This is a genomic window from Lysinibacillus fusiformis (assembly GCF_016925635.1).
Lineage (GTDB): Bacteria > Bacillota > Bacilli > Bacillales_A > Planococcaceae > Lysinibacillus > Lysinibacillus fusiformis_F.
In genome coordinates, this window is record NZ_CP070490.1 from 173,014 (window position 1) to 230,684 (window position 57,671).

Consider the following 57,671-nt stretch of genomic DNA (forward strand, 5'->3'; position numbering starts at 1 on the left):
ACGTTTTTAAAGCATCAATTCGTTCAATATACTGCTGCCCTGTCATTATTGGCATGCTGTCACCCCTATACATTTCCTATGTTTTTGTACTCATCTAGTATATGAAATGTCCAAATATTAGGTGACGATACGATCAATTAGAAAAACCCGATTAGACAGTCTAATCGGGTACATATAGCTGATGGTATTTATTTTAATTATCCAAAAAATCATATGGAGAGACATCATTCATACCAATCATTGGATGAATATAAGGGGCTGTTTCTACTGTTAGCTTTTGTTCAATGGAAACAGGCTCGTTCATTCCTTCATCTTCTACTGGCACTGCCTCTACTTTCTCAAGTTCTTCATCGATTTCCATTGGATTAAGTCTTGCACGTAACGAGGTGAAACGTTGTAGGTCATCTGTACGTTGTAAGCCATCTGCAAGCACATCAGGTTCACCACATAAAATCAAAAAGTTTTTAGCTCGTGTAATCCCTGTGTACAAAAGATTACGCCGCAGCATTTTGGAATACCCTCTAACAACAGGCATAATAACCGTTTGAAACTCAGAGCCTTGCGATTTATGGATAGAACAACAATAAGCTAGTGTCAATTGATTGAGATCACTTCGTTGATAGGTCACTTCAATGCCATCAAAGGATACGATCAGTAAATCTTGTTTTTCTACTGTCTCTTTTGCCTTAATAATACTAATGACCTCTCCCATATCTCCATTAAAGACATTGCTTTCAGGTTGATTGACTAACTGAAGGACTTTATCTTTTATTCGATAGGTGACATCTCCAAAGACTAGCTCTTTTCTTGTTCCTGTATCATTTGGATTAATAAGCTCTTGAATCATTTTATTTAAATTATCTATGCCAGCCGGTCCTTTATACATGGGCGCTAACACTTGAATATTGCGGATTTCCTGACCTTTTGTGACAGCACTTTTGACAACCTGTGTGACCACATTGGCAACTTGATCGGCTGAAGCTTTAATAAACGAACGATCAGACGTTTTAGCTGTTAACTCTTTTGGAATCGTTCCTTTTTTTATTTGATGGGCTAGTTCAATAATCGTTGAGCCTTCTGCTTGTCGGTAAACATCTGTTAGCTCAACGGTTGGCAGCTGTTTGGATGCTAATAAATCCTTTAACACCTGTCCTGGACCCACTGGTGGGAGCTGATCCTGATCTCCTACAAAGACAACCTGTACATCCTCATGTAAAGCTTTTAATAATTGATGGGCAAGCCATGTATCCACCATGGACATTTCATCCACGATAATCAGCTTCCCTGTCACTTCCCGCTCTGTTTCCTCCTCTTTTTCTTGCCCTGTAAAGCCAAGCAGTCGATGAATGGTCATCGCAGGAAGCTCTGTTGATTCGGCTAATCGTTTAGCAGCACGTCCAGTTGGCGCACAAAGGATGATCGGAAAAGGCTCTTCTTTTTGAGCATACTCTTTTGGATTTAAGGATAAGCCATGAAGCTTTGCATAAACTTCCACGACTCCACGTACAACAGTCGTTTTCCCCGTACCAGGGCCACCCGTTAAAATCATCACAGCTGAATTTAAAGCCTGTTCAATGGCATTTGCTTGTGTTTCTGCATAGGTAACATGGAGTAGCTCCTCTGTTTCCCCAATGGCTTTTCGAATTTCATCTTTACTAAAATGTTCAGCCTTGTTATTTCGCTCAATTAGCGATACGATTTTCGATGCAATTCCAACCTCTGAAAAATAAAGTGATGGTAAATATAACCTCGTCTCTTCACCACAAATTTTGCCTTCTTCACGCAGTTCGATACAGGCTTGAGAAATGTCCTCGAATGGTATCTCCTGTCGTTGGCTTTGTTCAAGCATTTCCTTGACGAGGGGTAAAACATGTTCGGCATCTAGATAGACATGTCCATCCGATAAAGCAGCTGTATTTAAAATATGGAAAATCGCTGCTTTGACACGATCAGGATGTTTGCCGGTTATACCTAATTTTGCACCTAGCTCGTCAGCTCGAAAGAAACCAACCCCTTCCACATCTTCAATCAAGCGGTATGGATTTTCTGTCAGTAATTCAATGGCTTCTGTTCGATAGGTTTGATAGATTTTCATGCCAAGCTGGGGACCAAATCCCCACTCATTCAGTTGAATCATGACCCGTTCTAAGCCTAAGTTTTGCTCAATAGTGCGATGAATGACTTCTTTTTTTTCAGCGGATAGACGTGGAACAGAATCGAGTGCACTAGGATCTTCTAAAATAACACGGAGTGCATTAGCACCTAGTTTTTCAACAATCGTTTCAGCCGTTTTTTTCCCAATCCCTACGAATAAGTCACTAGATAAATAATGAATAATCCCTTGCTCAGTTGCAGGAACCTCTTTCGTAAATGTCTCAATTTGAAATTGAGCACCGTATTTAGGATGCTGTTTTAAGATCCCTGTAAAACGATATTGTTCATCCATTTGTAATGGTGGAAAATAACCTACAACGATAATTTCTTTATCTTCATATTGCAAATTCGTCTCTTGAATTTTCACTCGTACAATCGAATACATATTTTGTGCATTATGAAAGATAGAGACGATCGGACGTCCGAGTATAAAAAATTTATTAAGTTCAAATAAATCTAGGTGATCTGTCATGTTCGGTCCGTCCTTTCTTATAGTTTTCAATCTTTTTATTTTACCATAGCCTCATGAAAATATAGCAGCCAAAAATATAATCGCTTCAATATTTTACATTATTTTGACAAATGACAATTCTCTGCCTTTATTCTCCGTTCCATGCTATGATAAATAAGAATTAGTTGCACGGAAGGATTGTGAAATTATTGGAATTTAGACCTTGCATCGATTTACACGATGGCAAAGTAAAACAAATTGTAGGGAGCACTTTGGGGTATACGAATCAAGCAGTTGTAGAAAATTTTATTTCTCATCATGACGCTAGCTACTATGCACAAATGTTTGCCCAAGATCGTTTAACAGGTGGACACGTTATCATGCTCGGTTCAGGTAATGAAGATGCTGCCTTATCCGCTTTAACAGCTTATCCTCAAGGCTTACAAATTGGTGGTGGCATCACAGCTGACAATGCTCAAAAGTATATTGATGCAGGTGCTTCACATGTCATTGTCACATCCTATATTTTTCATGATGGTCAGCTAGATTTAGCACGTTTAAAGCATTTAAATCAATTAATTGGTAAAGAACACCTTGTCATCGATCTCAGTTGTAAGATGCGTGACGGGAAGTGGTTTGTCATGACAGATAAATGGACTACATTTAGTCATTTCGAAGTCAATGCAGCATCCATTGCTTATATTGAAGGTTTTTGTGATGAACTGTTAATTCATGCTGTCGATGTTGAAGGAAAAAAGGGTGGCATGCAGGAAAGCTTGGTACGGGATTTAGCTGCTTGGACATCTATCCCTACTACCTATGCAGGCGGTGTCCGATCAATTGAAGACTTAGAAAGATTTAACCAATTAGCCAATGGAAAACTTCATGTAACCATTGGGAGTGCGCTCTCTATTTTTGGTGGCGATTTACCTTATACAGATGTAGTAGAATATTGTAAAAAAGGCGGGATCTTGTGAAGCTTATTTATAAAGATTATGTTTTTCCATTTCAAGAAACAAATTTAGAGAGAATCATAGATGGTAAATATTTTAAAGTGAATAAAAAAGATGATTCTCTTGCGATTCAAGTGCAACTTGACAACGAGCAAATGTTACTGGAATTTTCAAAATCATTAAAGGCAACATGTGGCTTTTTACGCGATCAAGAAACAGAACCTTATATCGGAACCTATATTGATTTACAAGTTTTCGTTGATGAGTTTAATAAGCGTTATAACTTAAATGCTGAAATTATTAGTTAAAACAAGGGGTAACTAGCTTCCCTTTGTTTTAACTCCACACCTCTTCTGCATTATTCCTTTCTCGTATTTCTGAAACCTTTTCATTGTCATGTGAGTTATATATTGTATAGCATGAACTATAGGGGGTTCACATGGCTAAACTTCATACTCAAAATTTCCTACCTTATTTTTTTATGCTTCCCGCCCTTCTCATAGGGATGATCACCATGATCTCTTACGGCGTAGGCTTCTCTATTTGGATACAAAACCTATTCATCTGGATTGTAGGCGTTCGTTTTTGCTATGTTGTTTTAACTAAAACTAGCCTTAAACTTTTAGATAAAAGCCCTCTTTCTATCACATCTGTATTAATTATATTACTCATTATGCCCTTTTGGTTTAATGGTATAGAGGGTGTCCATCGATGGATAATTGTTGGTCCATTTCATTTTTATATGGCTAGTATTATTTTACCTATGTTAATTATTTATTTATGGAAGCTTTCAAAAAGTAAAAATTTATTATTTTCTATAGGATTCATAATCCTCATAGAAGGTATATTAATCATGCAACCAGATGCAGGGCAACTCACTGCGTTTGCTTGTGCATCCACCATTATTTTATGGCGAGCTATAGAAAATTCGAAAGGGAAGTATATTACCCTAATTATATTAGCCATATTTGTCCTAGCATCATGGATGTTTCTTGATCATTTAGCTCCAGTCCCGTATGTAGAGCAAATTATTTTTTTAGTGGCTGATATGGGAAGTATTTTCCTTTTTGCAGGTGTGATAGCACTCCTAATGTTAGTATATCCATTCTTTATCCCATGGAAAAAAGATACATTGGCAATGGCTTTAGGTCTATATTTTCTAATGACAATCCTTGTTACTTTCCTTGGTAATTTTCCAATGCCTATTATGGGCTATGGAATTTCACCAATTATCGGCTATCTCATTGCAATCACCGCCCTACAAAAAATAAAAATCGAACAAAGAAAGAAAGGATTTACAAACGATGAAAACTGAACTAGAAGTAAACACTTTAAAATCATTCCAAACTGAATTAACACGCTTCTTTTTAGCCTACAAATTTGCTCTCCAAGAAGTGGAAACGAAAATAAATATCTTACAAGAAGAATTTAAGCTGATACATGAATATAATCCAATTGAGCATATTTCTACACGTGTCAAATCACCGAAAAGTATTTTAACAAAGATGATGAAAAAAGAGCTTCCTCCATCAATGGAGGCTGTTCGTGAAAATATTCGTGATATAGCAGGTGCTCGCATCACCTGTTCCTTCGTGGAGGATATTTACAAGGTAAGCGCCATGTTACAAGCACAGCATGACATAGAAGTTGTTGCGGTGAAAGATTATATAGCCAATCCAAAAGAAAATGGCTACCAAAGCTTACATCTCATCATTAAAATCCCTATCTTTATGTCAGACCATATGGAAAAGGTCTATACAGAGATCCAAATTCGTACAATTGCAATGGATTTCTGGGCAAGCTTAGAGCACAAAATTTATTATAAGTATAACAAAGAAGTACCCGAGCATATTCGACTTGAATTAAAGGAAGCCGCTCTACAAGCAGCTGAGTTAGATCGAAAAATGGAGCGACTGAATAAAGAAATCAATATTTTAAAGGAAAATGAAGCAGAGCCTTCATTGCTAGACAGTACCCCGATCGCCCATCTAGCTAAATACTTAACGGATCTTCCTGGCAGTAAGATAATCGATAATGCTCTATTCAAAAAATAAATTCATTCTTAAATATGTTCATCAAATGAAAAATCCACCTCACACTCTGCATGATCACAGAATATGAGGTGGATTTTACTGTTTATTCGCTATTGCGCCTTGGATTTCGTTGCTACAAAGAAGGAGAAAATAAGAGCACAAATGGCAAAAATAAAGGTAGCGACATATACGTAACTGACGCCATTCGCAATGGTGTCCTTTAAAAAGCTTACTTCTTCTATATTAAAGCCACCTTTTGCAAATTCACCATTTAATTGAATTTCACCTTTTCCTAATGAAGCCATTTTTTCACTCGTTGCTAGGTTGAAAATCATACCAAATAGTGCTGCCCCAATCGCTTGGCTAAATGTATTCGTAAAGGAGTTCAAACCAATTGATATACCAAGCTGCTTCGGATCTGCCACCTTTTGTATGGAAATCATCAACATCGGCATGATAAAGCCCATCCCTAGTCCAATTAATGATGAAGCGAAATAAACGCTGAAATCACTAGAACCTGAAGATAATCTTGCCAACAATAGCGCACCCGTAACAAGTAAAATCGTACCCATTTGGATAATGCGTTTATTTGTTAAACGTCCGATTAAATAACCTGCCATAATCGAGTTCACCGTCCAAAAAATAGACATCGGTGTTAATAATAAACCAGCTTGTGTTGCATTTTTACCTAAAACACTTTGGGCAAATATCGGAATATAAACCGTCACACCAATGACAATAGACATGCCGCTTAAAGTTAAAGCATTAATGACCATTAGTCGTCCATTTTTAAACAGAGTTAACGGAATAATTGGCTCCTCTGCTCGCAACTCCACCCAGATAAAAATACTTAAGAATACAAGAGCAACCCCATACATTAGCAGCGATTGACCTGATAACCAAGTCTGTGTTTTACTGTTTTCGATAATAACAAATAGCAGTGCCACCATGCCAATTGTAAAAAATGCTGCACCTAAATAGTCAATTTTGCGCTTCACTGCTTCTAGTTGTTCTTTATAATGTTTAGCAATTAAATAGATTGAGGCTAAACCAAATGGTACATTAATAAAGAAAATGAAATGCCAAGATACTTGGTCAACAATAAAGCCTCCAAATAATGGACCCACAACGCCAGACACGCCCCATACCATACTTAAATAACTTTGTCCTTTGGCACGCTCTTTTTCAGTCTTAAACAATTCACCGACCATTGTTAATGTGATGGGTAAAATTGAACCTGCGCCAATACCTTGAATTGCTCGGAAGACTATTAATTGCTCCATGGATTGCGCTAAACCACATAACATAGAACCTACTAAAAAAATAATAATACCTGTAATAATCATCCGTTTGCGCCCAAATAAATCAGCTAGCTTACCAAAAATAATTGCCGCAATGGCTGAAGCTAGTAAATAAGCGGAATAAATCCAGCTTATTAAGTCTACGCCTAATAAATCAGCCGTAATACTTGGAATAGCTGTACTAACAATTGTTCCTTCAATTGCAGCGAGTGCTGTTACAAGTAATAGTGCAATAAATACTTTATTCATCCTGTCACCTTTTCCTTTCCTGCATGACATACATTACCAAGTTTGAACTAAAAATAAAAGAGAAACGAGTTCATTCTATGAAAAAATAAACGATTGATTTGCAGTTTTACTAGACAATTTCAATAAAAAAAGCAGCAAGTAGATTAACTCGCTGCTTATTATCTATCAGTTAAATCGTTGGGCAATCATATCGTAAAGATAACGTGCTTGGTCGTATTCCGGTTGTAAGGTAAAGGCTTGTTTCAAATGATACATCGCATCTTCCGTTTGTTCAGTGGATACAGCATATAGTACACCTAAATTATAATGTGCATCTGCATTATTCCAATCCTGTTCAATCAAGAGATCCAGTTCCTTCTTCCCTTCATCAAACATTTCTAACGCACATAGTACGATCGCATAGGCTAAACGAATTTGTGTATCATCTGGAGCAAGTTCTACCGCACGTTGTAAATAAGGTAAGGCCAATTTTGAGTTATCCATACGCTCAAAGCATTTCCCCATCATATAATAGACATCTGCACCTTCAATATGATGCTTTAGCGCTTGTTCATACAGCTTCACAGCCTCAGCATAGCGTTCAGCATTGTAATATAAATTGGCTAGACCATAATAGGCTGTAGCTGCTGTTTCATCCACAGTAATGGCCTTTTGGAAGAAACGTTCTGCTCGTTCAGTATCCTCTAACACGGCTAATAAATTGCCGAAATTTACATAACCAATAGCATTTTCAGGCTCTGCTTCGATTGCTTTTGTAAATAGTTGAGCAGCATCCTCATAACGTTTTTCTTGAAATGCTTGGATGCCCTGTTCATTATAATTCATTCGTTTTTCACCTCTATGTAGCGAAAGACTGCTTTTAGGGAGCCAAGAGGCCGTAAAAGCAGTCTTAACGCAATTTATCCAACATATGTTAGTTTTTCATTACTTTTAAAGACTTCATCAATCGTTCCGCCACCCATACATTCTTCTCCATTGTATAGTACTACAGCCTGTCCTGGTGTAATTGCACGTACAGGTTCTGCGAATGTAATATGTGCACGGCCGTCTGGTAAAATTTCAACTTCCACTGGTGTATCGGTTTGACGATAACGGAATTTTGCTGTACAAGAAAATTTCCCAGGCAATTTTTTTGTCGAAGTATAGTTCATTTTCACAGCTGTTAGTGATGTAGAATACGAATATTCATTGTCAAAGCCTTGTCCGACAAGCAGAACATTACGTTCTAAATCTTTTCCTAGCACAAACCAAGGCTCGCCGTCTCCACCAATACCAAGACCATGTCGTTGCCCAAGTGTATAGTACATTAAGCCATCGTGTTGACCCATAACAACACCATCCATTGTTTCCATCTTGCCTGGTTGAGCTGGTAAATATTGACTCAAAAACTCTTTGAAATTACGTTCTCCAATAAAGCAAATGCCCGTTGAATCTTTTTTCTTGGCCGTAGCAAGTCCAGCTTCCTCTGCAATTTTACGTACTTCTTTTTTCTCAATATCGCCAATCGGGAACATCACATGCGCCAATTGCTCTTGTGATAATTGGTTTAAAAAGTATGTTTGATCTTTGTTATCATCAACACCACGTAACATTTTTACCTCGCCATCACCACTACGATCAATTCGTGCATAGTGACCCGTCGCTAAGTAATCAGCACCAAGGTTCATGGCATGCTCTAAAAATGCTTTAAATTTAATTTCTTTATTGCACATCACATCAGGGTTTGGTGTACGCCCTGCCTTATATTCTTCTAAAAAGTATGTGAAAACTTTATCCCAATATTGTTTCTCGAAATTGACAGCATAATATGGGATACCAATTTGATTACATACTTTAATCACATCGTCATAATCTTCTGTTGCTGTACAAACACCGTTTTCGTCCGTATCATCCCAGTTTTTCATAAAGATCCCGATTACTTCATATCCTTGTTGTTTTAACAAGTATGCTGCCACCGACGAATCTACCCCACCTGACATGCCGACAACAACTCGAATTTGTGAGGGGTCACGTGTTTCTTTCATTGTGGTCACCTTTTCTTTTATCTAATTACAGTGCATGCTTCAATATTTATAGAAACATAACATTGGTATTGCGCAAATTATTTTTTAGCTAGTTTTTTCACAATTTGAGCCGTTTTTTCCGCTGCATTTCGGATATCCTTTTCCGTTAAATCCTGCCCAAAGCTGAATCGGATGGAGTTTCGTAGCTCTTCTGCACTTTGTCCAAACATTGCTACTAACACATGCGATGGATCAATCGACCCAGCAGTACATGCCGAACCACTCGATGCATAAATTCCTGCCATATCAAGGTTCACTAAAAATGATTCTACTTCCATGCCCTCAAAGCTAATATTTAGAACATGTGGCAATGAATGCACCTCATCACCATTTACATGGAATGCTAGCTTTTCCTGCGAAAAAACATCAAGCATAATTTGCTTAAAGTGATTGTATAGTGAACGCTTTTCTTCACGCAACTCATTTGCAACTTGCACTGCAGTTGCAAAACCAATAATGGCAGGTATATTTTCAGTACCTGCACGACGTTTTTTCTCTTGTGCGCCCCCAAGAGCATAGCTCGCTAACGGTGTGCCCGACTTTTGATAAAGGAATCCAACACCTTTTGGACCATTGATTTTATGAGCAGATACACTCAATAAATCCACCTGCAATTGCTTTACATCAATGCGCTCTAAGCCATAAGCCTGAACCGCATCTGTATGGAAGATGGCACGATGCTCACGTAATAGCTCACCAATTTCAGCAATTGGTTGAATCGTACCAACTTCATTATTTCCGTACATGATTGTCACTAAAATGGTATCTTCACGCAGAGCTTTTTGGACATCCTCAACCGCTACTCGCCCCATTTGATCTACTGGTAAATAAGTCACCTCAAAGCCATCGCGTTCAAGTTTTTCACAAGTATGTAATACTGCATGATGCTCTACTTGCGTTGTAATGATGTGTTTTCCTTCGTTTGCATGGGCATAGACAGTTCCTAAAATCGCCATATTGTCCGCTTCTGTGCCACCACTTGTGAAAATAATTTCCCCAGCTTGGGCACCAATAGAATTGGCTAATAGCTCACGTGCATCATCTAGATATTTTCTTGCTTCTCGACCTGCTCTATGGATACTGGATGCGTTGCCAAATACCTGTTGCATAGCAGTCGTCATCGCTTCTATTACTTGGCCATTCATCGGAGATGTGGCCGCATGATCGAGATAGATATATGAATTCATGTTGAAAACTCCTTTTTTTCATCAATTACGCCTCGGCCTAATTGAGTCAGGATTTTTTCGAGCTTGCTCGAAAAGCTCCTTTTAAAACTTTGTAACATCCGCCAGAGGCTTTAGCTTGATTCAGTTAATGCTTGCAAAATCAATACAAGCATTCTTTGCTCCTCTATGAGAAGGGAGTCTTCCGTACTTGGTGCTTCATTTTCGGTACAAAAAACATTCGCTGAATCGAGACAAAAGCGCAAAACCCACATCACTCATCGTAAAAATAGCCATTGAGATGTGAATAGCTCACAACCGCCCTAAAGAATGAGGTGAATGTAGGAGTAGCGCTTTAGCTTGAACATTATTAAATATAGAACATGTAGCCTTCTACTACATTCTCTTCTGTATATTGTGCTAAATCTTCTATTGTTGTTGTATCTAACACATTTTTTACTGCATCGCGAATACGTAGCCATAACTCTCGTTGAGGTGCTTCTTCATTTTCAATACCCTCTACTGGTTGAATAGGTCCTTCTAGCACACTAATAACATGGGCTGCTGAAATTTCGCTAGGTGGATTGGCTAGCATATAACCACCATAAGCACCACGTACACTTTTTACTAAGCCTGAATTACGAAGCGGAGATACTAATTGCTCTAAATATGCTTCAGAAAGCTCCTTTTCCGCAGCAATTTTACGCAAAGGAATGGGTCCTTCCCCATAATGCTTTGCTAATTCAATCATAATCGTAAGCCCGTATCGGCCCTTTGTTGAAATTTTCATTTTATCACCCTCAATTAGTCTAGTCAAAATACTACCAACAGTATATCATAATCTCCTCTTGATGAACTCGGAAATACACCTAGAAGGATATGATATACTAATTAAAGCGATTCAAAATCGTTCAAAAGCTATATCAGCGCTTTATTTTAGCGTAAAAACATGCACGAAGCAAAAAATGACAACGACTGAAAGGGGGAATTATGTTGCATAATGAACCACTCGCTTTTCGAATGCGCCCTTTAACCCTTGATGAGATTGTTGGTCATCAGGATTTCATTGGTCCCAATACAGCCCTTTATAAAATGATTCAAAATGAACATGTACCCTCCATGTTGCTATATGGAGAACCTGGAATCGGTAAAACATCCATTGCCAATGCCATTGCAGGAAGTTCCAAGCTCCCTTTCTTTGCACTTAATGCCACACGAGCTGGTAAAAAAGATGTTGAAGATATTGTACAAGAAGCCAGAATTTCTGGAAAAGTACTACTTTTTTTGGATGAAATTCATCGTTTCAATAAATTACAGCAGGATACATTGTTACCACATGTAGAAAATGGCTCGATTGTATTAATTGGTGCCACAACAGAAAATCCTTATCATGATGTAAATCCAGCGATTCGTTCACGCTGTGGTGAAATTTATCAGCTAAAACGGTTAACTAAGGAAAATTTAATCGAACTAGTTGAAAAAGCACTGGCTGATGAAAGACGAGGACTAGGTAAATATCATTTTGCATTAACACCATCACAAATTGAACAAATTGCAGCCGCAGCGAATGGAGATGCGCGAAAGGCATTAACTTTGCTAGAATCCATTTATTATGCCAGTGACGAGGTGGATGGACAAACAATTGCTGCCAATCATGTCATTGAGCATCTCATTAGCCGAATTGGTGTGTATGGCGATAAAAAAGGTTCACATTTTTATAATCTACTCTCTGCCCTGCAAAAATCTGTGCGTGGCAGTGATACCAATGCCGCTCTGTATTATTTAGCACATTTATTGGAAACAGGCGATTTAGTGGCTGTCAGCAGACGCCTACTTGTTATGGCCTATGAGGATGTTGGTCTAGCAAATCCCGAAGTTGGCCCTCATATGTTAGCCGCCATACAAGCTGCGGAACGACTGGGACTACCAGAGGCACGTATCCCACTTGCAAGTGCTGTCATTGAAATGTGCCTTGCCTCAAAATCCAATTCTGCCATTGTGGCAATCGACGCTGCCATTACGGCTATACATGAAGGTAAAACAGGCGATATCCCCCATCATCTGCGAGATGCTCATTACGAGGGGGCAAAAGATTTAGGACATGTTGGCTATCAATACCCACATAACACACCGATTGGTACTTTTGGTGGTTGGGTAGACCAGCAATACTTACCAGATGAACTTGTAGGGACAGAATTCTATAAACCTGTAATTGCTGGTGAGGAAAAACGTATGGCAGGCATTTACGAAAAACTCAAATCATTCCATCAAGATAAGAAATAATCATATAAAAGCAAAGTCACTATCTCAAGTAATTGACATGACTTTGCTTTTTTTATAAACAACAGGATAGACTGCTCTAGCAATCATCCTGTAAAGCTCGGGTTATTTGTTGTGTATCGTTCTTGGTAAAACAAATTTAAAGGTTCTGCTACATGTCGAAGTGATGGCAAAATGGATTCTTTCACATCTCCTTCATTTACCTTACTATGCAAAAAAACAATCAAATTATAAGACTGATACAATAAGCTCGCAAACTCTTGATTGTTTTCTCTTACCTCAAAGCGAATTGCTTTTACAGCAATTGCTTGTGCAATTTTTTGTTCTCTCGTCTCACAGGAAGGTTCCTTACTTAATTCATCATCTGACACTCTGTATAACCGTTTTAATGCACCATACACCTCTTGATTTCCACTAAATCGATCTTTTAACCACTGCAAGACAAATTGTAAAAGAATGACTGCATAGATAAGGGAAAGACATTCATCGCCACGCGATTTTTTTGCTAAGCGTTGGAAATATTCTGCTTGTGTGACTAATTCAAAAAGAAGTAAACGAATTGGGTAAAGCATGGCATGGCCGCTATTGATGTATAGCTTTTCTCGATCTCTATACATAGCCAACCAAATATCTTTGATCAATGAAATGGATTTCCTCGTTGAGAGCGCTAATTGACATTGAATAAGCTCCTGTTCAATCGTCGGTTGGATAAGCTGTTGAAATAAAAGTTCATCTTCCTCACTAACTAGTAAAAGTGGTTTTTCCAAATTTGCCAAATCTATTTCTATTCCATTTACAATCATTGCCTAGCCCCCTTCCAATAAGTTCTTACAGCGTTAAGCAGAGTGAGAACATCTATTACCAATTTTTTAACTATAATTCGACAAAAAAACATAAATACCTTTCTAGATAATATGTCTTTTTACTTTCCCTACAATAAAAAAAGAATCCACGATACTAAATTAGGCAAGTAAATCAGTCTTTTTCAACATCGAACATTGTAGAAAAAGCTGATTTAATTACAATTAGTTGCGTAGATTCTTGTCGTATTGGCTATTTTCTGAAAATAGATAGTCTACTATTGTCTAAACCGAAAGTTCTTGATCAACAAATAATTTAAACTGTTGAAGACACTGCTTCACATCACCCTTTTGTGACAGCACTTCGTTGCGTATGATGGTTGCTTTTTCTTCATCATCTAGCACTTCAGTTAAAAGAGCAAAGATATCTGTTAATAATAGCTCATTCTCTTCCTGCTCAATACTCGGTAAGGAATAGGCTGCTATTTTTAATAAACGCTCTACTTTTTCAGGTGTCTCTTGTAAAGCATTCGAAGAATAATAGGTTGATGCAGCTAAAAAGTAGCATAATTTTGCACAACAATCGATAAATAAATGCCAATACGTATTTGCTTTTGGTAATTCCCCTGCTCGCTGATTAACGTATTCCTTATAATAGGTTGTGACTTGTATATATAAAGGATTTAATTCTCTCATGGCTTTTGGATAATTGTTGGATGTATCCAAATAGTCAAATACAATGGCATTCATTTTCTCTTGAAGTTTAACAATATCTAAATGATCACGAATTACTTGAATTTCCATTTTCCCACTCTCCCATATGTCATTTGCTGTTTAACTTCTTGGCTATTCACTGCGTAGCACCAAGCATCCCAAACAAACTGATCGATTATCTAATGGATGATTCAAATTATAGCAATAAACCATATGAAGTAGTGTGGACATGAAAAAAATAAGACAATTTCGTGAATTAATAGCATTTTATGTACATAAGAGGAACTATTTTGGTAAAATTATAACCTTTGTACATAATCATCAAATAACCATGGTTCCTTTGCTCGATCAACAATTTCGATAATACTTCCATTTACATATTTTTTAATGCGCTTTTGAGGTATATAAAAATAAGCATTGTTCATAATTAACCATTCACTTAATGTTAAATCACTACCTGTTTGTTGCTTCGTTAAGATTTTTTTATGTCGCAGAACATCAGCCATTTTATAAAAACCATCTGACAATTCGTAGGCTGATACATCAAAATTAAAAATGGGGCTGACAACTTGTCCAACATCAAAAATATGTATAGTTTGCTTTTCTTCATCTATAGCTAACTCTACTGTGCTAACTTCATCCAAAAAATTTAAACCTCTATACTCCATTTGATAAATTTTTTCCATTTGTATACGCCTCCTTTTTTACAACGGTCTAATTGTAACATAGAAAAAGTAGCTACCTCTAAATACAATTAAGGCAGCTACTTCTACGAAAATGAACATTTATGCTGTTTATTGAATATTACCCAAACCTGTATATGGTACTAACCTTGTACGCGCGTAATTTTTACATCTTTTAGGATGGTATTGACTACCCAGCTGGCAGCAATTAAACCCGCTACGGACGGTACAAAGGCATTGGATGAAGGCGGCATCTTTGCTTTGCGAATTGCTGCATCAGGCTTACCTACATGTTCGACAACATCTGGACGAACGACAATTGGACTTTCATCTGAAAATACAACCGTAACACCCTTATGAATGCCCTCTTTACGTAGCTTTGTACGAATGATTTTCGCCAATGGGTCTGTATGTGTTTTTGAAATATCTGCAATTTGGAAGCGAGTAGGGTCCATTTTATTTGCTGCACCCATACTTGAAATAATAGGAATATTACGTTTTAAACATTCCTTCATTATATGAATTTTATACATCACTGTATCGCTTGCATCGATCACATAATCAATGCCTTGGGCGAAAAATTCTTCATAGGTTTCTTCTGTGTAAAACATATGCATGTCAATCACTTCACATGCTGGGTTAATATCTGCAATACGCTCTTTCATAATTGCTGATTTTGATTGACCTACTGTCGATAGGTATGCGACAAGTTGTCTGTTGACATTTGTAATATCTACATTATCCTTATCGACTAAAATAATACGACCGATTCCGCTTCTTGCACATGCCTCAGCCGCAAATGACCCAACGCCCCCTACACCAAGTATAGCGACCGTTGTATTTTTTAATTTCTCGAGACCCTCTGTTCCTATAGCGAGCTCGTTACGTGAAAATTGATGTAACATCCTGACACTCTCCATCTATGAAATTTTATTAGTAAACCTAGTTATATACTAAGATAAAATCAAAACCTATCTTACATTTTATCACGTTATTGTTCAAGAGAAAAATATAAAGAAAAAATCAAAATTGTCTACATCAATATGTAGAATTAATCAATTTTTACCTCGTTAGCCAACGTCAATTAGCAGCTCTTTGGACGCCCCCAGGAAAGGACGCTGGTGAAACGGAAATCAACCCTTCGCATTGCCAAAAGGGCTTTTTCAGCCATTGACATCATCTTTTTTCAAAAACATGAAAAAGAGATTGATGACTCAATCTCTTTCTTACTCTTCTTTACTTAGTAAAACCAAATGATGACCATGGTTGAATATGTGCTAATAAAAATTGTTCTTCCTCCACAACGCTTGCGACAACATTACTCGATCCCGTATTCGGAATGTCCTTTAGCACAATCTGTAGCTCTCCCTTATAACGAACATCTAAATTATTATCAATCGTGACATCTCCTGTTTTTAATGGCCGTATATCATGCACAGGAAAATCTCCATTTTTATATTTCACACGGGATTGGGTGCTCCGAATCACGTATTCAGACACATCACCTCGATTAAAATGAGGCTCTTTATAAAGAATCGTCTCCTCTAAAATGCTCGTGTCTTCAGACTGGTCAACCCTTAACTCAAGCTTATTGCGATTTAATTGTCCTAATGCACGTAGTTCTTCCTCAGAAGCAAACATATTGCCAATAATACAATCGTCAATTAACCCTGTATGCCATAAATCTTTCGCCTGTACAGTGATTGGGAGATGACGGTGCTCCTCTAAGGTAGGTAAACCGTGCTCTGTTTGTTCCCAAGGTCCAAATTGACCATGCTGTGAGGAAATCATCGCTGCTGTTCTCACATTGTGTGCTTTAAAGTGTTGAGACGTTTGTAAAAAATGCTGACGAGATAGCCCCGTAAAGCGTCTTGGATAAAAATTATGACAGCCGATAATGTTCTCCTTATTGGGCTGATAAGAGAGAATATTATCTACATACTTCGTACCATTACTAATGTTTAATTCTATTTTTAGATTACTTGCATCAAGTGACATCAATGCTTCTTCCTGACCTGAAAATCCCATATCTAAACGTAATGCTGCCAAATAATAATGTTCTTTTAAATAGCCAATATCTCTATAGGTTAAGCCTAAATCATCAAAAACAGCTGGTGCAATATCAGCGGATATGTCAAAGCCAAGGCGTTGCGCAAATTCATTGATTTGCTGTAACTTTTGACGCTCCTCATCCTGTTTTAATGACATTAGGCATGTGAAAATACGATCAAAGCCATTGTCATGAGCCAGCTGAACATAGCGCTGCATTTCCTCTAGCGTACTATGCTGCGGATAGAGCGAGATTCCTAATCTTTTCACTTCAAACCCTCCGTTAATTGATGCTTATACTTCTACTTTTTGTCCTTTGGTTTCCACTACAGATTCTTCACTCTGTGCCGCTAAAGCAGCTTTTTGCTCATTCTGCCTTGCCATCCGGTTCGCCATCGAGATAAATGGCAGATAAATACAAACGGCAATGATAATTAAAACCATACTCAAGACAGCACCACGCCAAGATTGAGTTGCTAAAAATCCATTAATAATCGGTGGTGTTGTCCATGGCGGTGAGACGGTAGCAGCTGGCACCCAGCCCCACTTCGTTGCAAAGAATGCAATTGTTACATTTATCATTGGTGTCAAAATGAACGGTACGAATAAAACCGGATTTAATACAATTGGTAACCCAAAAAGTAATGGCTCATTAATATTGAAAATCCCAGGTGCTGCTGATAATCTTCCAACTGTATTATATTGTTTATTCTTTCTAGCAAATATGAAAATCGCAATAATAAGTGCTATTGTCGTGCCAGAGCCTCCCATATTAATAAAAGCATCAAAGAATGGTTTATTGACAATGTAAGGCGCAACTTTACCAGCAGAGATGGCTGCAACGTTTTCGTTTATAGCGGGTAAATTAATCGTTTGCATGAATGGTTCGATGATATTTGCTCCATGTACGCCAAGTGTCCATAAAAATGTAGGTATAAATGCCAAAATTAAAGCAGCAATCCATGTATTTGTAAGACCCATAAATGGCTCTTGAATCGCAGAGTAGAAGGACCCGACAATATCTGGTATATCAAAACCTGCTGAAATAATGGTGCGTACTAAAGCAAATATTCCAATCGTAATAATGGCAGGAAGTAACGCAGCAAATGATTTGGAAACAGCTGGTGGTACACCAGTTGGCATTTTAATTAGTAGTTTAGGATTGCCAGACAATCTACAAAACAATTCTGTAGAAAGTAGTGCTACAATCAGAGCAATAAATATACCACCCGTGCCTGTTGTTAAGCCGGTTAATCCGCCTTCCCCGAAAGTCCCAAACGTCATGTAGCTTGATAGACTAATGACCCCAGCAGACAGACCATCTTTTTGATAACTTTTAGCAAGATGATAAGCAACAGTAAAGGCAAGTAGCAGTGAAATGATATTAAATGTAGCACTCCAAATATTACCGCCGAATTGAGTCCATGTCTCATGTTTCCAAATGGCATCGAGTGTATTTTGATAAAATTTAATAGGCAAATTGTTAAAAAGTACAGCCAAAGATCCCACAATCGTTAAAGGCATAATCGTAATAAATCCGTCACGAATGGCAACTAAATGACGCTGATTCCCAACCCTAGCAGCAACCGGTACAAACTTTTCTTCTAAAAAATGGAACACTCACATACACTCCCTTTGCTTTTTATTGATAACATCAAAATTTGATGTTACTCCCCTTGGATTCGTTCATATAGCTCAATCATTTCCTGTGCTAAATCTCGAAAAGTAATAGCATTCATTAAATGATCCTGGGCATGAATTAATAACATCGAAACCTCTACCTTTTCTCCCCTTGCTTCTTGAGACAGTAACCCCGTTTGAGCATGATGCGCTTCAATTAATGACTCATTCGCTAATTTGATTTTTTCTTTTGCTGCCTCAATTTGCCCCTTTTTTGCTAGCTGAATAGCTTCCATACACTCACTTTTCGTATTTCCACTATGCACAATCAGTCCCATAATGGATGCCATTAATGCTGTATCTTCCATTCCCCATTGCCCCTTCTTTCATCCAATTAGTTGTAGAGCCTGTTTCAGGACATTTTCACCGTTCATCATGCCGTAATCCGCCATATTGATCACATCGATTGGAAAGCCTTTATCCTTATATTTTGTTTCAAATGAACCTTTCAAATAACGAACCTGTGGGCCTAATAAAAGAACATCAGCCTTCTTTGTCGCTAAGATCTTTTCCACCTCTCCTTCAGCAATGGCGTAAATATCGGCGTCAATATTTTGCTCTTGCGCTGCTTTTTGCATCTTCGACACTAATAAACTAGTACTCATACCTGCTACACACACTAACATGATGTTTTTCATTCGATACACTCCTTTTATTTTCTTCGATTGTGTAATCGCTTACTTATTTTGAGAATAGCACCTATTGGTATATACCACAACATAATTTTTACATCAATTTTCTATAGATGTATTTTTTTTCAAAATTGGGCTATTCTAGTTTTATAGTAAAATTAAAGGTTTCAACCAACTGGTATAGTCCAGAAAAAAAGCCAAAAAAATTTTAAATTTTCTTATTATTGAATACCTAAAAATACTCATAAAATGCTGGCTTTTCAGTAGGTATTGCCGATTGCCATTGTTCGATAATTTTTTTCGTCGTAGGTTGATTAGCATAGACAACAGTCTCTTTGACAGAAAGATAACCAACCATCATCGCAGAAAAAAGATTAATTGGTAGTGTTAACAAATGCTTGTCAGAGATTGAACTTGTCTCAATTATGGAGACCTGACCATTTTTATTTATTTGATAAACATGCTCATTCCAGTGACAAAATGGATCTTCAATACGAATGGTTAATGTTTCTTGAATATCCTTCCAAGGATACTGCTGCATAAATGCGAAAACGTCTACTATTCTAATCATTACATCCTGCATGACTTCCCTTTTGAATTGCGGCTCCTTGAAATAAAAGCCAAACGGATAATGATTGCTAGTAACCCCCGTTATGTTACTGACACTTGCTGCATGAGACGTCATATAACGCCACATGGCTTGTTCCGCTAAGTAATTCGCTACAAAAAAATCTTGGATATTAAATGTCCCATTGTGAATCGTGTAACGAATATAGCCCTCTATTTTATTCTCTTGAAAATAGGCTGCAAAATGACTATCTGGACTCCTTCTCTCAAGTCTTTTCCACCATCCATCATCCCTTATCATGCCACCATTTTGAATTATTGCCCGTGCATTATGAAAATCTTTAATCACCTGAAAAAGCTCTGGATCTAACCATTCAAAGCTCATCCTTTTGATGACGTCTACTTGTTTCCCTAAAGATGGAAAAAGTGTTTGAGGAATTGTATAGTGGAGCTTGTCAAAAAATAATTCCCAACCAAAATACCGATAGAAGGACACAGAAAAAGGTGCTAATACTGAAATCATTTGCCCATTGTCCCGCATTTTTTTTAGCGCTTCTGTCATAAGCCTTTTGATAATACCCTGTTGTCGATACTCAGGATACGTTGCAACAAAGCCGATGCCTCCCATTTTATAAGAAACTCCATGAACCGTTATATTTAACGGCAATATTAAAAGCTGACCTACAACTTTAGTATGATCATAAGCTCCTAATGTCGTGCTTTGCTCAATCCAATAATGAAAATCCTCTCGACGAGCCCCTGTGTACTTAGTTGGAAAACAATAGTCTCTTAACCGATGAATCTGCCCATAATCATTAGGCGAGACGATGTGAATGTCCATGTAACCACCTCTATAATTTGCAATATTCAGATAATTATTCATGAGATTCTTTTGCAGTGGTTGTTATCATCCCACTGCAAGAACCTTTTATTCCTCTTCCCATTCTTCTCCTATTGCCTTAGACAACATGACTTCAGTTACAGTCTGAAATAAATTTTCAACATCTGGTCCAACTGCTGAAATTTCCACAATGCTTCCTGGTTTAACACCTAATGACATTACGCCCATAATGGACTTTAAATTAACAGACTTTTCTTTGTTCGTTAATTCAATATCACTTTGGAACGGTGTCACTGCAGTTACGAGTAATGCAGCAGGTCTGGCATGAATACCTTCAGGAGATGAAATTTTATACATTTTCTTCATCCACAATCCCTCCATTCTTTCACGTAAAATCAATCCGATGTTGATATTTGGCAATCATTTTCTCATTATGCGACCAATCTGAATCCACATTATTGCTGACAAAAATCGGTAACTCTATTGAGGACTTTGCTAGTGTTTCAATGATTTCACTGAACAAAGCATTTAATAGTAATGAACCAATAACAGTGGACGCTGGTGCATACTGCATTTCATGTATATTTAGTACACCATCACCAATAGGGATATGTGTATTGATCACAAAATCTACCACATCTTCTAGCCGCTTCCCACTGTGATGACGTGTAGCCTGTTTCTGATAGAGGAGCGATTGGAGGGATAACACAAATACATCTGAATCCTTTGCTAGCAAAGCAGCATCAATAGGTGCTGCATTTCTCCCTGAGGTTGAAATAACGATACAAACATCATTTTCACGAAAGTCAAACTGTTCTTTATGCTGTTCAATAATGTTCGGATCTTTCTCATTGATTGAAGAAGCTAATGCGCCAGCATGTAAGGCTAAAGGTTCAATAAATATTGGACGTACGGGTACTAATCCACCCGCTCGATAAAATGCCTCCTGTGCCAGCAGCTGAGAATGACCACAACCAAATAATTGAATAATCCCACCTTTTTGGAGGCGTTGGACAATGATTTGTGCCGCTTCACTTATATGTGCTGTCTCCTTTTCCTTTACAACCTGGATGAGCTTTTCGATTTCAGAAAAATATGCATGCATAAAATCACCTTTTAATTTCACTTATAAATTTATAACGATCAGCTCGATACGTACTACGTACAAGCTCAAATGGTTTACCATCTGATAAATAACTTGTACGTTTGATAATTAAAACAGGTGCTGTTTGATTAATCTGTAGAAATTTACTATCCTCTTTTGATACGATGGCTGCCTCCATTTGCTGTACGGCATTCCCAATCTTTTGATGGAACTTTGCTTCGATTAGGGCATAAAGTGAGCCCATTATTTGCTTCTCATCCAACTCCGGATAAATCTTAACTGGGATGTACGTTCTTTCAATTGCCATTGGCTGAGCATCAGCATTTCGAATACGCACTACAAAAAATACTTCTTCACCAGGCTCTATCATTAAATCCCTTGCAATATCCACGGGTGGTATGATTTTCTCAAATCGTAACACTTTACTGCTTGGTTCCATCCCTCTTGCTCGCATATCTTCCGTAAAACTCGTTAATCCCTGTAACGGTTGCTCTAATTTGGGATTCGCAACGTACGTACCTCTCCCTTTTTCTCGATATAATAGACCACTATTTACTAGATTGGTAATGGATTGACGTACAGTCATTCTACTTACATCAAATTGTGCAGAAAGCTCTCGTTCTGATGGGATGGTCTCACCAATTCTGTATTCTTCTAAATAAATTCGTTGTTTAATAATCTCTTCTATTTGTATATAAATAGGTATATGAGAATTTTTCTCTAACAATTCTTGCACCTTCCTTATCGCCTTTATGATTTCTCAATACAACTTTACCTCGTCAGATCGTTTTTTGTATGTCGCATTGATTAAGCAAAGCTAAATTATGTCCACCATTGACATGTGTATCATAGTGATGAAAAGGACGCATTTGATTATATAAATGGTCACTTGATTTATGCCTAATGGACTTTCCTCTATTATTGTAGCATCTGAGTGACCAATAGACGAAAAATGCTTCGAGTAATGTAAACTCATCTTCATTTTCTGAAGCAACGCCTTTTGTTAGATAGCATGAATATTCATCTTTTGCTAATTAACAAATTGTTTAATCGATGGACTCATTCTGTTCTCTATTGGCTAAGCACTAGCTCACATTTTCTAAACAATTGGATATTCTACATTAAATACCCAATAATTATATTGCTCTGTTTAAATTTAGCCTCATGGAATTAAGCGCTTTCAATTTTGGTTATGGATTGTGTAATCGTCGTCTCCCTTTATAAAACATTGCCTCTTTCAAAGAAGGTATAGTTGTCTATACCAATTATATGCTTCTCCAACAGAAATAAAAAGTAATCTTTCGTATTTTCTAAATTTTTATTTATTTAAAATGCTATACTAGCTCTTTATTAAATCGCTATGCCCTGAACTGTATTTACTTTCCTAATCCATCATTCTGCTCCTGTTTAATTTAACGCATAAAAAAAGGAGCCATTGTTAAGCTCCTTTCAATCCTATGTATAGGACGAATCCCAATTGTGCCGTAATGCCAAGAAACATTCGTTTTGAACCCGCAATTTGCAGGTGGGTGCCCGCTTTGCAGCTTTAAACGTCCCGCTTTGCATGGGGCATGTTTGCGACTACAAAATGAAGGCTCCCGATTCTATAGTGTTCGGTCAAAACTGTGAAGTAGAGTTAGCAGTTAGACAAACACATCAGGATTCGTATTACAGTTATCATAACACCACTTTTCTGATAATTCAAACTATTTTCTCTAATAATCTATAATTTTTTAAGAAAACGCAAAAAATACCTAGATTTCCAACAGTATTTGCTAGAAAATCCAGGTATTTTGTATTATCTATTATTTTCTAAAAGGTTTGATGGCCAGGCTTAATTCACTTAGTTGTTCAGGAGATACTTCGCTTGGTGCCTCTGTCATCAAGCAACTAGCACTAGCTGTTTTCGGGAATGCAATTGTATCGCGTAAATTAGTACGACCTGCTAATAGCATCACGAAGCGATCAAGACCAAAGGCAAGACCAGCATGTGGTGGTACGCCATATTCAAACGCTTCTAATAAGAAGCCGAATTGTGCTTGTGCTTCTTCTTCTGAGAAGCCAAGTAATTCAAACATTTTTTCTTGTAGCTCACGTTCATAAATACGTAATGAACCACCACCAAGTTCGTAGCCGTTTAAAACGATATCATATGCTTGTGCCCGTACTGCTGCAGGGTCTGTGTCCATTAACGCTATATCTTCATCAAACGGACGTGTGAATGGATGGTGTGCAGCATAGTAACGTCCATCTTCCTCAGAGTATTCGAATAATGGCCAGTCAGTAATCCAAAGGAAAGCAAATTGTGATTCATCGATTAGGTTTAAATCTTGTCCTAATTTCGTACGTAGAGCACCTAAAGAAGCTGCTACAATAGCTGCTTTATCAGCGACAAATACTAGAATATCGCCAACTTCTGCCCCCATACGCTCGATTAATGCTGCTGCTAACGCTTCGTCAAAGAATTTCGCGATTGGACCGTTTAGGCCTTCTTCTGTAACCTTTAACCAAGCAAGACCTTTTGCTCCGTAAATACCAACGAATTTCGTTAACTCGTCCATGTCTTTACGAGAATAGTTGTCAGCTGCACCTTTAATATTGATACTTTTTACTTGTTTACCTTGTGCAACAGTATCGGCAAATACTTTGAAATTACAGCCTTCAAAAATATCATTTAACGCTACTAGCTCTAATCCAAAACGTACATCTGGCTTATCTGAACCATAGCGATCCATTGCTTCTTGGTATTTCATGCGTTGGAATGGTGCAGGAATGTCGATTCCTTTTACTTCTTTCATTACCGCTTGGATTAAGCGTTCATTCATTTCTAATACTTCTTCTTGTGTTAAGAAGCTCGTTTCAATGTCCACCTGTGTAAACTCTGGTTGACGGTCAGCACGTAAGTCTTCATCGCGGAAGCAACGCGCAATTTGGAAATACTTTTCAAAGCCAGCAACCATTAATAATTGTTTAAATAATTGAGGTGATTGTGGTAATGCGTAAAATTCACCTTCATGAACACGTGAAGGTACTAAATAGTCACGAGCACCCTCTGGCGTTGATTTTGTTAAAATTGGTGTTTCTACTTCTAAGAAACCTTCGTTTTGTAGGAAGTTACGAATTGTACGTGTCACATCAGAACGCATTTTGAATGTATCGAACATTACCGGACGACGTAAGTCAAGATAGCGATATTTCAAACGTAAATCTTCTGATACGTCTGTGCGATCTTCAATCTGGAATGGCGTAGTTTTTGCCGTATTAATCACGACTAATTTTGTTGCTTCCACTTCGATTTTACCGTTTGGCACATTTGGATTGATTTGATCCTCTGTACGAAGAATGACTGTACCTTCCACCTCGATCACATATTCACTACGCACTTTATCCGCTAATGCATGTGCTTCTGCCACATCTGGACTAAAAACGACTTGCGTAATACCAGTACGATCACGTAAATCAATGAAAATTAAACCACCAAGGTCACGACGGCGCTGTACCCAACCTTTTAATACGACTTTTTCGCCTTGTAACACTTCTGAAAGCTCGTTACTAGCATGTGTTCTTGTAGCCATTGTTAAATTCCTCCAAAATATCTTCAATTTATGTAGCATTTCACTACAAATGCCCTCTGTCTGTTTTTATGCTTGTTGTGTTAAATAGTTCACTAGCTCTGAGAATGTCACTTTGTGCTGTTCACCAGATTCCATATGTTTCACAGCAGCTGCCTGCTCTTCAAGTTCTGTTTCACCAAGAACAAGGGTATATTTTGCACCTAGACGATCCGCTGATTTCATTTGGGCTTTCATTTTACGGTCTAAATAATCCATCTCTGTCGCAAGGCCCTTCGCGCGGAAAGTACTTGTCAGCTCAACAGCCTTTTGCTTCGCTTCATCGCCCATTGCAATAATGTAAACATCTAGCCCTGAAGCTGTATCTAATTCAACGCCCTCCGCTTCAAGTGCCAGCAACAAACGCTCAATACTTAGTGCGAAACCAATACCTGGTACATCTGGACCGCCAATTTCTTGCACTAATCCATTGTAGCGTCCACCACCACACAATGTTGTAATGGCCCCAAAGCCAGATGCTGTGGACATAATTTCAAATGTTGTGTGATTGTAATAATCAAGTCCTCGCACAAGATTTGGGTCAACTTCGTAAGAAATACCCAATGTATCTAAGTATGTTTTCACTTGAGCGAAATAAGCAGCTGATTCTTCTGTTAAGAAATCAGTTAACGCAGGAGCCGTTTGCATTAATGGGTGCTCACGATCTACCTTACAATCTAAAATTCGTAATGGATTTTTTTGTAAACGACTTTGACAATCTGAGCAAAACTCATGAATATGTGGCTCAAAATGCTGTAATAATGCTGTACGATGTGTATCACGCGTTTCTTTATCACCAAGTGAATTAATTACTAATTTTAAATCCTTTAAACCAGCTGATTCGTAGACGTCCATTGCAAGAGCAATGACTTCTGCATCAATCGCAGGATCTGCTGAACCAATTGCTTCTACTCCAAACTGTACAAATTGACGATAACGACCAGCTTGTTGACGCTCATAGCGGAACATTGGTCCTAAGTAAGAAAGCTTAACTGGCTGATCTGGAGCACCAAACATTTTATGCTCCACATAGGCACGTACGACACCAGCCGTATTTTCTGGGCGTAGTGTTAATGAACGCCCCCCACGATCTTCAAATGTATACATTTCCTTTTGCACAACATCTGTTGTTTCCCCAACACCACGTGCAAATAGATCCGTTTGCTCGAAAATTGGTGTGCGAATTTCGTTATAGCGATAAACACGACAAATATCACGAATAATCGCTTCAACCTTTTGCCATTTTTCAGATTGACCCGGCAAAATATCTTGTGTCCCTCGTGGCACTTTAAAACTCATGTAATTCCCTCCTATATAGATTGCTTATGATAGAGCAGCTGTCGTCCCACTTTGAGCGAAGGCATGCTTCGATTGAGCGGTTTTCTATCCGGTTGGAGCGGGTTGCAACCTTTGATGAGCACTTTTCACTCTAGTTGGAGCACTTTCTCTCTTTTTAGGAGCGCCTTCTCCTCTTCTCTGAGCAAAAACAACCATCCTCGAATGAACGCATTACTTTTTTGGACAACAAAAAAAGCCCCCGTCACCTTGCTATTGCAAGGGACGAGAGCTGTATAAGCTTCCGCGGTTCCACCCTAGTTGACACAAATCATTACATGTGTCCTCCTCGTAATCGGATAACGGCCGATTCCGTTTTTTCCTACTAGGCACTGCCTTTCAGAAAAAAGCCTCTCAAGTGTTATTCGCGTGATACATTTTTGTAGGAAAGATTGCAGCCTAAGTCTTTCCCTCTCTTTTCCAATAGTGGTATACGCTACTTGCTTGGTCATAAGCGATTAATCATTTTTCGATTACCCTTTATGTTAGTCACTAGCTAAGGCAATGTCAACTATTTTTGTATTTTTCATCAGTCTATATTGAAAATAACCAATTCTGTTACCATTTTACCACGAATTTTATGATAAAAGCATGGTAAAATAGCACAAGGAATAGGAGGAATCTGATGAGGACAAAAATTTTACATAGTATAATCATCTTCGTACTAATGGTAACGATGGCGATTCCCAATAAGAACTTTGTTCAAAAAGCTTCCGCTGATACCAGTGATCTAAAAGTCGCGGGAACGATTCTTCATTTGCGTGAGGGTCCTGGATTGTCTTATCCCATTATTACGACTTTAGAAGAAGGTGACCCTTTAACCTCAATCGGTCGAGAAGGTGATTGGTATCAAGTCAAAGCAGGTAACTACGAAGGTTGGGTTGCCTCTTGGCTGACCGCACCTACAAATGCTAAACAAGCCATCGATAAAACCGTCATTTCACAAGTTGACCGTTTAAATATTCGAACAGAACCAGACATCTCTTCAGCTGTTCTTGGTCAACTTTCTACGGGTAACCAAGCAAACCTCATCGAAGAAAATGTAGAATGGGCAAAAATTGATTGGAATGGATTAACAGGATGGGTTTCGAAGGATTATGTCACGATCAACGATAATCCTAAAAAAGAAACAGAACCCAAAGAAGATGCTGTTGAAGTAACTACTACAACCGCAACACCTGCCAACAAGGATACAACCTTTACCATTTTAGTGGACGTCCTAAATATCCGAAAAAAACCAGACTTGAACGCTAAAAAAATCGGCACAGCAACAAAAGGTCAAGCCTTTAAAGTACTGGCGCATGAGCATAATTGGGTACAAATTCAGTACAATGATAAAAAAACGGGTTGGGTCTATAGTTTTTACGGTACATTTTCCAATAAAGTAAAGAGCACATCAAAAACGTCAACTTCCAAAGAGTTGGAGTCTGTTACCATTATTTATAATGGGACAAATCTACGAACGGATGCCTCAACGGCAGCTGAAGTGGTCGAACGTGTAGATGCTGGTGTAAATTACCCGATTGTAGGCGTTAAAAATGATTTTTATGAAATACAATTAGACGACGAAAAAACAGCTTTTGTCGCCAACTGGGTGGTCACAACAAGTTCCAATAAAGCGACAAATTCACAGAAAGAAAAAGAAGAGCCCCGTAAAAAAGGGACATTAAGCGGGTTAACGATAGTTGTTGATGCTGGTCATGGTGGGAATGACCATGGTACAACTGGTCAACGTGGTACAGAGGAAAAGGGCATTACTTTGAAAACGGCCACGCTGCTTGCTTCCAAGCTAAGTGCTGCTGGCGCAAACGTGGTCATGACGAGAGAATCAGATGAATATGTGGCATTGCGTAAACGTGTATCAATTGCCCATCAATATGAGGCAGATGCCTTTATTAGCCTTCATTACGATGCAACAGACGATAGCTCCATTAACGGCTTCACGTCTTACTATATGAATAGCAATCAAAAAGGGCTTGCTGAGGCGATTCATGATGGACTATCAAGTAAAATAGATTTGAGAGATCGTGGTGCACAACAAGGGAATTATTTAGTCCTACGAGAAAATCGTCAAAAGGCAGTCCTCATTGAGTTAGGCTTCTTGAGCAATTCAAGTGAGGAGCGCGTCATCACAACGGCGAAATTCCGTGAACAAGCGACTCTTGGTATTTATCAAGGGATTCTCAACTACTTTAATGAACAAGATGAATAAAGCAAAAAGCTGTGGATGAGCATCCACAGCTTTTTCTTAATGTTGAAAAACAAAACTGTCAATTGAAAGGTAGAAATGGATTTCCATTGCAGGCTACTTGCTTTCCTGTGGGCGAGCGCCGAATCGCTTCCTCCGCTACCGCTCCGTGCAGGGCTTCGCCTGTCTCGCTATCCCACGGGAGTCAAGTAGCCATAGCCGTGTCCTTAGTGATTTCCTTTATTCGTTGGTTCATATTTCTCTTATCAAGGTATAGATAAGTACACTTGATAAAGGAGGTCCAGCAAAATGAAACCAGAAAATATTCAATTACTTGCGCCACTTTTTCAGATACTTGGGAAAAATGAAGTAAAAGAGGTGGGTAGATTATCGGGTTTTATTCAACGCGAGCGTTCGTTTAGTGCGGCACAATTTTTACACTTTCTGTTTTTGAAAAAGAGTGAGATTATCAGTGATTCGCTTGAAACGCTTTGTACGGACTTGGCGGAGCAGGATATATTTATGACGAAATCGGCTCTTAATAAACGCTTTGATGAACGGGCTGTTACTTTTTTGGAAACCATTTTTGGACGATTATTCAAAACGCAGCTTCAACTCGCCTTCCCCAAGCTAACGGGATACACATTTACTCGAATACGTATTTTAGATAGCACAACGATCAAATTGCCAGATGCCTATCAGGGAAATTTTCAGGGTGTCCATTGTTCGTCTGTTAAAGTGCAAGTGGAGTTTGATTATTTAACCCAACAGCTACTTTATTTTGATTTAATGAACGGACGTGATGCCGATAATCCAGCAGGAATGACGCGATTACCTTTGATTCAGGAGAGAGAACTGGTTCTACAGGATTTAGGCTATTTTCAATTCGATTTTTTTAAAAAGGTGCACGCAAAAGGTGCTTTCTATATCACAAAAACGAAAAAAGATACGCAATTGTTTGTCGAAGTAAGTCATCCACCTCGTCATCCAAATGGGAAATTGATTGAAAGTCGCCGTTACAAACAAATTCATTTAGAAGAAATCGCATTAGATATGGTACGTGGCGAATACAAAGAGTGGTCCCAATTATTTGTAGGACGACACGAAAAAATGCCTGCACGTTGTATTCTCTATCGCCTCTCAGAGGAACAGAAAAAAGAGCTACACAAGCGGGAAAAAAGAAGACGTCAAAAGAAACAAGGGCAAGTCCATAAAAATGAAGTAGAACAAATACCTGGAGTGGTCATCTATTTAACAAATGTACCAGAGGATATGCCAGCAAGTGAAATTCATGAACTTTACCGATTACGCTGGCAAATCGAGCTCTTATTTAAAACATGGAAATCAGATTTAGAAGTCGATAAGGTGAAGAAGGTGAAGATTGAACGATGGTTATGTCATTTCTATCTTCAAAGTATTGTGCTTTTATTGACTGAAATGATCATGGGAATGATGAGAAATGATCTATGGGTGACAAGAAAACGGAGGATTAGTGAAAGAAAGACGGTCCGGTTGATTGCAAAACAAATAAATCGACTTTTAAAAAGTATGTGGCATTCGAAAAAACAGCTATATGTCTATTTCGATACGCTCACCCGAAACGTTTCGTCATTTTGCCTAAAGTGTAAAAAACGCAAAACTTCTTAAAAGTCGATGTAAACCCAATATTTGGATGGATAATTTGTATAGTTTATTTAGTGAGGCCATTTTTCCCTCACTCCTTGTGTAATACCCATTTTAAACAGAAGATAAACACACGAAAATCTGGCGTAGGATGTCTGATGTTTTCTTAAGGACACGGCTATGGTCAAGTAGCCTTCCACTTCAACCCACTGACTTTTTAGCAAAGGTTTTCAAATAAAGTGAAGGTGTTCACTACTCTTTAGGAAGAGGTGTTGTCATTCATCACTTCTCTACATTGAAAATAAAAGCCTATCCTTTTTCTAATCATACAAATCATGGGCTATTTTGATCGCTACCGCTAGTATGAAAAATGAGGAAAAGACACTTTTGCAGAATGGGTGATTGGAGTGGAGCCAGCTCACTCCTAGGGGATTTAGCGTCACAGAGGAGACCCTGGAGCGAACGTAAGTGAGTGAAGCGGCTCATCGGACGCCCCCTGGAAAGGACGCTGGCGGAACAGAAATCAACCCCTCACCTTGCAAAGTTGCTTTTTCTGCCGTTGACATCATCTTTTTTCATAGTGTTGAAAACAATTAATAGAATTTTTATAAAAGGTGAAAATGGTTTCCGTTACAAAAGTGTTACCTTATTAGTGAAGGTGTTCACTACTCTTTATAGATGGGTATTGTAACGCATCACTTCTCCACATTAAAATAAAGAGCCTATCCCCTCTAAGAATACAGATATTGGGGCTATGCAACTATGAAAAAAAGTAAGGACACTTTGCAGAAAATCAACCCCTCGCCTTGCTAAAAGGTCTTTTTCTGCTAGTGTCCTGATCTTTTCTCATATTTTAAGATATTCCTAATGCTACCGCAGCAATCAACGCTAGACACGCAATCACTGCCCATCCAAGAATCATCTTCCAGATAAACTTAATCCACTTTTCATATGGGATACCTGCAACGGCTAAATACGCCATTAACGCAGACGAAGTAGGGATAATAGAGTTCGTTAAGGAATCTCCATATTGGAAGGCTAAAACAGCCACTTGTCGTTCTAATCCTAATAAATCCGTAATTGGAATCATAATTGGCATTGTTGCAGCTGCCTGTCCACTACCAGATGAAATAAATAAATTCAAAAGGGCTTGGATAAGTAACATGCCGATTGCACTGATAGCATGTGGCAAATGTCCAATTGTTTCAGATGCCGCATAAACGATCGTATCGATAATTTTCCCCTGCTCTAAAACAACCGTAATAGCACGAGCAAAACCTACAATTAAAGCTCCAAACGTTACAGCCTTAGCTCCCTCAATAAAGGAATCAAAAATAGTGGCAGGTTTTAAACCACCAATTAGTCCTGCAATTAACCCCATAATTAAAAAGGATGCAGTTAGCTGCGTCAAGAACCAGCCCCAATTAAAGACACCATAAATATTAAAGCCAATCCCACAAGCCATGACAATGAATACAAATTTATGCTTGCCTGTTAATGTTGGGATGTCAATCGCAGATACATTGGATTTAGCTTTTTGCTCAATCTCGTAAATAACGCTTGCCTGTGGATTCTTTTTCACCTTAAAAGCATAACGAGATACATAGAAAATCGCAAAAGCTAAAACAAAAACATAGACTACAGCACGGAAGCCAATTCCTGAGAATAATGGTACATCTGCTAATGATTGCGCAACACCTACTGTAAAGGGATTAAGCATTCCTCCAAAAAATCCACTGGCAGCACCAAGAGTGATCATGGCAGTTCCTGTTACAGCATCAAAGCCCATCGCACGTGCAATGGCCACACCAATTGGCACGAAAATAATTGTTTCTTCCGCCATCCCCATTGTAAAACCACCAACAGAGAATAAAATCATCGATAAAGGAATAAGTAATTTTTCTCTTCCCTCTAAAGCTTTTACTCCTTTATAGACACCAGCCTCAATCGCACCTGTAGAACGAATAATGCCAAACACACCACTGACTAAAAAAATATAGAAAATGATTTGAGCCCCTTTTTCAAGACCCATTGGAACGGCTGTAAACATTTCGAAAAAGGAAACTGGCTCACTCTCAATATGATGATAGCTTCCATCTACAACGAGCATTCGCCCTTCCTCATCCTCTACACGTTCAAACTCACCTGCTGGTATGATGTAGCTTGCAATACCTGCTAAAAAAATAATGGCAAAAATAATCGTATATGTATGAGGTACCTTCAACCAGCTTTTCTTCTTTATCCCCTGTTCATTTTCCATTAAACCACGCTCCTTTTTCTCTATTTAGACATTTTCACACCATTGTCGCTATTTGTCGCTAATTGAAAATAAATATACATGAGTTTAAATTTATTGTAAAGTATTAATTTTCTATTATTTTAGCAAGCATACTTTATAGTTACCTTATTATTAAGCTTCTTGGCTGACCTTGGCTATAAAGATCCTCCTTCCCCACAAACACGAGTAATCGGATAATAATGTACATCCCACAGATTATTAATGTTAAATTTATTATTTTTCTAAAATAAAATTATCAATCTAATTGTCGTCATCTATCATACACATGATGTTCGTTTCACATTGTTCAATCAAGAGATGGGTATAGTCTGTGGTGAAGACAGCAATGTGTTTGATAAGCATTTTGAATATGGATGGTTTGTTGTCGCTTTTAACCATAATTCCCAATTTAAAATAAGCATGTTAACTGTCAAATTAGCGGGCAAATATAAGTCGATTGTATATGGAATGCTTTTATTTTCATTGCATTCATAATGAAGGGATTGAACTGCTAATAATACGTTTGCTGAAGGTAATGAATGAGGAGGAGAGGTAGAAACACCTTTTATATTATTCCAAAAAAACATTTGCAGGATCACTACTATTTGTCATTCAGACATTTTCATTTACCATAAACAGATAAAAAAAGAACCTTCTATCATCTATTATGATTGGAAGGTTCATACTTTCTCATTTTTTTGTAGTTTCCAATGTAACCCATACAATTTCCTCCATTCGAATGAAGAAAGGCGTACGATTCATCTCAAGGATCATATGGTCAGGTAGTATGGATAATAAAATACCTTTTTGAATATTTTTTTCTGTTTGCACAACTACTACCTGACCAATCATCATGTTAAAAGTTTCGTATAAATATGGATTGGTTATACTTCTCGTCTGCGTCATGTTCATAGACACCCCTTCCTATAAAACTAACCATACTCTTTAGTATATGAAGGAATTATAGGAAACGTTCCATTATTTTGACTCTAGAAGAATTGTGACTGGACCATCGTTAATTAGTGCTACATCCATCATTGCACCAAAAATACCTGTTTCCACATGTAAGCCGTGCTCGCGTAATGCTTGATTAAAGGCCTCCCACAGTGGCTCAGCTGCTTCTGGTCTAGCTGCATTTATAAAACTTGGACGATTCCCTTTTTTTGCATCCCCATACAACGTAAATTGTGAGACGGACAAAATAGCGCCTCCATGCTCTAAGATCGAATGATTCATTTTTCCATCTGCATCTTCCCAAAGACGTAAATTGGCTACTTTTTTTGCTAAATAGGCAACATCCTCATGTGTATCTTCATGTGTAATCCCCACTAAAAGAACATAGCCATGATCAATCGCTCCTGTAACAGTTCCGTCCACTGTTACAGAGGCAGCTTTACTGCGCTGTAATACTACTTTCATGTATTAAAACCCCAATTCTATATTGCCTATCAATTAGTTAATGACACGCTGCACTGAATAAATATCAGGTGTTTGTTTAATTCGCTCAACAACCTTATGCAAATGTGAGATGTTTGAAATAGAAATTGTTAAATGAATTGTTGCCATTTTTTCACGGTCAGCACGACCACTGACTGCCAAAATATTTGTTTTTGTCTCACTAACAATTTGCATAATTTCATTTAATATACCAGGTCGATCAAAGGCTGATACTTCGATATCGACTGGATATTCTTTTTTCTCAGGAATGACACCATGCTCCCATTCCACTTCAATTAAGCGCTCCTGCTCATCCTCTATTTGAATATTTGGACAGTCCTCACGATGGACAGAAACACCTCTACCCTTCGTAATAAAGCCTACAATATCATCACCAGGAACAGGTGTACAGCAACGAGAAAGTCGAATAAGCATATTGTCAATGCCCTTTACAATAACACCGGATTCCGTCCGTTTTTGTGGAATTGGATTTTTCATTTTTTGTTCGATTTTCTCTAAAGCTTCTTCCTGCTCACGCTCTTTACGACGTTTTTCTGCTAGACGATTTACTATCTGCTGCGCTGTAATGCCACTCACGCCAACTGCCGCATACAAATCTTCTTCATTTGTATAGTTAAATTTATCGCATACACGTTTGAGGTTTTCAGAAGACATTGTTTCCTTTAAATCGAAATCCTGCGCACGGATTTCTTTTTCAATCATTTCTTTACCTTTGATAATATTTTCTTCACGCAGATGTCGCTTAAAGAATTGCTTAATCTTATTTTTCGCCTGAGAGGATTGTGCTATTTTTAGCCAATCGCGACTCGGACCAAAGGATTGTTTAGAAGTTAAAATTTCAATGATATCACCTGTTTTTAATGGTGTATCAAGCGGTACCATTTTCCCATTGATTTTCGCCCCAATCGTACGATTTCCGACTTCTGAATGGACACGATAAGCAAAATCAATAGGAACAGAACCTGCTGGCAATTCAATGACATCGCCTTCAGGTGTAAATACATAAACCATATCAGAAAATAAATCAAATTTTAAGGATTCCATAAATTCTTCTGCGTTGGAAGATTCATTTTGGAACTCTAAAATTTCGCGGAACCATGTTAATTTTTGATCGACATTCTGCTTTTGATGATCGACGTTTTTACCTTCTTTATACGCCCAGTGTGCCGCAATCCCGTACTCTGCAATTTTATGCATTTCCTTCGTGCGAATCTGTACCTCCAATGGGTCACCATAAGGACCAATAACGGTCGTGTGCAGGGACTGGTACAGGTTTTGTTTTGGCATAGCAATGTAGTCTTTAAAGCGCCCTGGCATTGGTTTCCAGAGTGTATGCACAATCCCTAATACGGCATAGCAATCTTTAATACTATCGACAAGAACACGAATGGCTAATAAATCATAAATTTCATTAAACTGTTTCTTTTGTAGCACCATTTTTCGATAGATACTGTAAATATGTTTTGGTCGACCATAGACATCTGCGTCAATTTCAACCTCATTCAGTTGTGATTTCATCTCAGCCATCACATTTTCTAAATAAGCTTCACGTTCATCACGTTTTTTCTTCATCAGACTGACAATACGATAATATTGCTGTGGGTTTAAATAGCGCAGTGCTGTATCTTCAAGCTCCCATTTTACAGTCGATATTCCAAGACGATGTGCAAGTGGTGCAAAAATCTCTAGCGTCTCTTTTGAAATACGTCGTTGCTTTTCAGCAGGTAAATGCTTTAACGTACGCATATTATGAAGACGGTCTGCTAGCTTAATGAGGATGACACGGATATCCTGTGCCATAGCCACAAACATTTTCCGATGATTTTCAGCCTGCTGCGCCTCTTTTGATAAATATTTAATTTTCCCTAGTTTGGTAACACCATCAACAAGCACAGCTACCTCTTCGCCAAATTCACGTACCAAATCATCCCGCGTAAAATCCGTATCTTCGACAACATCATGTAAAAAACCTGCCGCTACAGTTTCTGGGTCCATTTGTAATTCAGCTAAAATACCTGCTACTTGTACTGGGTGAATAATATACGGTTCACCAGAGCTACGGAATTGCTCAATATGGGCATCCCTTGCTAATTCATATGCTTTTTTCACGAATGCGACATTTTCATCATTCATGTAGGATTTGACTAACTCAAAAACGTCCTCAGGAGTCAAAATTTGCTCTTTCGCCATAACATGTCCACCTTGCTCGTCAAATTTTTCAGATTAGATATAAACTTAATTGTATAAAATATTGTGGCCTATTGTAAAGAGACTGTATCATTTAGTTTAGTTAATCTCGTGAACAGTTCGAAAAATGGAAAAAATATTCTTCTTTTTAATAAAAAAGACCCTCTGCGACTTCACGTCACAAAGAGTCCTTATTTCGACAAATGGATTAATGTAATTGATTATAAGCTACAGCAATTTTGGCGCCGACTACTGCATTGTTTTTCACTAATGCAATATTGGCATCAAGACTTTTACCTTCTGTTAATTCTTTCACTTTGCCAAGTAAGAATGGTGTAACGTTTTTACCTTGAATGCCATTCTCTTCCGCTTCAACTAAAGCTTTTTCAATAATGTTTGTAATAAATGTATGCTCTAATGCTTCCGCCTCAGGAATTGGATTTGCAATGACTGCGCCACCTTTTAAGCCTAATTGCCATTTCGCAGATAGCATTGCTGCAATTTCCTCAGGTGTATCCAATTGGAAGTTTACATCGAAACCACTTTGACGTGTGTAGAATGCTGGTAATTCATCCGTACCATAACCAACCACTGGCACACCTTTTGTTTCAAGATATTCTAGTGTAAGACCGATATCTAAAATTGATTTTGCGCCCGCACAGATAACGGCAACATTTGTTTGTGCTAATTCTTCTAAGTCAGCAGAGATATCCATTGTTGTTTCAGCACCGCGGTGTACACCACCAATTCCGCCTGTTACAAAGATTTCAATACCTGCAAGCTCTGCACAGATCATTGTCGCTGCAACTGTTGTAGCACCTAATTTTTTCGTTGCTAGTAAGAAACCTAAGTCACGACGTGAAGCTTTCGCAACACCTTGAGCATTACCGAACATTTCTAGTTCTTCATCTGATAGACCGATTTTAATTTTTCCATCAATTAATGCAATGGTTGCAGGGACTGCACCATTATCGCGAATAATTTGCTCAACTTCACGCGCAGTTTGCACGTTTTGTGGGTATGGCATACCGTGTGAAATAATTGTTGATTCTAATGCAACGATTGGTAGACCTTTTGCTTGTCCTGCTTTTACTTCTTCTGATAATACGATGAATTCTTTCATGTTGTTATTCCTCCATTTCATTTTTCAACAAATCTACTGATAATTCAGGTCTTACTGTATAAGGAGATGCCAATGTATTTTTTGCATTGGTTAATCCAGCATCAATACATGTCTCAAAAGATTGTCCAGTCAACCAACTGTGAATGACAGCGCTGACAAAGGCATCTCCTGCTCCTGTTACATCTTCAATTTTGTCAATCACTTTGGCAGCAAATTGATGAGGCGCAATCGTTGTAGATGCTGCATAAACGCCCTTACTGCCAGCCGTGATAATGACATGTTCAGCACCTAGTTGTAGAAGCTGTTGTAATGCTTTTTCATAATGGGTAGCGTTTTCAATTTTATGTCCAACAATCGTTTCCGCTTCATCTGTGTTACAAATAAACCAAGTTACGCCTTGTAATGTTTCAGGTAGTCGATTCATTTTTGGCGAAGATACCGGCACAATGACAAGTGGAATAGCACGAGCAATGGCTACTTGCTGGATATACGCCACTGTTTCTTTTGGACAGTTTAAATCCAAAATAAAACATCCCGCGTTCACTAGCATTGTTTCATGTTTTTTCAACAAGCTAGGTAACAGAAGGTCATAAACCTCCATATTCGCTACAGCTAGTGCTAGCTCACCTTGTTCATCCATTATGGCAGTATAAGAACCCGTAGAAGCCTCTGCTAGCTGCTCTACATAACGTAGATTCATAAAGGATTCCGAAGCTTCTTGGATCACTTGCCAATCAGCATCTTTCCCTGCCGTTGTTAGCAAAGTCACTTGGTGGTTTAATCTGCCTAAGTTTTCAGCAATATTTCGACCAACGCCACCTACACTAAAGGAAGAACTGGCAGGGTTAGATGTTCCAAATTGAACATTGCCCTTTACATGGAATTTGCGGTCTAAATTAGCTCCACCGATGCAAATAATTTCATTTTCCTCGGGTAAAATATAAGCACGACCTACAATTTTTCCTTGCTTCGTTAAACTAGACACTAAATTAGCAAGCACGGGACGTGACAGATTCATTGTATCTGCCATTTCTTGCTGAGACATAAACGGATTCTGGCGAATTAAAGCAAGCACCGCCTGTTCTCTTTCATTCATAGCATCACCTTTTATTATATTTGTTTATATTATAAACTTTTGTTTGTATTATGTCAAAAGATTCTTTATTAAAAAAGTTGAACCTCATCATACCGAGGTTCAACTTTTATTTGTTGATGCTTGCTGGGGTGTTTGCTTTTTAACAATGATGACGAATAAACTGGCCATTGCACAAAACATCCCTGCAAGGAAAAAAGCCCACGTATAGGAATTAAAAAATTTATAAATCAACCCTCCACCATACGCTGCAACCGCCGCTCCTGCTTGATGGGAGGCGAATATCCAGCCGTAGATAATACTACTTTTATGCATACCAAAAATTTGTCGTGTCATACTGATGGTTGGTGGCACAGTAGCAATCCAATCTAGTCCATAAAAGATGGTGAAAATCGTTAGTAAAACAAAAGACCCTTGCGCGAGTGCATAAGGAAGTAATAAAAGAGAAGCGCCTCTTAACATGTAATACCAAAACAATAACCAACGATTATCGAAGCGATCAGATAACCAGCCAGAGGCAGTCGTGCCTAATAAATTAAAAACGCCCATAAAGGAAAGAAGTGATGCAGCGGTAACTAAAGGAACACCAAAGCTAATACAATAAGAGACAAAATGAGTACCAATTAATCCGCTTGTCGATAGACCACAAATAAAAAAGCTGCCTGCTAGTAACCAAAACGCTTTAACCTTAATCGCCTCTAATAAACCATAAAAAGCCATGCTTATTGGATTCTTTTTTTGCTGTATTGGATGTTCTTCTATAGTCTCTTCTTGTCCATAAGGTGTCAAACCAATATCCTGGGGCTTATTTTTAATAAAAATAGCAATCATGAAGAACATTATTGTACTAAGGAGTAGCATTAATGCGATAGCCCATCGCCAAGAATAGTGTTCGATGATGATAGCTAGCACTGGCAGTAAAATTAACTGACCCGTGGCTGTACTTGCCGTTAAAATACCAACTGCTAACCCTCTGCGTTTTACAAACCAATGATTCGCAACATATGGACTAAGCACCGTTAAAAATAGACTCGCTCCAAGACCAATAATACCTCCCCAAATAACGATTAACTGCCAAGATTGACTCATCAAAAATGTTAAAGTCATTCCTACTACTAAAGTGGCCATGGCGCTGAGCATCATTTTCTTTAAACCAATGACTTCAAGTAGTGCAGCCATAAATGGTCCAGATATGCCATATAAAAACAAACTTACAGCGAAAGCTAAAGCAATGGTTGAACGATCCCAGTGAAATTCTTTTTCAAGGGGATCGATAAACACACCAGATGATGACATCGTAATCCCTGCGACAATAATCGAGAAAAATGTGACGATCAAAATAAACCAACTATAATGAACACGCTTCACCCTAACACCTTCTTTTCTTATGATAGACCGAAAAACATGTATATACATGTTTAAGTCTATTCATTTCATTTATATGTATATACATGTATAATGATAGTAATCGTTCATAAAGCTGTCAAGAAGTAATTTCTAGTTTTTGGGTGTATACTAATCATAAGTAGAATCCCTTCAAAGGAGTACTGTCGATGAAGAATCAACTTAAAAATATTGATTATACACAAATATGTGTTTGTGCAAACCTTAGAAAGAAAACAAGGGTTGTCACGCAATTATATGATAAGCTGCTACAGCCTACTGGTTTAAAAGTTACACAATATTCGATGCTTGCACATATCGACCTTCAACAAGCTGTGTCAATCAGCCGTTTAGGTGAAATATTACAACTCGATCAAACCACTGTAACACGTAATATTAATCTATTAAAGCAACATGGCTATGTTGAATTAAAGCGAGATACAAATGATGCTCGCACAAAAAAAATTACGCTCACTGAGGAAGGCTTAGAAAAGCTACATGAAGCCGCACCTATCTGGCAAGGAATTCAAGATAGAATCATCGAGGATATTGGAACCGAAAAATACGCAGATTTCTACGATACCTTGCGAACAATGCAAAAAATTATTCAAGCATATGACGAAGTATAAAAAAAGCGCCCACAGTGTAGGGCGCTTTTTCAATGCTCTTAATATTGAATAAGTGTTTTAATATTTAAATCGCCAAGCTTCTCGCGACCATTTAATTCTAAAAGTTCGATTAGAAATGCGCAGCCGACTACTTGACCACCTAATTGTTCCACTAAACGTACTGTTGCTTCAACTGTTCCTCCAGTAGCTAGTAAATCATCACAGATTAACACCTTTTGACCAGGCTTAATCGCATCGTGATGCATTGTTAATGTATCTTTTCCATACTCTAGACCATAGTCCGCACTAATCACCTCACGTGGTAATTTACCTGGTTTACGAACAGGTGCAAAGCCAATTTCAAGTGCATAGGCAACTGGGCAACCGATAATAAACCCACGAGCTTCAGGGCCAACCACAATTTCAGCTCCCACTTCTTTTGCATATTCTACAATTTGATCTGTTGCATATTTGTAAGCAGATCCATTATCCATAATTGTCGTAATATCTCTAAAAGTAATGCCTTCTTTTGGCCAGTTTTCAACCGTTGTAACGTATTGCTTTAAATCCATGTTCTTGCTCCTCCTACGAAACGTTATACGTCCGTTTATGTTAATCGTTCATCAAACCATTGTTTTAATTCTATATAAGGAGCATAGACAAGCTTTTGCTCCATTTCAATCTGTTCTGAACGTTGTTTGTAAGACGGTGCCTCTGTTAGTGCTTGTTTTGGGGCATTCACGTTGACAGTCGTCAGTCCACTCTCCATTTTAACAAAATCAAGCTCAAAAAACACCTGTGTCATAAATTTTAATGTTTCTAATGGCCAGCCCGTATGCTTCGCTAAATCCGCAATATGCATATCAAGTGGAAAGGCTGGTCGATTTTTCAAGAATTTATAATACCAAGTAAATTGTTCACGAGTAGGTAAACCACTAAAGTATTGCGAATCAGGCATATAAAAATGAGCATAAATACGTGAAGGTGTTGTCTTCTGTAAAACGTCTTCTAGCTTTTGAACATGGTGTGGCAAGTCTAAGAGCACGATGTAATCACTTTGTTCAATATTTGAAAGGGTTGGGTCAACCAATGTAATAGGTGCACCAATTAATGATTGATAATAGGTCATCGTTTCTGGACGAAAGGCGATAAACTGTGCCTCGTCCTTCGGTACCGTATTCAGCCATCGAGCTGTTTGGCGGATACCACGAATATCAAATAGTTGCCATTCTGTTGTTTGGACATCCTCGATCATAAATTGGGCTTTTTTACGGCCCTGCCATTCGTTAATTTGCAAATCACCTATAAAGGAAACTTTGATGCCATACGTTAATTCATCATGTAAATGCCCTTTATTAAAACCAACACTATCCAATTTGTCATAGCCGTTTGTTATTTCCATTTTAATATGATTCTCGGCCGCTCCAATTTTACGCATGGAGGCAATTTCTACATCCTCAAGCACATAAACAGGCTTCGGGAAATCTGTGCCGAACGGGCCTAATGTTGAAATTTCCTCAATAGCATCTGCTGAAATTTCGTCAATGCTGAGCGGAATATCAATATGCACGATCGGTGTTAATTGCTCCTCTGTTAAGCAGGCTCTGGCCTGCGTATCCAAGCGCGTACGTAGTTCATCCACATGCTCTAATGATAAGGTCATACCTGCAGCCATAGGATGTCCACCAAAATGCGGTAAAATATCTCGATTTTTAGCTAGTTCGTTATATAGATGGAATCCTTCAATGCTTCGAGCAGAGCCTTTTGCTGTGCCCTTTTCGGGATCGATTGACAGCACAATCGTTGGACGATAATATAGTTCAACGAGACGTGAGGCTACAATTCCCACAACACCTGCATTCCAGCCCTCGCCAGCAACAACAAGAACTAAGGAATTGCCGACTTTTTCATCTACTTCAATCAGTGCAATGGCTTCATCCGTAATACTTTTCACAATATCTTTGCGCTCGGTATTGCAGGCATTTAACTGTTTTGCCAATGCGGTTGCTTTAGCATTATCCTCTGCCATTAATAATTCCACGCCAGGAGCCGCTTCACCAAGTCGACCAACGGCATTTAATCGCGGCCCAAAATAAAAGCCAATCGTTTCTTCCGTAATTTTTGTCTGCTCTGTACTGGCTATGTCACACATCGCTTGTACCCACGGGCTAAGAGAACGGCGCATTTCCTGTATACCTCGCTTCACGAGATAACGATTTTCGTCCACCAAAGGGACTAAATCTGCTACAGTGCCAATCGCCACAAATTCAATTAAATGGCTTGGTAGTTCACCATATAGAGCATGTGCCAGCTTAAAGGCAACCCCTACTCCCGCTAACTCGCCGAACGGATATTGTCCTTCTGGTATTCGAGGATGAAGAATAATATCTGCTGGCGGTAGCTCCTCACCTGGCTCATGGTGATCTGTCACAATGACATCCATGCCAAGCTCCTTCGCTACTCGAATAGGCTCGATACCAGATATCCCATTATCCACTGTAATGATTAACTGTACACCCTCTTCATAGGCCTCCCGAAATAGGGCTTCATGCGGACCATAACCATGGATAAAACGATTCGGAATTTTAAAGGAGACGTCCGCTCCTAGATCTAGTAAAACATGTAACATAACGGTTGTGCTTGTCACACCATCTGCATCATAATCACCATACACTAAAATTTTCTCACCATTATCTAGTGCTTGTTCAATTCGTGCCACTGCTTCAGCCATACCATGCATAAGAAATGGATCATGGATATTTGCCTCAGTCATATTTAATAAGCTTTCTGCGTCAGCTGTTGTTTCGCAGCCTCGTGCTGCTAAAATTTTTGCTGCAATCGCAGAAAGTTGTAAGTCATTTTGTAATGCTTGTACAAGTGTTGCGTCTGGACGCTCCACCTGCCATCTTTTTTTCGATAGAATCATCTTCTCACTTCCTTACGAAAGCTATTATACCGAATTTCTATAGGTTACGCACTATCCGTCAGATTGATAGTTTTATCCATTACTTTTTAATTTCTATCCGTCACTTTTTCATATCTATCCGCCAATTACAGCATTCTATACATCATTACAAAAAAAGCCTACTCTATCTAAAGAGTAGACTTCTCTAACATACCTTTTGAAGCGGCTACCAATGCTTCCACTGTTGCCAAATCCCCTTCATGCAATGCTGTAACAATGGCACTACCGACAATCACGCCATCTCCCAAAGCCCCCATCTTTTTCACTTGCTCGGGTGTTGAAATGCCAAAGCCTGCAAGCACAGGAATTGGACTTGTTTGACGTAGGCTTGCAAAATGCTGTTCTAAATTATCGGCAAAACGCGACCTTGCGCCTGTAATGCCATTGACGGTCACTGCATAAACAAAGCCCTGACTTGCTGAAGCAATACGAGCAATTCGCTCAGGTGGGCTTGTTAATGAAACGAGTTGGACAACATCAATGCCATATGGATTTAATGCCTCACGTAACAACTCACTTTCTTCCAATGGGACATCTGGTACAATTAATCCCTTCACTCCCCCAGCTACACAGGCTTGCGCAAAGGCCTCTAAGCCATACGCTAACACTGGATTGAAATAAGTCATGACTACAAGAGGCACTGTTATTTCATCTTTAAATGACGCAAGTGTTTGTAATACGTTTCTTAATGTCACACCGGCTGCTAGTGCCCGTTCCCCTGCTCGTTCAATCGTTGGACCATCTGCGACAGGATCTGTAAAAGGAATCCCTACTTCAATAGCTGTTACCTCTAATTGCTGCAGTTTTAAAATAGTCGGCTTAATGGTCTCTAGCCCTCCATCACCTGCCATGATATAAGGTATAAAAGCTTTATGTCCTGCAACCTTTGCTTGTTCGATCGCTTGCTGTAAAGTCGTCATTTAACATCCCCTCCTAGTGCTGCTCGAACTGTGTGAACATCTTTATCTCCTCGACCAGATAAGCACACCACAATGATCTGATCTTTTGACATAGTCTTTGCAAGTTTTGCTGTGTAAGCAATGGCATGGGAACTTTCAAGCGCAGGTAGTATCCCCTCAGTTCGGCTTAATAATTGTAAGGCTTCCAGTGCTTCAGCATCTGTGATGGAGTCAAATTGTGCTCGACCAATATCATGTAAATAACAATGCTCTGGCCCTTTCCCTGGATAATCTAACCCAGCCGAAATAGAATGAGCTTCTTGGACAAAGCCGTTTTCGTCCTGTAATAAATACATGTAGGCGCCATGCAATACACCTAATTGTCCACCTGCGATGGCTGCTGCATGCTTCCCAGTGTCAAGACCACTTCCTGCCGCCTCCACACCGTATAAGGCAACTGATTCATCATCAACAAATGGATGAAACATACCGATTGCATTACTGCCGCCTCCAATACAGGCAACAACTGCATCTGGTAAACGACCCTCTTTTTGCATGATTTGCTTTCTTGTTTCTACCCCGATGACACGCTGAAAGTCTCGGACAATTTTCGGGAATGGATGTGGACCTAAGGCAGAGCCTAAAATATAATGGGTGTCCTCAACATTTGTCACCCAATAGCGTAGTGCAGCATTCACAGCATCCTTTAATGTTTTAGAACCACTTTCCACCGATTGAACTTTTGTGCCAAGCAGCTCCATACGAAAGACATTTAACTGCTGACGTTTGATATCTTCTGCACCCATAAAAACAACACATTCAAGATTTAATAATGCACATGCAGTGGCCGTTGCTACACCATGTTGACCAGCACCTGTTTCAGCAACAATTTTCTTTTTGCCCATGCGTTTGGCTAGAAGTGCTTGCCCAATCGCATTATTAATTTTATGTGCACCTGTATGGTTTAAATCTTCGCGCTTTAAATAAATCTTTGCTCCATCTAACGCCTTTGTTAAATTTTCTGCGTAATAGAGCGGTGTTTCACGTCCAACATACTCCTCTAAATAATAGGACAGCTCCTCTGTAAATGCTGGATCTTTTAATGCTTCGTCATAGGCAGATTCTAATTCTAGCAAAGCTGTCATTAATGTTTCTGGCACAAACCGTCCGCCAAATTGCCCAAAACGTCCTTCCTTTGTCGGTACACTATTTGCTATTGATATTCCCATCATCTGCTCCCCCTCTTTACTGCCTGTAAAAATGCTTGTATTTTGGTAGAATCCTTGATTCCATCTGTTTCCACACCACTCGATACATCCACCATAAAAGGACCTACATCTGTAATAGCTGCTTCAATATTGTCTACATTGAGACCACCCGCTAATAGTAACTTTTCTTTCGGAATACCTACTTGCTCAAGCAGTGTCCAATCAAAAGTGTGACCACTCCCGCCTTTAAACTCTGTACCAGGCGCGTCGAATAAATAATAATCTACCTGATAGTTAGCAGCCGCTTGAACATCCTCTTGTCCTCGTATCGACAATGCCTTGATGGCAGGATAGCCTTGCTCCTGAATAAATGCTGGCGTTTCCTCCCCATGATATTGCACATAATCTAAAGGTACTCGCTCTACCGCTTCCTTTAATTCAGCTGGCGTTGGATTGACAAAGACACCTATTTTCAAAATGCCTTGTGGTACATGCTTTGCTAACTGTTGGGCTTGCTCAATGGATACACGACGTTTACTCGGTGCAAAAACAAAACCTACAGCATCTGCACCAGCATGAATCGCTGTTTTGACATGTGCTTGTTCCTGTAAACCACAAATTTTGACCTTTGTCATACTGATGCCCCCTCCTTACTTACCTGCAATTGGCGTAGTGCTTGCCCTGCATCCCCACTCCGCATTAATGCTTCACCTACAAGGACACCACTAGCCCCCATCAAGGCTACTTGCTTCGCATCTTCTTCTGACCATATACCGCTTTCACTAATTAATACTCGCTCCTCATCAAATGGAAACACATCGGCAATTTCTCTTGTGCGCTCTAGGCTTACTTCAAAGGTACGTAAATCTCGATTATTCACGCCAATTAACTTTGCATCTACTGCAAGTGCACGTTCAAGCTCCACACGATCGTGTACTTCCACTAAAACTTCTAGGCCTAAGCCCGTTGCATAGCTATATAAATCACGTAAGGCATCGTCTGTTAAAGCCGCTACAATTAATAAAATAATGGATGCACCTGCTGCCTTCGCAAATCGAATTTGCACCCGATCAATCATAAAATCCTTACAAAGAAGAGGCGTATCGACTGCACGAGCAACTGCTGCTAAATCTTCAAAGGAGCCTTTAAAAAACTCCTTGTCTGTTAAGACTGAAATAGCTGCTGCTCCTGCTTGTGCATAGACTTGTGCTTGAGCAACTGGGTCTGCCCCACCAGCAATTAATCCCTTGGAAGGTGAGGCACGCTTCATTTCAGCAATGACTTGTAGTGTATGGGCTTGACGCAATGTCTCAACTAATGATGGACGTGGCGTTTCAGTAAAATTTGCTAAAGGATCTGGCTGCTCTAATAAAGCGCCTACCTCGATCTTTTTTTGCTGTAAAATTTTATTGAGTATATTCATTACCCTACCTCCACTTCTTTAATTTGCTTGCTATAGGTAACAACCGCTTCTAATTTTTGTCGTGCTCGCCCACTAAAAATACTTTCCTTTGCCATGGCTACACCTTCTTTAATGGTTTCTGCTTGACCATAACCAAATAAGCCGATACCAGCATTTAATACTACTGTATCTAAATAAGGACTCTGCTCCCCAGCCAATATTTTTTGCATAATCACTGCATTTTCATCTGCATTGCCACCACGGATGGCCTCTAAAGGTGCCGTTTGAAGACCAATATCTTCGGCAGTTAGGGAAAAGGGAATTAGATCCCCTTTATCTACTAAAACCAATGTATTTTGCCCTGCTAATGAAGCCTCATCTAAGCCTTGTGGTCCAGAAACGACAATGGCCCGCTCACGTCCAAGCATTTGTAAGACTGAGGCATATTCCATGACAAAATTCGGTCGATTAATGCCCGTAAATTGTGTGGACAATGGGACTGGATTTGTTAAAGGGCCAACAAGATTAAAGATCGTTGGTTTACCTAATGAACGGCGAACTTCACCAATTCTTTTTAATTTCGGATGGACATTCGGTGCATAAATAAAAGCGATTCCTTCTCTCTCTAGCAAATGGACTGTTTGTGGGATGGTAATTGCTGTATGAATACCTAGTGCCTCTAACACATCTGAGCTACCAGAGGAGGAAGAGATTTTACGGTTCCCATGTTTGGCAATTTTGACACCTGCTCCAGCTAACACGAAAGCTGAAGCTGTACTAATGTTAAAGGTATGAAGACCATCTCCCCCTGTACCGCAATTATCCATATAGTGATCTTCCTTTACGGCTACATCGAGAGCAAAAGATCGCATAATGGTTGCTAATGCGGCTACTTCATGTGCAGTTTCTCCCTTCGCAGATAAAGCTGTTAAAAAGCTGGCCATTTCTTCTTTAGGTGTGTCATCCTGAAACAACCATTGGGCTGCCTGCAACATTTCTTCGTATATGAGATGTGTTCCCTGCAGTACTTTCTGTTGTAATTGTTCCATTAGTTTCGCCCTCCATTGTTCACCAGTAACTGTAAAAATGCCTGTTCTTCCGCTTGCACTTTTTGTAAAACGTTTTCCACATTTGTATACTTGGTCAGAGTTATTGTTGATTGCATATGCATAATATCCTGTTTAATCACGATAGATTGCCCTGTTAAAGCAAAATCCAAATGGCCATTAAACCCAATAAAGCCAAGAGCACCAAAATTACCAGCTGTATGCGGAAACTCCGTAGCTGAACTTGGTGATATAGTTGCTGCTAAAACATCAAGGGCATGCAGCATTGGTAAAAGCTTTCCTTCAATCCTAGATGTCATATGCAGTGCCTTTTTTGACCTCTGGATACGCATAGCCTCCATGACCTGAACAGAACCTGGGAAACAAACAGACTGTAATTCTTGCTGAACAGCACTAACAAGAAGTGCATGCGATTGTCTAATGCTCGCATGATTGTATAATTGGCGTTCATTTTCTAAATCTTCATTTTTTGTTTCCCCTCGTGGGCATGCTCCCTCTGTAGGCGTCGCAATAACTCTTTCACCTTTTACTCGGATTAGACTTTCAGGAGAAGTACCTAACACAACATGATCCTCAAATTCTACATAATACAGATAAGCTGCAGGCTTTTTTTTGCGCAGCTGTCGATACAAAGCCAACGTATCACCTTGAAAGTTGGCTACATCACGCTTCGGCAGAACTACCCTTGTTATGTCATCATGTAAATTGGCTTGCATTGTCTGTAAAACCGTTGCAAATGACTCATTTGTTGTAGCATCAAGCGGTTGATAACGATAAGATGCTTCTTCACTGATCTGCCCATTTACTATTTGTTGAGCTAATTCTTCCAAATCAGGTTGTTGCTTTTCTGCATCAATATTTGTATGAATCAATGTCACTTCATCTGTTTGATGATCGAATACAATGATTGTTTCATACACATGAAAATGAGCATCAGGCAATTCTATTTTCTTGTCTACGAACATCGTTGTGCCGCCAAAACCTATATATCCAACGGCACCACCTGAAAATGGAAATTGTGTCGTATTGGAGATACGTGGCATGAGTCGTTTAAGAAGGACAAAGAGCTCACCTTTATGCACATATGTTTTCCCTGTTTTATAGGAAACCTCTTGGATTTCTTCGCCCACTCCTTTATATGTTTTTCGTGGATTGGCACCAATAAATGAATACCTTCCTGCTCCTTCATGTTGAGCGGAACTTTCCAATAAAAATTTATGTTTTCCCTGTAAACGCCTGAAAATTAAAATAGGTGTTAAGGAATCGCCATTGATGGTTTTCATTTTTGTTCTTGAACTCGTTGTTTGCATAGCTATTTTGCTCCTTTTTTCAAAGATTCCTTTAGCTAATGTTTAGACGAATGCTGAATGAAAATAAAAAAGCCCTCTGCAAAAAGGATTATTCCTAATTGCAGAGGACGATTATGACCGCGTTGCCACCTCATATTAGAGCATATGCTCTCACTTTTGTGCTTTTCATCATAGGTATGTTAAACCACACCTTGAAAGCACCCCTATAACGTGGGGAATCACGTTCGCTTTTTATAAGCGACTCTCATAAGTCCATTCACATAAGCTGTAAATCAGTTTACACCATCCACTGACTCTCTTTATTACACACTTATGCTACTACTCTTATTCAACAATTTCTCAGCTATTCTCATCTAAACTCAGCTCATCTGTTCTTTGGCTGACCTCGCTCCCGAGACCTTCTACCTTGACCGAACAAAAAGTTAGCCTTAATTCTATGCCAATCCAATACTATTGTCAATCAATTCTGACGAAAAAAGTTTAAATACCTATTTTATCAGAACAATCAAAAGTAGGTATATTATCCTTCTATAAAAATTTATTAGAGAAGAAGATTTCCTACTATTGAAAATCCCTTGAGTATTGACCATGTAAATATATCAAGTTATAGTAATTTCAGAGCATCAATTTTTTCCATATAATAAAAGAAAGTAGGAAGTTTATGTCCGTTCGCAAAAAATTAAATCTAGGATTCATTTCCTTAACCTGTTTACTTCTTATCTCAAGCATCGTATCATTTATTCAATTTAAAACAACACAGAATGATTTAGAAGAAGTATTGAAGCATCGTATGGTGCAAATCCAATTAACGGATAAAATACAACAACAACTTGCGGCTCAAGGCTTATTTTTACGCTCCTATATTTTAAATAATCAGGATGAAACAGCTAAGGCCAATTTAGAGCGCTATGAAAAGTTGTTACCTGAAACAGTGAATGAACTTTCTACTATTGTTCGATCAGATTATACAAAAAATATTATGCAGCAAATCACAGAATGGCAAAAAGAGTTACTATCAAATTCACAGAAAGCTTTGCAAGCGTTTAATAGTGGCGATACAGATTTAGCGCTCTCTATCGTTAACCATGATGTCACAAAATACAATAAGGACATATTCAAGTTAACAACCGATTTATTAGCTTATCACGATGAACAGCTTCAAAAGGTGGATCAATCTATTAATCATACCGTTTCTCGTGCTATTGTCATTGCTATGAGCCTTCTAATTGCTAGTATCATAATCGGTTTATATTTTATGTATTTTGTCAAAAACTCCATTGTCCTGCCGCTACGGAAAGCCATTGGAGCAGCAGATACATTAGCACAAGGTGATTTAACGATCACTGAGCTTGACCATCAATCAAAAGATGAAATCGGCACACTTGCAATTGCAGTCAATACATTAAAACAAAATCTAACTTGCCTAATGACTAACATTCAAGATAGCGCATCCCATTTATCAGCTGTCTCAGAAGAGCTTTCTGCTAGTACAGAAGAAGTAACCACAACCTCTGATGATATTGCTCAAAGACTTCAAGAAAACGTAACACATGTCACTTCTTCTGCTAGTGCCTCTCAGCAAAGTGCTGTGGCAATGGATGAAACAGCATCAGGAGTTCAACGTATTGCGGAGGCGACCCAAAGTCTTCACCACAATGCAGAAAATCTGACTCAGCTTGCCCACACAGGCGGAGCAACCATTACAACAGCAAAAGAACAGATGGATATGATTGCACGAGCAACTTCTGATATTGCAACCTTAACGCAAAAACTAAGTAAGCAATCAGAAGAAATCGGACAAATTACAACAGTGATTACAGCTATCTCAGAGCAAACAAATTTACTGGCACTGAATGCTGCCATTGAAGCAGCGAGAGCTGGAGAACATGGGAAAGGCTTTGCAGTAGTAGCAGATGAGGTACGTAAACTTGCTGAGGAATCGAATCAATCTGCCAATCAAATCGTTGCTATTACGAAAGAAATCCTAACAGATACACGAAATGTTGCTGCCTCTGTCGACAATGGTTTAGCTTCTGTACAGGATGGCGTAGCCAAAATTCATGAGGCTGGAGATGCTTTCTACTCCATCACCTCTGCGGTTGCAGCATTCACAGAGCAAATTGAAGAAATTTCTGCTACATCTGAAGAAATCTCTGCTAGTGCTGAGCAGGTTGCAGCCTCTGTCACGGAAATTGCCAATGTCTCTAATCAATCAGCAACTAATTCTCAAATGATTGCAGAATCTGTTGACGAGCAAGTTGCAACAATGCAGCAAGTAAATGCTGTTGCAGAAGAATTAAGTGAAAATGCGCAACAGCTACAAGGCTTCATTCAGCAATTTAAATTATAAATACTATACGAAAAATCTGCTGCTTTTTATAAAAGCTAGCAGATTTTTTGCATACAAAAAAGCAGAGAATAGAAAACCATTCGTTTTCCATTCTCTGCTCACTATATTATACAGTAGGTTCGTCTGTACCCCATTGTTTTTTCTCTTTTTTGCGTAGCTGTCCATCTGATTTATTCATCTCACGAATTTTTAATGAATACCAGATTTGAGCTGCGATACAGATTGAAGAATACATACCTGTAATTAAACCAATCAATAACGCGATAGAGAAGTTTTGAATAGATGGCGCACCAAAAATTAATAGGGCTATTACAACGATAATAACAGTTAATACTGTATTAACCGAACGTCCCATTGTTTGGCGTAGCGATTTATTCACGATATTCGCCAATACTTCACGATCATTAATTGTATCATAACGATCTAAGTTTTCACGCATACGGTCAAAGGTAACGATCGTATCATTGATGGAATAACCAACAATTGTTAACACAGCCGCAATAAACGTAATATCTACTTCTAAACGCATGAAGCTAAAGACAGCCACGATTAAGAATACATCATGCAATAATGAAACAATTGCACCAATACCCATGCGCCATTCAAAGCGAATTGCCACATAAATGATGATCCCTATTGCAGCAATCGACAACGCTTTAATGGCATTTTTCACCAATTCTTTACCAACTGTAGGAGATACAGTGCTGACTGCAGGATTATGACCATACTTTTCAGTAGTAGCTTTTTGGAATTTCAAAATATCCGCTTGAGATAAATCAGATTTATAACGTACAACTGCTGAATTGCTCTTTTCACCTGAAAGAACAACGTCATCTGATGGGAAGCCGATACTTTTTACATATTTCGCTACTTCTTCTTGTGTTAAGGTTTGGTCAGATTCAATTTGCACACGCGTACCACTTGAGAAATCAATGCCTAGGTTTAGGCGGAAAATACCAAGAACGACTAAACCAGCCACTAAAATGGCTAATGAAAATGTATAGAATTTCTTACGATTATGAACAAAATCAAATCGATCAAATTTCGTTGATAAATCTAATGCACCAAGATTTTCATCCAGACTATGTTGTTTCGATTTTGCAATACCATACCATGCTGGATTATTGAAATAACCACTATTAACAAGTAGCCCTAATAGGACACGAGAACCCCATACTGCTGTTAAGAAGCTCAATAGTATACTAATAATTAATGTTGTCGCAAATCCTTTAACAGAGCTTGTTCCCCATTGAAACAATACTGCTGCAGCTAATAAAGTTGTCAACTGCGCATCGACAATGGCTGATAAAGATTGTTTAGAACCAATTTGGAAGGCTTGTTTAGCTGAATAGCCCACTCGCAGCTCTTCACGAATACGTTCTGCTGCTAAAATATTAGCATCTACTGCCATCCCTATACCAAGCACAATGGCCGCAATACCTGGGAGTGTTAATACCGCATTAATCCAATCAAAGACCACTAACACTAGGAATGTGAACACAGATAGTGTAATGATGGAAATGAAGCCTGGTAAACGATAATAGAATAGCATAAATAAGAAAATAATTACTATGCCAACTATACCAGCAAAAACAGTACTTTTCAGTGCTTCATCACCAAACTGAGCACCAACAGAAGTCGAATAAATTTCATCAAGCTTTACAGGTAATGCCCCAGCATTTAAAATATCAGCTAAATTTTTTGTTTCTTCAACAGAGAAATTACCGCTAATCATAACATCTGTTGTATTTAATGTTTGACTAACTGTTGCTGCAGATGCATAGCGAGGCTTTGCTTTTTGTGATTCCGCTTTATAGGAATCGACACCCTCTTCAAAGTCTAACCATACAACCAGTAAATTTTGACCTGCAGGTTTCGCGGCAATTTTACTTGTTATATCAGCAAATTTTTGCGCATCTTTTAATTTTAATGATACAATTGGACGATTTTGTTGGTCAAAGGAGTCAGTTGCTCCATTTTCCTTTAGATCATCTCCATCCAAAAGTAAATTATCGTCCACATCACGGAATGTTAAATTTGCAGAAGTAGACAGTAACTTACGTGCCGATTCCTGATCCTCAACACCCGCTAATTGCACACGAATTCGATTTTCTCCTTCAACCTGAATGCTTGGTTCACTTACCCCAATTGCATTAACACGGTTGCCAAGTGCTGTTGTCGTTGCTGTGACAATTTCTGGTGTAATTTTTTGTCCTTCTTTTAATTCATTTACCTCGTAAAGCACTTCAAACCCGCCCTGTAAGTCAAGACCAAGCTTGATGTCCTTTAAGACGCCGTTTACAGTCGTACTAATTCCTGCTGCAAAAAGCACTAGAATTAATAAGAATGCAACTATACGACTTTTTAGTTTCATCAATAAATCCTCCTCGAATTGGTGTAAGGGCTGTCCTTACACGCCAAACAAGTAACTAGCAATACCTTTTGAAACGTTTAATCCTCCTTTGCATCTAGAATCGTGTTACCTGTGCTTCAAAAAGGTTGCTTTACTTATTTCAATCGTTCATAACGCGCAAGTTTATCTTTGTATTATTAGGTACTAGTCTTCCAAATGTCAATCAAAGCATAGGAGACTTATGTAAGTAAGAACTTATTCAAAATAAAAAAAGCGCAACACACTTATTATGAAACAGGTTGCGCTTGGTGTCAATTCAACACATATAGGATTCATTGAATTATTGTAAAATTTGACACAGCATTGATTACGTTCTGACTGGACCAAGCAGTAATTGTAACTCTTCTGTATTGACTTCTCCAAACCAATTATTACTTTGTAAAAACTCTACTTGATTAAATGAGACGATATCAGATGGTGATACCGAAAAAATGGTAGAAATGACTTCATGTAAACGTAGCTGTTCAACTTTCTTTTTACGCCATTTTTTTTCAATACAGTAGCGCCAAAGTTCTTCTGCCGTAATAGCATTGTATTGATAATGCTGGAACTCTGCTATCTTACTATCAATTGCCGGACGAATCTTTTCAAATAGTTGCTCATACTGCATACTCATTTTGAATCATCTCCAATCAAAGTCGTAACGTAAGACATGCTTGCATACAAATAGTGTAAATGAATTTTTGCGGCTTGAGAAGGGACGGATGGCATGAGTTCTTTTGTACGAGGTACATTATTTTTAATGTTTGTGATTTTTTTATCTAAACTTTTTGGCTTCTTTTATAGAATGCAATTTATGCGGATTGCTGGTGAAGAAGCTGTCGGCATTTATATGACCGTCTATCCAGCATTTATTTTCTTCATCTCACTCATTCAACTAGGACTACCTATCGCTGTGGCTAAAATAGTGGCTGAATTACTAGCAAAAAATAAACGTGAGAACATCTTTGGTGTCATGCGTACAGCCATTCTTTGGTCATTCATTGGCATGATCATTTTTATGCCACTCATTGCACTAACAATACCATATATTTCTACAACGCTATTACATAATGAACAGACAACATTTACACTATGGATTGCACTCTTTGCTGTACCAGTATCAGTTGGATCTGGCTTATTACGTGCTTATTTACAAGGTGTCGCTAAAATTACACCGACTGCATGGGCACAAATGATTGAACAAATTGTACGTATTAGCTTCATTACTTTAATGCTACCTTATGTAGCTAATTACAATAATGCTGCTGTTACAGCTGCTGCGGCAATGGGCATTACGCTTCTTGCTGAAGTTGTAGCATTCCTGTATTTATGGCTGCACTATATCGTCTCGAAAAAGAAATTACTGACACGAAAAACTAAAATTGAAGGGTATCCAGCATCACCAATGTTGCGTATTGCCCTTCCCTCTGCAGGTAGTAAGCTTTTTGGTTCTTTCACTTGGTTTTTAGAGCCGATTATCTTTTTAAAAGCTTTGACTGTTGCTGGTTTAACTGCATCTGCTGCCACTATTTTATATGGTGTCATTTCAGGTGTTTTGGTGCCATTACTGTTATTTCCTGCGTTTGTATCAACAGCCTTATCGATTGTGCTCATTCCAGCTGTGAGTGATGCCGTCGCTCGTCAGCACATCCCGCTACTACAGGAACGAATTTCGGTGTCCCTAAGATTATCTTCTTTAGTAGGTTGCTTTGCTGCTACGTATTTCTTTGTGCACGGAGATGAATTAGCCATGAAGCTTTTCCATTTAGAAGAAAATCGTGGGTACGTTAAAATTTTAGCACCTATTTTTTATTTTTATTATATTCAAAGCCCTCTACATTCCATCTTACAGGCGATTGGTGAGGCAAGAGCAGCCATGATGAACTCCATCTATGGTGGGCTAGGTAAACTATTTGTAATGTTTGTACTTGCCTCTCAACCAGGTATCCAGGAAAAAGGTGCTGTTGTAGCCATTGGCTTTGGTGTTTTACTGACGTCCTTCTTGCATATTGCAACAGTGAGACAACGAAAAAACCTGCGTGCAGGCTTTAGAATGTTTGTCGTACCTTATAGTTGCTTTATCGCCGTTTGCGTCGTACAGTATTTCCTCATCCCAATACTGTCACTACCATTTATTTTAAATAGTGGTGTCACATTATTTTTACTATTTACTTTTCTATTATTTACCAATCAGTTGCGTATTACGGATTTCCGCTACATCAAAAAATTGGCGAAAAAAGTTTAGGATTCCTTTAATTGGATATGCAACTTATTGTCTTCCCAAATACAAAAAAATACCGTTTCACTGTCAGTAATATTATTTTTTGCTAGCTCACCCATTAGCCATTCCACATCTTTATGCATGGTAAATAAATGTCTTTCTTGGATATCACCGTCGATAATCAATGGGTACACAAAGGCTTTTTCATCTTTTTTATAGACAGAAAGATTGCCTGAAGGCTCTAAATACGCAAAGGCTACATCTGTCACCGATGCGATTCCGTTTTCTCGTAATTGCTGACATAAATCATCTAAATTATAGCGGTGTTTTCTCATCTCACTCTCTAAAATAACACCATTTTTTACTAATAAAGCAGGGTCACCATCTACTAAGTCACGTATTTTTTTGAACTTTAATGACAAAAAGGCACTTAATATTTGAATAAAGAGCAAAATAATGATAGGTAGTATCGCATTAAAGAGAGGATTTTTATAATCGTCTAGCGCGAAGGCTGCCACTTCCGCAATTAATACAAATACGACCAAATCGATGACTGATAATTCACCTACTTCTCGTTTGCCCATTAAACGGAAAACGATGATGATAAACACATATAAAAAACAAGTTCTAAAAATAATATGGTAATATTCTTCCATAGAAACACACCCCCATACTATCAAGGTGACCTTACTTATTGTTTTTTATACAGTATTCAAGGAATAGTTCCTACTTGTTCGTACACACTAACAAAGAGCTAGATGCTTACCACTATAAACATGCAAACAAGGTGAGAACATGACAAGGAAAATAATTGTTTTCGTTTTTGTTTATATTCTTTTCCTTATTAAGCCTTATTCTATTTATGGGTACCATGAACAGGAAATACCTATTCTTATGTACCATCATTTAGAGGAAAATATAAACAATAATACAGTTATTTCACCCGAAAACTTCGAAAATCAAATGAAATTACTTAAAATGGAAGGATATCATGCCATTTCTGCCCAGCAATTATATGATTACTTAAACGGCCAAACACCGTTACCTCAAAAGCCTGTATTAATTACCTTTGATGATGGCTATTTTAGCAATTATGAAAAAGCTTACCCGATATTGAAAAAATATGGTATGCATGCGGAAATTTTCGTGATTGCAAGCCGAATCCTAGAGAATAACGAAAACAATCACTATCCAAATGAATCAGCAAAGATGAGTTGGGATCAATTGAAGGAAATGAAGGATTATATTA

The 57,671-nt window shown here is 38.5% G+C and carries 50 protein-coding genes, 1 other RNA gene and 2 other annotated features (2 of these 53 only partly in view); of the genes, 11 read left to right on the forward strand and 40 right to left on the reverse strand.

Annotation, left to right across the window (positions count from 1 at the left end; translation table 11 throughout):
- Positions 1 to 55 carry the beginning of a 4-hydroxyphenylacetate 3-monooxygenase, oxygenase component gene (gene hpaB, locus JTI58_RS00820; protein ID WP_205444568.1) on the reverse strand. 1,379 nt of this gene lie to the left of the window's left edge, so only the first 55 of its 1,434 coding nucleotides appear in the window; it begins with the start codon at positions 53 to 55; the stop codon falls past the left edge of the window.
- Between the two features lie 138 nt (positions 56 to 193).
- The gene (recD2, locus tag JTI58_RS00825; RefSeq protein WP_205444570.1) at positions 194 to 2,626 is read right to left on the reverse strand and encodes an SF1B family DNA helicase RecD2; all 2,433 of its coding nucleotides are present in this window, start codon (positions 2,624 to 2,626) and stop codon (positions 194 to 196) included.
- 188 nt (positions 2,627 to 2,814) lie between these two features.
- Between recD2 and hisA the strand changes: the two genes are divergently transcribed.
- The 4 genes from hisA to JTI58_RS00845 all read left to right on the forward strand — a co-directional run bounded on the left by hisA (position 2,815) and on the right by JTI58_RS00845 (position 5,612).
- Complete coding sequence (gene hisA, locus JTI58_RS00830) at positions 2,815 to 3,582, forward strand: phosphoribosylformimino-5-aminoimidazole carboxamide ribotide isomerase (RefSeq protein ID WP_205444571.1); 768 nt, start codon at positions 2,815 to 2,817, stop codon at positions 3,580 to 3,582.
- Entirely contained in the window at positions 3,579 to 3,866 is a 288-nt protein-coding gene (locus JTI58_RS00835) for a hypothetical protein (protein WP_205444573.1), read from the forward strand. The genes hisA and JTI58_RS00835 overlap by 4 nt, the downstream gene beginning before the upstream one ends.
- Before the next feature lie 131 nt (positions 3,867 to 3,997).
- Positions 3,998 to 4,873, forward strand: coding sequence for a putative peptidoglycan glycosyltransferase FtsW/RodA (locus tag JTI58_RS00840; protein ID WP_243456270.1), 876 nt, complete (start codon positions 3,998 to 4,000; stop codon positions 4,871 to 4,873).
- On the forward strand, positions 4,863 to 5,612 hold the full coding sequence (locus JTI58_RS00845; RefSeq protein ID WP_205444574.1) for a GTP pyrophosphokinase: 750 nt from the start codon (positions 4,863 to 4,865) through the stop codon (positions 5,610 to 5,612). Before JTI58_RS00840 ends, JTI58_RS00845 begins: the two co-directional genes overlap by 11 nt.
- Before the next feature lie 89 nt (positions 5,613 to 5,701).
- Here the strand turns inward: JTI58_RS00845 and JTI58_RS00850 are convergent, their stop codons facing one another.
- From JTI58_RS00850 to cymR, 5 genes are all read right to left on the reverse strand, one after another.
- Positions 5,702 to 7,141: an MDR family MFS transporter gene (locus JTI58_RS00850; protein ID WP_205444576.1), complete on the reverse strand. Its 1,440-nt coding sequence runs from the start codon at positions 7,139 to 7,141 to the stop codon at positions 5,702 to 5,704.
- A gap of 165 nt (positions 7,142 to 7,306) precedes the next feature.
- Positions 7,307 to 7,966: a tetratricopeptide repeat protein gene (locus tag JTI58_RS00855; RefSeq protein WP_205444577.1), complete on the reverse strand. Its 660-nt coding sequence runs from the start codon at positions 7,964 to 7,966 to the stop codon at positions 7,307 to 7,309.
- A gap of 74 nt (positions 7,967 to 8,040) precedes the next feature.
- On the reverse strand, positions 8,041 to 9,165 hold the full coding sequence (gene mnmA / locus JTI58_RS00860) for a tRNA 2-thiouridine(34) synthase MnmA (protein WP_205444578.1): 1,125 nt from the start codon (positions 9,163 to 9,165) through the stop codon (positions 8,041 to 8,043).
- A 77-nt stretch (positions 9,166 to 9,242) separates the two neighbouring features.
- Positions 9,243 to 10,391, reverse strand: coding sequence for a cysteine desulfurase family protein (locus tag JTI58_RS00865; protein ID WP_205444580.1), 1,149 nt, complete (start codon positions 10,389 to 10,391; stop codon positions 9,243 to 9,245).
- Positions 10,392 to 10,737: 346 nt separating this feature from the next.
- A complete protein-coding gene (gene cymR, locus JTI58_RS00870; protein ID WP_004226809.1) occupies positions 10,738 to 11,157 on the reverse strand; it encodes a cysteine metabolism transcriptional regulator CymR in 420 nt (139 codons plus the stop codon).
- A gap of 203 nt (positions 11,158 to 11,360) precedes the next feature.
- On the opposite strand from cymR, the gene JTI58_RS00875 reads away from it, so the two are divergent.
- A complete protein-coding gene (locus JTI58_RS00875; protein ID WP_205444581.1) occupies positions 11,361 to 12,650 on the forward strand; it encodes a replication-associated recombination protein A in 1,290 nt (429 codons plus the stop codon).
- Between the two features lie 83 nt (positions 12,651 to 12,733).
- Here JTI58_RS00875 and JTI58_RS00880 read toward each other — a convergent pair whose 3' ends face one another.
- From JTI58_RS00880 to hisS, 15 genes are all read right to left on the reverse strand, one after another.
- The gene (locus tag JTI58_RS00880; RefSeq protein WP_205444583.1) at positions 12,734 to 13,450 is read right to left on the reverse strand and encodes a hypothetical protein; all 717 of its coding nucleotides are present in this window, start codon (positions 13,448 to 13,450) and stop codon (positions 12,734 to 12,736) included.
- Between the two features lie 282 nt (positions 13,451 to 13,732).
- The gene (locus tag JTI58_RS00885; protein ID WP_205444584.1) at positions 13,733 to 14,251 is read right to left on the reverse strand and encodes a hypothetical protein; all 519 of its coding nucleotides are present in this window, start codon (positions 14,249 to 14,251) and stop codon (positions 13,733 to 13,735) included.
- Between the two features lie 209 nt (positions 14,252 to 14,460).
- Positions 14,461 to 14,847, reverse strand: a complete 387-nt coding sequence (locus JTI58_RS00890) for a hypothetical protein (protein ID WP_205444586.1) — start codon at positions 14,845 to 14,847, stop codon at positions 14,461 to 14,463.
- Between the two features lie 140 nt (positions 14,848 to 14,987).
- Positions 14,988 to 15,749 (reverse strand): tRNA threonylcarbamoyladenosine dehydratase, encoded by a 762-nt coding sequence (locus tag JTI58_RS00895; RefSeq protein WP_066036487.1) that lies wholly within the window; start codon positions 15,747 to 15,749, stop codon positions 14,988 to 14,990.
- 331 nt (positions 15,750 to 16,080) lie between these two features.
- A complete protein-coding gene (locus JTI58_RS00900) occupies positions 16,081 to 17,163 on the reverse strand; it encodes a DUF871 domain-containing protein (RefSeq protein WP_205444587.1) in 1,083 nt (360 codons plus the stop codon).
- Between the two features lie 24 nt (positions 17,164 to 17,187).
- Positions 17,188 to 18,513: a PTS sugar transporter subunit IIC gene (locus tag JTI58_RS00905; RefSeq protein ID WP_205444589.1), complete on the reverse strand. Its 1,326-nt coding sequence runs from the start codon at positions 18,511 to 18,513 to the stop codon at positions 17,188 to 17,190.
- A 47-nt stretch (positions 18,514 to 18,560) separates the two neighbouring features.
- Positions 18,561 to 18,881 (reverse strand): PTS lactose/cellobiose transporter subunit IIA, encoded by a 321-nt coding sequence (locus JTI58_RS00910; RefSeq protein WP_004226783.1) that lies wholly within the window; start codon positions 18,879 to 18,881, stop codon positions 18,561 to 18,563.
- 18 nt (positions 18,882 to 18,899) lie between these two features.
- Positions 18,900 to 19,211 (reverse strand): PTS sugar transporter subunit IIB, encoded by a 312-nt coding sequence (locus tag JTI58_RS00915; protein WP_004226780.1) that lies wholly within the window; start codon positions 19,209 to 19,211, stop codon positions 18,900 to 18,902.
- A gap of 226 nt (positions 19,212 to 19,437) precedes the next feature.
- Positions 19,438 to 20,613 carry a GNAT family N-acetyltransferase gene (locus JTI58_RS00920; RefSeq protein WP_205444591.1) on the reverse strand — a complete coding sequence of 392 codons (1,176 nt, stop codon included), beginning with the start codon at positions 20,611 to 20,613 and terminating at the stop codon, positions 19,438 to 19,440.
- 87 nt (positions 20,614 to 20,700) lie between these two features.
- On the reverse strand, positions 20,701 to 20,979 hold the full coding sequence (locus JTI58_RS00925) for an HPr family phosphocarrier protein (RefSeq protein WP_205444593.1): 279 nt from the start codon (positions 20,977 to 20,979) through the stop codon (positions 20,701 to 20,703).
- Between the two features lie 19 nt (positions 20,980 to 20,998).
- A complete protein-coding gene (locus JTI58_RS00930) occupies positions 20,999 to 21,718 on the reverse strand; it encodes a sugar isomerase domain-containing protein (protein ID WP_205444594.1) in 720 nt (239 codons plus the stop codon).
- Between the two features lie 4 nt (positions 21,719 to 21,722).
- Complete coding sequence (locus JTI58_RS00935; protein WP_205444596.1) at positions 21,723 to 22,445, reverse strand: GntR family transcriptional regulator; 723 nt, start codon at positions 22,443 to 22,445, stop codon at positions 21,723 to 21,725.
- Positions 22,446 to 23,184: 739 nt separating this feature from the next.
- A non-coding RNA gene (gene ssrS / locus JTI58_RS00940) (6S RNA) lies at positions 23,185 to 23,384 on the reverse strand.
- A 139-nt stretch (positions 23,385 to 23,523) separates the two neighbouring features.
- Positions 23,524 to 25,293: an aspartate--tRNA ligase gene (gene aspS / locus JTI58_RS00945; RefSeq protein ID WP_205444597.1), complete on the reverse strand. Its 1,770-nt coding sequence runs from the start codon at positions 25,291 to 25,293 to the stop codon at positions 23,524 to 23,526.
- A 66-nt stretch (positions 25,294 to 25,359) separates the two neighbouring features.
- Positions 25,360 to 26,628 (reverse strand): histidine--tRNA ligase, encoded by a 1,269-nt coding sequence (gene hisS / locus JTI58_RS00950; RefSeq protein WP_205444599.1) that lies wholly within the window; start codon positions 26,626 to 26,628, stop codon positions 25,360 to 25,362.
- 254 nt (positions 26,629 to 26,882) lie between these two features.
- Positions 26,883 to 27,125 (reverse strand) — a binding site (T-box leader).
- Between the two features lie 164 nt (positions 27,126 to 27,289).
- Here hisS and JTI58_RS00955 point away from each other — a divergent pair.
- Together JTI58_RS00955 and JTI58_RS00960 are read left to right on the forward strand one after the other, a co-directional pair.
- A complete protein-coding gene (locus tag JTI58_RS00955; protein ID WP_205444600.1) occupies positions 27,290 to 28,876 on the forward strand; it encodes an N-acetylmuramoyl-L-alanine amidase family protein in 1,587 nt (528 codons plus the stop codon).
- 285 nt (positions 28,877 to 29,161) lie between these two features.
- Positions 29,162 to 30,499 carry an IS4 family transposase gene (locus JTI58_RS00960; RefSeq protein WP_205442175.1) on the forward strand — a complete coding sequence of 446 codons (1,338 nt, stop codon included), beginning with the start codon at positions 29,162 to 29,164 and terminating at the stop codon, positions 30,497 to 30,499.
- Between the two features lie 829 nt (positions 30,500 to 31,328).
- Here the strand turns inward: JTI58_RS00960 and JTI58_RS00965 are convergent.
- From JTI58_RS00965 to JTI58_RS00995, 7 genes are all read right to left on the reverse strand, one after another.
- Positions 31,329 to 32,735: a YfcC family protein gene (locus JTI58_RS00965; RefSeq protein WP_205444602.1), complete on the reverse strand. Its 1,407-nt coding sequence runs from the start codon at positions 32,733 to 32,735 to the stop codon at positions 31,329 to 31,331.
- 708 nt (positions 32,736 to 33,443) lie between these two features.
- A complete protein-coding gene (locus tag JTI58_RS00970) occupies positions 33,444 to 33,659 on the reverse strand; it encodes a DUF2642 domain-containing protein (protein WP_205444603.1) in 216 nt (71 codons plus the stop codon).
- Between the two features lie 72 nt (positions 33,660 to 33,731).
- Entirely contained in the window at positions 33,732 to 34,172 is a 441-nt protein-coding gene (gene dtd, locus JTI58_RS00975) for a D-aminoacyl-tRNA deacylase (protein ID WP_205444605.1), read from the reverse strand.
- A gap of 33 nt (positions 34,173 to 34,205) precedes the next feature.
- On the reverse strand, positions 34,206 to 36,401 hold the full coding sequence (locus JTI58_RS00980) for a RelA/SpoT family protein (protein WP_205444607.1): 2,196 nt from the start codon (positions 36,399 to 36,401) through the stop codon (positions 34,206 to 34,208).
- A 205-nt stretch (positions 36,402 to 36,606) separates the two neighbouring features.
- Positions 36,607 to 37,521 carry a pseudouridine-5'-phosphate glycosidase gene (locus tag JTI58_RS00985; protein ID WP_205444609.1) on the reverse strand — a complete coding sequence of 305 codons (915 nt, stop codon included), beginning with the start codon at positions 37,519 to 37,521 and terminating at the stop codon, positions 36,607 to 36,609.
- A gap of 4 nt (positions 37,522 to 37,525) precedes the next feature.
- A complete protein-coding gene (locus JTI58_RS00990; RefSeq protein WP_205444610.1) occupies positions 37,526 to 38,617 on the reverse strand; it encodes a carbohydrate kinase in 1,092 nt (363 codons plus the stop codon).
- Between the two features lie 99 nt (positions 38,618 to 38,716).
- Positions 38,717 to 39,982, reverse strand: coding sequence for an MFS transporter (locus tag JTI58_RS00995; RefSeq protein WP_205444612.1), 1,266 nt, complete (start codon positions 39,980 to 39,982; stop codon positions 38,717 to 38,719).
- 185 nt (positions 39,983 to 40,167) lie between these two features.
- Here JTI58_RS00995 and JTI58_RS01000 point away from each other — a divergent pair, with 185 nt between their 5' ends.
- Positions 40,168 to 40,626, forward strand: a complete 459-nt coding sequence (locus tag JTI58_RS01000) for a MarR family winged helix-turn-helix transcriptional regulator (RefSeq protein ID WP_205444614.1) — start codon at positions 40,168 to 40,170, stop codon at positions 40,624 to 40,626.
- A 38-nt stretch (positions 40,627 to 40,664) separates the two neighbouring features.
- On the opposite strand, the gene JTI58_RS01005 is transcribed toward JTI58_RS01000, so the two are convergent.
- The 8 genes from JTI58_RS01005 to JTI58_RS01040 form a co-directional block, all read right to left on the reverse strand.
- Positions 40,665 to 41,177 (reverse strand): adenine phosphoribosyltransferase, encoded by a 513-nt coding sequence (locus JTI58_RS01005; RefSeq protein WP_205444616.1) that lies wholly within the window; start codon positions 41,175 to 41,177, stop codon positions 40,665 to 40,667.
- 35 nt (positions 41,178 to 41,212) lie between these two features.
- Positions 41,213 to 43,531 carry a single-stranded-DNA-specific exonuclease RecJ gene (gene recJ, locus JTI58_RS01010; protein ID WP_205444618.1) on the reverse strand — a complete coding sequence of 773 codons (2,319 nt, stop codon included), beginning with the start codon at positions 43,529 to 43,531 and terminating at the stop codon, positions 41,213 to 41,215.
- Between the two features lie 167 nt (positions 43,532 to 43,698).
- Positions 43,699 to 44,490 (reverse strand): tryptophan synthase subunit alpha, encoded by a 792-nt coding sequence (gene trpA, locus JTI58_RS01015; RefSeq protein ID WP_205444619.1) that lies wholly within the window; start codon positions 44,488 to 44,490, stop codon positions 43,699 to 43,701.
- On the reverse strand, positions 44,487 to 45,698 hold the full coding sequence (gene trpB, locus JTI58_RS01020; RefSeq protein WP_205447014.1) for a tryptophan synthase subunit beta: 1,212 nt from the start codon (positions 45,696 to 45,698) through the stop codon (positions 44,487 to 44,489). The genes trpA and trpB overlap by 4 nt, the downstream gene beginning before the upstream one ends.
- Complete coding sequence (locus JTI58_RS01025) at positions 45,698 to 46,312, reverse strand: phosphoribosylanthranilate isomerase (RefSeq protein ID WP_205444621.1); 615 nt, start codon at positions 46,310 to 46,312, stop codon at positions 45,698 to 45,700. The genes trpB and JTI58_RS01025 overlap by 1 nt, the downstream gene beginning before the upstream one ends.
- Positions 46,309 to 47,100: an indole-3-glycerol phosphate synthase TrpC gene (gene trpC / locus JTI58_RS01030; RefSeq protein ID WP_205444623.1), complete on the reverse strand. Its 792-nt coding sequence runs from the start codon at positions 47,098 to 47,100 to the stop codon at positions 46,309 to 46,311. The genes JTI58_RS01025 and trpC overlap by 4 nt, the downstream gene beginning before the upstream one ends.
- A complete protein-coding gene (trpD, locus tag JTI58_RS01035) occupies positions 47,100 to 48,128 on the reverse strand; it encodes an anthranilate phosphoribosyltransferase (RefSeq protein WP_205444625.1) in 1,029 nt (342 codons plus the stop codon). Before trpD ends, trpC begins: the two co-directional genes overlap by 1 nt.
- A complete protein-coding gene (locus tag JTI58_RS01040; RefSeq protein ID WP_205444627.1) occupies positions 48,128 to 49,456 on the reverse strand; it encodes a chorismate-binding protein in 1,329 nt (442 codons plus the stop codon). The genes trpD and JTI58_RS01040 overlap by 1 nt, the downstream gene beginning before the upstream one ends.
- Positions 49,457 to 49,556: 100 nt before the next feature.
- Positions 49,557 to 49,797 (reverse strand) — a binding site (T-box leader).
- 320 nt (positions 49,798 to 50,117) lie between these two features.
- On the opposite strand from JTI58_RS01040, the gene JTI58_RS01045 reads away from it, so the two are divergent.
- Positions 50,118 to 51,806 (forward strand): methyl-accepting chemotaxis protein, encoded by a 1,689-nt coding sequence (locus JTI58_RS01045; protein WP_205444629.1) that lies wholly within the window; start codon positions 50,118 to 50,120, stop codon positions 51,804 to 51,806.
- A 106-nt stretch (positions 51,807 to 51,912) separates the two neighbouring features.
- On the opposite strand, the gene secDF is transcribed toward JTI58_RS01045, so the two are convergent.
- Together secDF and JTI58_RS01055 are read right to left on the reverse strand one after the other, a co-directional pair.
- The gene (gene secDF, locus JTI58_RS01050; RefSeq protein WP_205444631.1) at positions 51,913 to 54,180 is read right to left on the reverse strand and encodes a protein translocase subunit SecDF; all 2,268 of its coding nucleotides are present in this window, start codon (positions 54,178 to 54,180) and stop codon (positions 51,913 to 51,915) included.
- 346 nt (positions 54,181 to 54,526) lie between these two features.
- Positions 54,527 to 54,835 carry a post-transcriptional regulator gene (locus JTI58_RS01055; protein WP_205444633.1) on the reverse strand — a complete coding sequence of 103 codons (309 nt, stop codon included), beginning with the start codon at positions 54,833 to 54,835 and terminating at the stop codon, positions 54,527 to 54,529.
- Positions 54,836 to 54,928: 93 nt separating this feature from the next.
- On the opposite strand from JTI58_RS01055, the gene JTI58_RS01060 reads away from it, so the two are divergent.
- Complete coding sequence (locus JTI58_RS01060; RefSeq protein WP_205444635.1) at positions 54,929 to 56,446, forward strand: putative polysaccharide biosynthesis protein; 1,518 nt, start codon at positions 54,929 to 54,931, stop codon at positions 56,444 to 56,446.
- Here the strand turns inward: JTI58_RS01060 and JTI58_RS01065 are convergent.
- Positions 56,443 to 57,078, reverse strand: coding sequence for a DUF421 domain-containing protein (locus JTI58_RS01065; RefSeq protein WP_205444636.1), 636 nt, complete (start codon positions 57,076 to 57,078; stop codon positions 56,443 to 56,445). The genes JTI58_RS01060 and JTI58_RS01065 overlap by 4 nt on opposite strands.
- A 139-nt stretch (positions 57,079 to 57,217) precedes the next feature.
- On the opposite strand from JTI58_RS01065, the gene JTI58_RS01070 reads away from it, so the two are divergent.
- Positions 57,218 to 57,671, forward strand: the 5' portion of a protein-coding gene (locus tag JTI58_RS01070; protein WP_205444638.1) for a polysaccharide deacetylase family protein. It continues 398 nt past the right edge of the window; only the first 454 of its 852 coding nucleotides appear in the window; its start codon is at positions 57,218 to 57,220; its stop codon lies beyond the right edge, outside the window.

Excerpts from the sequence above, each read along its gene's own strand:
- mnmA (WP_205444578.1), bottom strand. The coding sequence starts at position 9,165 with ATGAAAGAAACACGTGACCCCTCACAAATTCGAGTTGTTGTCGGCATG.
- JTI58_RS00955 (WP_205444600.1), top strand. The coding sequence starts at position 27,290 with ATGAGGACAAAAATTTTACATAGTATAATCATCTTCGTACTAATGGTA.
- aspS (WP_205444597.1), bottom strand. The coding sequence starts at position 25,293 with ATGGCTACAAGAACACATGCTAGTAACGAGCTTTCAGAAGTGTTACAA.
- JTI58_RS00930 (WP_205444594.1), bottom strand. The coding sequence starts at position 21,718 with ATGCATGCATATTTTTCTGAAATCGAAAAGCTCATCCAGGTTGTAAAG.
- trpA (WP_205444619.1), bottom strand. The coding sequence starts at position 44,490 with ATGACGACTTTACAGCAAGCGATCGAACAAGCAAAGGTTGCAGGACAT.
- JTI58_RS01065 (WP_205444636.1), bottom strand. The coding sequence starts at position 57,078 with ATGGAAGAATATTACCATATTATTTTTAGAACTTGTTTTTTATATGTG.
- JTI58_RS00890 (WP_205444586.1), bottom strand. The coding sequence starts at position 14,847 with ATGGAAAAAATTTATCAAATGGAGTATAGAGGTTTAAATTTTTTGGAT.
- JTI58_RS00960 (WP_205442175.1), top strand. The coding sequence starts at position 29,162 with ATGAAACCAGAAAATATTCAATTACTTGCGCCACTTTTTCAGATACTT.
- JTI58_RS00980 (WP_205444607.1), bottom strand. The coding sequence starts at position 36,401 with ATGGCGAAAGAGCAAATTTTGACTCCTGAGGACGTTTTTGAGTTAGTC.
- JTI58_RS00885 (WP_205444584.1), bottom strand. The coding sequence starts at position 14,251 with ATGGAAATTCAAGTAATTCGTGATCATTTAGATATTGTTAAACTTCAA.
- JTI58_RS00915 (WP_004226780.1), bottom strand. The coding sequence starts at position 19,211 with ATGAAAAACATCATGTTAGTGTGTGTAGCAGGTATGAGTACTAGTTTA.
- recD2 (WP_205444570.1), bottom strand. The coding sequence starts at position 2,626 with ATGACAGATCACCTAGATTTATTTGAACTTAATAAATTTTTTATACTC.
- JTI58_RS00865 (WP_205444580.1), bottom strand. The coding sequence starts at position 10,391 with ATGAATTCATATATCTATCTCGATCATGCGGCCACATCTCCGATGAAT.
- recJ (WP_205444618.1), bottom strand. The coding sequence starts at position 43,531 with ATGATTCTATCGAAAAAAAGATGGCAGGTGGAGCGTCCAGACGCAACA.
- trpB (WP_205447014.1), bottom strand. The coding sequence starts at position 45,698 with ATGGGAATATCAATAGCAAATAGTGTACCGACAAAGGAAGGACGTTTT.
- dtd (WP_205444605.1), bottom strand. The coding sequence starts at position 34,172 with ATGAAAGTAGTATTACAGCGCAGTAAAGCTGCCTCTGTAACAGTGGAC.
- JTI58_RS00910 (WP_004226783.1), bottom strand. The coding sequence starts at position 18,881 with ATGGAAGATACAGCATTAATGGCATCCATTATGGGACTGATTGTGCAT.
- JTI58_RS00845 (WP_205444574.1), top strand. The coding sequence starts at position 4,863 with ATGAAAACTGAACTAGAAGTAAACACTTTAAAATCATTCCAAACTGAA.
- JTI58_RS00985 (WP_205444609.1), bottom strand. The coding sequence starts at position 37,521 with ATGAAAGAATTCATCGTATTATCAGAAGAAGTAAAAGCAGGACAAGCA.
- trpC (WP_205444623.1), bottom strand. The coding sequence starts at position 47,100 with ATGAATATACTCAATAAAATTTTACAGCAAAAAAAGATCGAGGTAGGC.
- JTI58_RS00855 (WP_205444577.1), bottom strand. The coding sequence starts at position 7,966 with ATGAATTATAATGAACAGGGCATCCAAGCATTTCAAGAAAAACGTTAT.
- JTI58_RS01055 (WP_205444633.1), bottom strand. The coding sequence starts at position 54,835 with ATGAGTATGCAGTATGAGCAACTATTTGAAAAGATTCGTCCGGCAATT.
- secDF (WP_205444631.1), bottom strand. The coding sequence starts at position 54,180 with ATGAAACTAAAAAGTCGTATAGTTGCATTCTTATTAATTCTAGTGCTT.
- JTI58_RS00990 (WP_205444610.1), bottom strand. The coding sequence starts at position 38,617 with ATGAATGAAAGAGAACAGGCGGTGCTTGCTTTAATTCGCCAGAATCCG.
- JTI58_RS00895 (WP_066036487.1), bottom strand. The coding sequence starts at position 15,749 with ATGTTACATCAATTTTCACGTAACGAGCTCGCTATAGGAACAGAGGGT.
- JTI58_RS01000 (WP_205444614.1), top strand. The coding sequence starts at position 40,168 with ATGAAGAATCAACTTAAAAATATTGATTATACACAAATATGTGTTTGT.
- JTI58_RS01060 (WP_205444635.1), top strand. The coding sequence starts at position 54,929 with ATGAGTTCTTTTGTACGAGGTACATTATTTTTAATGTTTGTGATTTTT.
- cymR (WP_004226809.1), bottom strand. The coding sequence starts at position 11,157 with ATGAAAATTTCAACAAAGGGCCGATACGGGCTTACGATTATGATTGAA.
- JTI58_RS00850 (WP_205444576.1), bottom strand. The coding sequence starts at position 7,141 with ATGAATAAAGTATTTATTGCACTATTACTTGTAACAGCACTCGCTGCA.
- JTI58_RS00970 (WP_205444603.1), bottom strand. The coding sequence starts at position 33,659 with ATGACGCAGACGAGAAGTATAACCAATCCATATTTATACGAAACTTTT.
- JTI58_RS00925 (WP_205444593.1), bottom strand. The coding sequence starts at position 20,979 with ATGAAGAAAATGTATAAAATTTCATCTCCTGAAGGTATTCATGCCAGA.
- JTI58_RS00880 (WP_205444583.1), bottom strand. The coding sequence starts at position 13,450 with ATGATTGTAAATGGAATAGAAATAGATTTGGCAAATTTGGAAAAACCA.
- JTI58_RS00840 (WP_243456270.1), top strand. The coding sequence starts at position 3,998 with ATGGCTAAACTTCATACTCAAAATTTCCTACCTTATTTTTTTATGCTT.
- JTI58_RS01045 (WP_205444629.1), top strand. The coding sequence starts at position 50,118 with ATGTCCGTTCGCAAAAAATTAAATCTAGGATTCATTTCCTTAACCTGT.
- JTI58_RS00965 (WP_205444602.1), bottom strand. The coding sequence starts at position 32,735 with ATGGAAAATGAACAGGGGATAAAGAAGAAAAGCTGGTTGAAGGTACCT.
- hisS (WP_205444599.1), bottom strand. The coding sequence starts at position 26,628 with ATGAGTTTTAAAGTGCCACGAGGGACACAAGATATTTTGCCGGGTCAA.
- JTI58_RS01005 (WP_205444616.1), bottom strand. The coding sequence starts at position 41,177 with ATGGATTTAAAGCAATACGTTACAACGGTTGAAAACTGGCCAAAAGAA.
- JTI58_RS01025 (WP_205444621.1), bottom strand. The coding sequence starts at position 46,312 with ATGACAAAGGTCAAAATTTGTGGTTTACAGGAACAAGCACATGTCAAA.
- JTI58_RS00920 (WP_205444591.1), bottom strand. The coding sequence starts at position 20,613 with ATGGACATTCACATCGTCTCGCCTAATGATTATGGGCAGATTCATCGG.
- trpD (WP_205444625.1), bottom strand. The coding sequence starts at position 48,128 with ATGGAACAATTACAACAGAAAGTACTGCAGGGAACACATCTCATATAC.
- JTI58_RS01040 (WP_205444627.1), bottom strand. The coding sequence starts at position 49,456 with ATGCAAACAACGAGTTCAAGAACAAAAATGAAAACCATCAATGGCGAT.